The sequence below is a fragment of the Marinomonas aquimarina genome, assembly GCF_900089755.1.
In the GTDB taxonomy this organism is placed as follows: Bacteria; Pseudomonadota; Gammaproteobacteria; order Pseudomonadales; family Marinomonadaceae; genus Marinomonas; species Marinomonas aquimarina.
This window is the reverse complement of sequence record NZ_FLOC01000012.1, coordinates 57,672-115,342: the sequence shown is the minus strand read 5'-3', so window position 1 is coordinate 115,342 and position 57,671 is coordinate 57,672. Positions and strand designations below refer to the sequence as shown.

The 57,671-nt window shown below is 49.6% G+C and carries 59 protein-coding genes and 1 other RNA gene (2 of these 60 cut by a window edge); 20 read left to right on the top strand and 40 right to left on the bottom strand.

Annotated elements, in window-relative coordinates; all coding sequences use genetic code 11:
* Positions 1–448, bottom strand: the beginning of a protein-coding gene (lysS, locus tag MAQ5080_RS11230; protein ID WP_067209883.1) for a lysine--tRNA ligase. 1,055 nt of this gene lie to the left of the window's left edge; the window shows 448 of its 1,503 coding nt (coding positions 1–448); the start codon lies at positions 446–448; the stop codon falls past the left edge of the window.
* A gap of 38 nt (positions 449–486) precedes the next feature.
* A protein-coding gene (gene prfB / locus MAQ5080_RS11225) for a peptide chain release factor 2 (protein ID WP_156496569.1) occupies positions 487–1,582 on the bottom strand; the annotation gives its coding sequence in 2 pieces (ribosomal slippage) (positions 487–1,509 and positions 1,511–1,582; 1,095 coding nt in all).
* Between the two features lie 142 nt (positions 1,583–1,724).
* Between prfB and MAQ5080_RS11220 the strand changes: the two genes are divergently transcribed.
* The 3 genes from MAQ5080_RS11220 (at position 1,725) to MAQ5080_RS11210 (ending at position 2,891) form a co-directional block, all read left to right on the top strand.
* Positions 1,725–2,018 (top strand): cell division protein ZapA, encoded by a 294-nt coding sequence (locus MAQ5080_RS11220; protein ID WP_067209887.1) that lies wholly within the window; start codon positions 1,725–1,727, stop codon positions 2,016–2,018.
* Between the two features lie 123 nt (positions 2,019–2,141).
* Positions 2,142–2,319: non-coding RNA, 6S RNA (ssrS, locus tag MAQ5080_RS11215), on the top strand.
* Between the two features lie 5 nt (positions 2,320–2,324).
* Positions 2,325–2,891, top strand: coding sequence for a 5-formyltetrahydrofolate cyclo-ligase (locus tag MAQ5080_RS11210; protein ID WP_067209890.1), 567 nt, complete (start codon positions 2,325–2,327; stop codon positions 2,889–2,891).
* Positions 2,892–2,899: 8 nt separating this feature from the next.
* Here the strand turns inward: MAQ5080_RS11210 and MAQ5080_RS11205 are convergent, their stop codons facing one another.
* The 22 genes from MAQ5080_RS11205 to astE form a co-directional block, all read right to left on the bottom strand.
* Entirely contained in the window at positions 2,900–3,412 is a 513-nt protein-coding gene (locus tag MAQ5080_RS11205; protein WP_067209893.1) for a type II secretion system protein M, read from the bottom strand.
* Positions 3,412–4,557 carry a type II secretion system protein GspL gene (gene gspL / locus MAQ5080_RS11200; protein WP_067209896.1) on the bottom strand — a complete coding sequence of 382 codons (1,146 nt, stop codon included), beginning with the start codon at positions 4,555–4,557 and terminating at the stop codon, positions 3,412–3,414. The genes MAQ5080_RS11205 and gspL overlap by 1 nt, the downstream gene beginning before the upstream one ends.
* An 11-nt stretch (positions 4,558–4,568) precedes the next feature.
* Complete coding sequence (gene gspK / locus MAQ5080_RS11195) at positions 4,569–5,552, bottom strand: type II secretion system minor pseudopilin GspK (RefSeq protein ID WP_067209898.1); 984 nt, start codon at positions 5,550–5,552, stop codon at positions 4,569–4,571.
* Positions 5,549–6,193, bottom strand: coding sequence for a type II secretion system minor pseudopilin GspJ (gspJ, locus tag MAQ5080_RS11190; RefSeq protein WP_067209901.1), 645 nt, complete (start codon positions 6,191–6,193; stop codon positions 5,549–5,551). The genes gspK and gspJ overlap by 4 nt, the downstream gene beginning before the upstream one ends.
* On the bottom strand, positions 6,183–6,614 hold the full coding sequence (gspI, locus tag MAQ5080_RS11185) for a type II secretion system minor pseudopilin GspI (RefSeq protein WP_067209904.1): 432 nt from the start codon (positions 6,612–6,614) through the stop codon (positions 6,183–6,185). The genes gspJ and gspI overlap by 11 nt, the downstream gene beginning before the upstream one ends.
* Entirely contained in the window at positions 6,592–7,086 is a 495-nt protein-coding gene (locus tag MAQ5080_RS11180; protein WP_067209907.1) for a prepilin-type N-terminal cleavage/methylation domain-containing protein, read from the bottom strand. Before MAQ5080_RS11180 ends, gspI begins: the two co-directional genes overlap by 23 nt.
* Complete coding sequence (gene gspG / locus MAQ5080_RS11175; RefSeq protein WP_067209910.1) at positions 7,076–7,537, bottom strand: type II secretion system major pseudopilin GspG; 462 nt, start codon at positions 7,535–7,537, stop codon at positions 7,076–7,078. Before gspG ends, MAQ5080_RS11180 begins: the two co-directional genes overlap by 11 nt.
* 18 nt (positions 7,538–7,555) lie before the next feature.
* Positions 7,556–8,755: a type II secretion system inner membrane protein GspF gene (gene gspF, locus MAQ5080_RS11170; RefSeq protein ID WP_067209914.1), complete on the bottom strand. Its 1,200-nt coding sequence runs from the start codon at positions 8,753–8,755 to the stop codon at positions 7,556–7,558.
* A complete protein-coding gene (gspE, locus tag MAQ5080_RS11165; RefSeq protein ID WP_067209917.1) occupies positions 8,755–10,278 on the bottom strand; it encodes a type II secretion system ATPase GspE in 1,524 nt (507 codons plus the stop codon). Before gspE ends, gspF begins: the two co-directional genes overlap by 1 nt.
* A gap of 25 nt (positions 10,279–10,303) precedes the next feature.
* Complete coding sequence (locus MAQ5080_RS11160) at positions 10,304–10,864, bottom strand: PqiC family protein (protein ID WP_067209920.1); 561 nt, start codon at positions 10,862–10,864, stop codon at positions 10,304–10,306.
* Positions 10,861–12,522: an intermembrane transport protein PqiB gene (pqiB, locus tag MAQ5080_RS11155; protein ID WP_067209922.1), complete on the bottom strand. Its 1,662-nt coding sequence runs from the start codon at positions 12,520–12,522 to the stop codon at positions 10,861–10,863. The genes MAQ5080_RS11160 and pqiB overlap by 4 nt, the downstream gene beginning before the upstream one ends.
* Before the next feature lies 1 nt (position 12,523).
* Positions 12,524–13,672: a paraquat-inducible protein A gene (locus MAQ5080_RS11150; protein WP_067210200.1), complete on the bottom strand. Its 1,149-nt coding sequence runs from the start codon at positions 13,670–13,672 to the stop codon at positions 12,524–12,526.
* A 104-nt stretch (positions 13,673–13,776) separates the two neighbouring features.
* Positions 13,777–15,081 (bottom strand): conjugal transfer protein TraF, encoded by a 1,305-nt coding sequence (gene traF, locus MAQ5080_RS11145; protein WP_067209925.1) that lies wholly within the window; start codon positions 15,079–15,081, stop codon positions 13,777–13,779.
* 193 nt (positions 15,082–15,274) lie between these two features.
* The gene (gene gspD / locus MAQ5080_RS11140) at positions 15,275–17,170 is read right to left on the bottom strand and encodes a type II secretion system secretin GspD (protein ID WP_067209929.1); all 1,896 of its coding nucleotides are present in this window, start codon (positions 17,168–17,170) and stop codon (positions 15,275–15,277) included.
* Positions 17,171–17,180: 10 nt separating this feature from the next.
* Entirely contained in the window at positions 17,181–17,996 is an 816-nt protein-coding gene (locus MAQ5080_RS11135; protein ID WP_067209932.1) for a type II secretion system protein N, read from the bottom strand.
* A 101-nt stretch (positions 17,997–18,097) separates the two neighbouring features.
* Complete coding sequence (locus tag MAQ5080_RS11130) at positions 18,098–18,859, bottom strand: hypothetical protein (RefSeq protein WP_067209935.1); 762 nt, start codon at positions 18,857–18,859, stop codon at positions 18,098–18,100.
* Positions 18,860–18,868: 9 nt separating this feature from the next.
* Complete coding sequence (kdsB, locus tag MAQ5080_RS11125; RefSeq protein ID WP_067209938.1) at positions 18,869–19,642, bottom strand: 3-deoxy-manno-octulosonate cytidylyltransferase; 774 nt, start codon at positions 19,640–19,642, stop codon at positions 18,869–18,871.
* 2 nt (positions 19,643–19,644) lie between these two features.
* Positions 19,645–20,232 carry a KdsC family phosphatase gene (locus MAQ5080_RS11120; protein ID WP_067209941.1) on the bottom strand — a complete coding sequence of 196 codons (588 nt, stop codon included), beginning with the start codon at positions 20,230–20,232 and terminating at the stop codon, positions 19,645–19,647.
* A complete protein-coding gene (kdsA, locus tag MAQ5080_RS11115; RefSeq protein WP_067209942.1) occupies positions 20,232–21,089 on the bottom strand; it encodes a 3-deoxy-8-phosphooctulonate synthase in 858 nt (285 codons plus the stop codon). The genes MAQ5080_RS11120 and kdsA overlap by 1 nt, the downstream gene beginning before the upstream one ends.
* Before the next feature lie 22 nt (positions 21,090–21,111).
* Complete coding sequence (locus MAQ5080_RS11110; protein ID WP_067209945.1) at positions 21,112–22,089, bottom strand: KpsF/GutQ family sugar-phosphate isomerase; 978 nt, start codon at positions 22,087–22,089, stop codon at positions 21,112–21,114.
* Between the two features lie 88 nt (positions 22,090–22,177).
* Positions 22,178–23,290, bottom strand: a complete 1,113-nt coding sequence (locus MAQ5080_RS11105) for a zinc ABC transporter substrate-binding protein (RefSeq protein ID WP_231915737.1) — start codon at positions 23,288–23,290, stop codon at positions 22,178–22,180.
* Positions 23,291–23,441: 151 nt separating this feature from the next.
* Positions 23,442–24,449 (bottom strand): succinylglutamate desuccinylase, encoded by a 1,008-nt coding sequence (gene astE / locus MAQ5080_RS11100; protein WP_067209950.1) that lies wholly within the window; start codon positions 24,447–24,449, stop codon positions 23,442–23,444.
* A 209-nt stretch (positions 24,450–24,658) separates the two neighbouring features.
* Between astE and MAQ5080_RS11095 the strand changes: the two genes are divergently transcribed.
* From MAQ5080_RS11095 to hemE, 3 genes are all read left to right on the top strand, one after another.
* Complete coding sequence (locus MAQ5080_RS11095; RefSeq protein WP_067209953.1) at positions 24,659–25,192, top strand: NUDIX hydrolase; 534 nt, start codon at positions 24,659–24,661, stop codon at positions 25,190–25,192.
* Entirely contained in the window at positions 25,182–25,991 is an 810-nt protein-coding gene (locus MAQ5080_RS11090) for a DUF2927 domain-containing protein (RefSeq protein ID WP_067209957.1), read from the top strand. The genes MAQ5080_RS11095 and MAQ5080_RS11090 overlap by 11 nt, the downstream gene beginning before the upstream one ends.
* A 125-nt stretch (positions 25,992–26,116) precedes the next feature.
* Positions 26,117–27,220, top strand: a complete 1,104-nt coding sequence (hemE, locus tag MAQ5080_RS11085; protein WP_067209964.1) for a uroporphyrinogen decarboxylase — start codon at positions 26,117–26,119, stop codon at positions 27,218–27,220.
* Between the two features lie 19 nt (positions 27,221–27,239).
* Here hemE and MAQ5080_RS11080 read toward each other — a convergent pair whose 3' ends face one another.
* Complete coding sequence (locus tag MAQ5080_RS11080) at positions 27,240–27,614, bottom strand: hypothetical protein (RefSeq protein WP_067209966.1); 375 nt, start codon at positions 27,612–27,614, stop codon at positions 27,240–27,242.
* 134 nt (positions 27,615–27,748) lie between these two features.
* Here MAQ5080_RS11080 and glnK point away from each other — a divergent pair, with 134 nt between their 5' ends.
* On the top strand, positions 27,749–28,087 hold the full coding sequence (gene glnK / locus MAQ5080_RS11075) for a P-II family nitrogen regulator (RefSeq protein WP_055463653.1): 339 nt from the start codon (positions 27,749–27,751) through the stop codon (positions 28,085–28,087).
* Between the two features lie 73 nt (positions 28,088–28,160).
* On the opposite strand, the gene MAQ5080_RS11070 is transcribed toward glnK, so the two are convergent.
* The 5 genes from MAQ5080_RS11070 to MAQ5080_RS11050 all read right to left on the bottom strand — a co-directional run bounded on the left by MAQ5080_RS11070 (position 28,161) and on the right by MAQ5080_RS11050 (position 32,405).
* Positions 28,161–28,877, bottom strand: a complete 717-nt coding sequence (locus tag MAQ5080_RS11070; RefSeq protein ID WP_082861086.1) for an ABC transporter permease — start codon at positions 28,875–28,877, stop codon at positions 28,161–28,163.
* Between the two features lie 4 nt (positions 28,878–28,881).
* Positions 28,882–29,571 (bottom strand): ABC transporter permease, encoded by a 690-nt coding sequence (locus MAQ5080_RS11065; protein WP_067209975.1) that lies wholly within the window; start codon positions 29,569–29,571, stop codon positions 28,882–28,884.
* A 62-nt stretch (positions 29,572–29,633) separates the two neighbouring features.
* Complete coding sequence (locus tag MAQ5080_RS11060; protein WP_067209980.1) at positions 29,634–30,389, bottom strand: transporter substrate-binding domain-containing protein; 756 nt, start codon at positions 30,387–30,389, stop codon at positions 29,634–29,636.
* Between the two features lie 93 nt (positions 30,390–30,482).
* On the bottom strand, positions 30,483–31,250 hold the full coding sequence (locus tag MAQ5080_RS11055; protein WP_067209983.1) for an ABC transporter ATP-binding protein: 768 nt from the start codon (positions 31,248–31,250) through the stop codon (positions 30,483–30,485).
* Positions 31,251–31,379: 129 nt separating this feature from the next.
* Positions 31,380–32,405, bottom strand: coding sequence for a GlxA family transcriptional regulator (locus MAQ5080_RS11050; protein WP_067210207.1), 1,026 nt, complete (start codon positions 32,403–32,405; stop codon positions 31,380–31,382).
* A gap of 287 nt (positions 32,406–32,692) precedes the next feature.
* Here MAQ5080_RS11050 and MAQ5080_RS11045 point away from each other — a divergent pair, with 287 nt between their 5' ends.
* The 5 genes from MAQ5080_RS11045 (at position 32,693) to argC (ending at position 42,019) form a co-directional block, all read left to right on the top strand.
* Positions 32,693–37,510, top strand: coding sequence for an NAD-glutamate dehydrogenase (locus MAQ5080_RS11045; protein WP_067209987.1), 4,818 nt, complete (start codon positions 32,693–32,695; stop codon positions 37,508–37,510).
* Positions 37,511–37,562: 52 nt separating this feature from the next.
* The gene (locus MAQ5080_RS11040) at positions 37,563–38,783 is read left to right on the top strand and encodes an aspartate aminotransferase family protein (protein ID WP_067209990.1); all 1,221 of its coding nucleotides are present in this window, start codon (positions 37,563–37,565) and stop codon (positions 38,781–38,783) included.
* Between the two features lie 182 nt (positions 38,784–38,965).
* Positions 38,966–39,463, top strand: a complete 498-nt coding sequence (locus MAQ5080_RS11035) for an NlpC/P60 family protein (RefSeq protein ID WP_067209994.1) — start codon at positions 38,966–38,968, stop codon at positions 39,461–39,463.
* Positions 39,464–39,658: 195 nt separating this feature from the next.
* Positions 39,659–40,942, top strand: coding sequence for a peptide antibiotic transporter SbmA (gene sbmA, locus MAQ5080_RS11030; RefSeq protein ID WP_067209997.1), 1,284 nt, complete (start codon positions 39,659–39,661; stop codon positions 40,940–40,942).
* Positions 40,943–41,083: 141 nt separating this feature from the next.
* Positions 41,084–42,019 carry an N-acetyl-gamma-glutamyl-phosphate reductase gene (gene argC, locus MAQ5080_RS11025; protein WP_067210000.1) on the top strand — a complete coding sequence of 312 codons (936 nt, stop codon included), beginning with the start codon at positions 41,084–41,086 and terminating at the stop codon, positions 42,017–42,019.
* A gap of 79 nt (positions 42,020–42,098) precedes the next feature.
* On the opposite strand, the gene MAQ5080_RS11020 is transcribed toward argC, so the two are convergent.
* Positions 42,099–43,451, bottom strand: a complete 1,353-nt coding sequence (locus MAQ5080_RS11020) for a ribonuclease J (RefSeq protein ID WP_197464606.1) — start codon at positions 43,449–43,451, stop codon at positions 42,099–42,101.
* Between the two features lie 174 nt (positions 43,452–43,625).
* Here MAQ5080_RS11020 and MAQ5080_RS11015 point away from each other — a divergent pair, with 174 nt between their 5' ends.
* The 3 genes from MAQ5080_RS11015 to MAQ5080_RS11005 all read left to right on the top strand — a co-directional run bounded on the left by MAQ5080_RS11015 (position 43,626) and on the right by MAQ5080_RS11005 (position 46,180).
* Positions 43,626–44,813, top strand: coding sequence for an MFS transporter (locus MAQ5080_RS11015; RefSeq protein WP_067210003.1), 1,188 nt, complete (start codon positions 43,626–43,628; stop codon positions 44,811–44,813).
* Positions 44,814–44,890: 77 nt separating this feature from the next.
* Positions 44,891–45,178: an HlyU family transcriptional regulator gene (locus tag MAQ5080_RS11010; RefSeq protein WP_067210006.1), complete on the top strand. Its 288-nt coding sequence runs from the start codon at positions 44,891–44,893 to the stop codon at positions 45,176–45,178.
* 6 nt (positions 45,179–45,184) lie between these two features.
* On the top strand, positions 45,185–46,180 hold the full coding sequence (locus tag MAQ5080_RS11005; RefSeq protein ID WP_067210009.1) for an alpha/beta hydrolase: 996 nt from the start codon (positions 45,185–45,187) through the stop codon (positions 46,178–46,180).
* Here the strand turns inward: MAQ5080_RS11005 and MAQ5080_RS11000 are convergent.
* Complete coding sequence (locus tag MAQ5080_RS11000) at positions 46,177–47,010, bottom strand: SDR family NAD(P)-dependent oxidoreductase (protein ID WP_067210013.1); 834 nt, start codon at positions 47,008–47,010, stop codon at positions 46,177–46,179. The two genes, MAQ5080_RS11005 and MAQ5080_RS11000, sit on opposite strands and share 4 nt — an antisense overlap.
* Positions 47,011–47,171: 161 nt before the next feature.
* Between MAQ5080_RS11000 and MAQ5080_RS10995 the strand changes: the two genes are divergently transcribed.
* Positions 47,172–48,794, top strand: a complete 1,623-nt coding sequence (locus tag MAQ5080_RS10995) for a methyl-accepting chemotaxis protein (RefSeq protein ID WP_067210016.1) — start codon at positions 47,172–47,174, stop codon at positions 48,792–48,794.
* A 101-nt stretch (positions 48,795–48,895) separates the two neighbouring features.
* On the opposite strand, the gene fghA is transcribed toward MAQ5080_RS10995, so the two are convergent.
* Together fghA and MAQ5080_RS10985 are read right to left on the bottom strand one after the other, a co-directional pair.
* Positions 48,896–49,729 carry an S-formylglutathione hydrolase gene (fghA, locus tag MAQ5080_RS10990; RefSeq protein ID WP_067210019.1) on the bottom strand — a complete coding sequence of 278 codons (834 nt, stop codon included), beginning with the start codon at positions 49,727–49,729 and terminating at the stop codon, positions 48,896–48,898.
* Positions 49,730–49,794: 65 nt separating this feature from the next.
* Entirely contained in the window at positions 49,795–50,913 is a 1,119-nt protein-coding gene (locus MAQ5080_RS10985; RefSeq protein WP_197464610.1) for an S-(hydroxymethyl)glutathione dehydrogenase/class III alcohol dehydrogenase, read from the bottom strand.
* Between the two features lie 132 nt (positions 50,914–51,045).
* Here MAQ5080_RS10985 and MAQ5080_RS10980 point away from each other — a divergent pair, with 132 nt between their 5' ends.
* Positions 51,046–51,951 (top strand): LysR family transcriptional regulator, encoded by a 906-nt coding sequence (locus MAQ5080_RS10980; RefSeq protein ID WP_067210024.1) that lies wholly within the window; start codon positions 51,046–51,048, stop codon positions 51,949–51,951.
* Positions 51,952–52,238: 287 nt separating this feature from the next.
* Here the strand turns inward: MAQ5080_RS10980 and MAQ5080_RS10975 are convergent, their stop codons facing one another.
* A complete protein-coding gene (locus MAQ5080_RS10975; protein ID WP_067210027.1) occupies positions 52,239–52,913 on the bottom strand; it encodes an acyltransferase in 675 nt (224 codons plus the stop codon).
* A 293-nt stretch (positions 52,914–53,206) separates the two neighbouring features.
* On the opposite strand from MAQ5080_RS10975, the gene MAQ5080_RS10970 reads away from it, so the two are divergent.
* Positions 53,207–54,622 (top strand): dihydrolipoyl dehydrogenase, encoded by a 1,416-nt coding sequence (locus MAQ5080_RS10970; protein WP_082861087.1) that lies wholly within the window; start codon positions 53,207–53,209, stop codon positions 54,620–54,622.
* A 29-nt stretch (positions 54,623–54,651) separates the two neighbouring features.
* On the opposite strand, the gene MAQ5080_RS10965 is transcribed toward MAQ5080_RS10970, so the two are convergent.
* From MAQ5080_RS10965 to MAQ5080_RS10955, 3 genes are all read right to left on the bottom strand, one after another.
* Complete coding sequence (locus MAQ5080_RS10965; protein ID WP_067210030.1) at positions 54,652–55,110, bottom strand: pyridoxamine 5'-phosphate oxidase family protein; 459 nt, start codon at positions 55,108–55,110, stop codon at positions 54,652–54,654.
* A gap of 17 nt (positions 55,111–55,127) precedes the next feature.
* The gene (locus tag MAQ5080_RS10960; RefSeq protein ID WP_067210033.1) at positions 55,128–55,490 is read right to left on the bottom strand and encodes a ribbon-helix-helix domain-containing protein; all 363 of its coding nucleotides are present in this window, start codon (positions 55,488–55,490) and stop codon (positions 55,128–55,130) included.
* Between the two features lie 149 nt (positions 55,491–55,639).
* A complete protein-coding gene (locus tag MAQ5080_RS10955; RefSeq protein WP_067210036.1) occupies positions 55,640–56,209 on the bottom strand; it encodes a DJ-1/PfpI family protein in 570 nt (189 codons plus the stop codon).
* Positions 56,210–56,380: 171 nt separating this feature from the next.
* Here MAQ5080_RS10955 and MAQ5080_RS10950 point away from each other — a divergent pair, with 171 nt between their 5' ends.
* Complete coding sequence (locus tag MAQ5080_RS10950; RefSeq protein ID WP_067210039.1) at positions 56,381–56,635, top strand: type II toxin-antitoxin system Phd/YefM family antitoxin; 255 nt, start codon at positions 56,381–56,383, stop codon at positions 56,633–56,635.
* The gene (locus MAQ5080_RS10945; protein ID WP_067210041.1) at positions 56,628–56,891 is read left to right on the top strand and encodes a Txe/YoeB family addiction module toxin; all 264 of its coding nucleotides are present in this window, start codon (positions 56,628–56,630) and stop codon (positions 56,889–56,891) included. Before MAQ5080_RS10950 ends, MAQ5080_RS10945 begins: the two co-directional genes overlap by 8 nt.
* A 3-nt stretch (positions 56,892–56,894) precedes the next feature.
* Here the strand turns inward: MAQ5080_RS10945 and MAQ5080_RS10940 are convergent, their stop codons facing one another.
* Both MAQ5080_RS10940 and MAQ5080_RS17420 read right to left on the bottom strand, forming a co-directional pair.
* A complete protein-coding gene (locus tag MAQ5080_RS10940) occupies positions 56,895–57,521 on the bottom strand; it encodes an FMN-binding negative transcriptional regulator (protein ID WP_067210043.1) in 627 nt (208 codons plus the stop codon).
* 56 nt (positions 57,522–57,577) lie between these two features.
* Positions 57,578–57,671: the final stretch of a hypothetical protein gene (locus tag MAQ5080_RS17420; RefSeq protein WP_067210046.1), read on the bottom strand. It continues 248 nt past the right edge of the window; only the last 94 of its 342 coding nucleotides appear in the window; its start codon lies off the right edge, out of view — the gene reads right to left on this strand; the stop codon is at positions 57,578–57,580.

The window sequence follows — 57,671 nt, the reverse complement described above, 5'->3', positions numbered from 1 at the left end:
CTGGTAGAGGACGCAGAGATTTGGTCAACAGCTCCACTGACTGCATGTCCACGTAAAGGTCACCTTTACCAGACTTATGTACTGGGCCTGTCACACCAATGATGTCACCTAGGTCCCAAGTTTTAATGTCTTTAAGCACTTCTGGGTCCAACGCTTTACGGTTAACGTAGGCTTGGATCTGACCTGTCATGTCTTGTAGCAACATGAAAGCACCGCGGTTACGCACGATACGACCAGCAATGCTTACTACATGGTTCTTTTCTTCTAGCTCAGCTTTTTCTAGCTCGCCAAATTGCTCTTGTAGATCCGCTGCGTAGGCATCGCGACGGAACGTATTCGGAAACGCATTACCCTGCTCACGAATGGCAGCCAACTTAGCGCGGCGCTCTGCAACTAAACGGTTATCTTCAGAAGTTACGCTGGTCTCGTTTTGAGTTTCGTTAGACATGATTTTGTAAATTACTCTTGTCAAAAGGTTTTAGTGCATTAAAGGCCTTGTTTAAGGCTCGCCACAATAAATTGGTCTAGGTTGCCATCAAGTACCGCGCCGGTGTTGGAACTCTCCACTCCGGTACGCAGATCCTTAATACGAGAAGCATCCAATACGTAAGAACGGATTTGACTTCCCCAACCGATATCAGACTTCGTATCTTCTAGCGCCTGAGCGGCTTCCGTACGCTTCTGCATTTCCATTTCGTACAACTTGGCACGTAATTGTTTCATCGCAAAGTCACGGTTGGCGTGCTGTGATCGCTGGCTTTGACATTGCACCACAATGCCCGATGGCACGTGGGTAATACGGACCGCGGAATCGGTGGTGTTAACGTGCTGACCACCGGCACCAGATGAACGGTAAGTATCGGTACGTAAATCCGCAGGGTTGATATCAATGTCGACGTTGTCATCGATTTCAGGGGAGACAAATACTGACGCAAACGACGTATGACGTCGGTTACCCGAATCAAACGGAGATTTACGAACAAGACGGTGTACGCCCGTTTCAGTACGCAGCCAACCGTATGCGTATTCACCTTCAAAGCGAACCGTTGCTGACTTGATCCCAGCCACTTCCCCGGCAGACACCTCAACCAGTTCCACTTTAAAGCCTTTGTCCTCGCCCCAGCGTAGGTACATACGCAACAGAATGTTGGCCCAGTCCTGTGCTTCGGTACCACCGGAGCCAGACTGAATGTCCAAGAAAGCGCAGTTAGGGTCCATTTCACCCGAGAACATACGACGGAACTCCAGCTCACCCAGTTGTTTCTCGAGCTCTTCCAGCTCCAACTGTACCGCTTCTACTGAGTCTTCATCGTTTTCTTCTACCGCCATATCGAGCAGAACCTGGGCGTCTTCGACACCAGATTCCATGTTATCAATGGTGGCTACCACCGCTTCCAAAGCCGAACGCTCACGCCCCAATTTCTGAGCATAGTTAGGGTCGTTCCAGACATTCGGATCTTCTAATTCGCGGTTAACTTCTTCTAGTCGTTCGTTCTTTGACTCGTAGTCAAAGATACCCCCGAAGCACTTGAGTTCGTTCGGAAAGGTCTTTTATCTTCGAAATGATCGGATTAATTTCCATTTTTGCGTCAATTTGCTATAAATTTAAGTGGATTTATCGAATCCGCAATTGTAACGAATTTACCTGCGGCATAAAATGTTATTCGTTACGAAAATAATGGAAATTCACCTTATATAACGCTTATCTAGCTGTCGGAGATACTATGGAAAAGCCAACTGTTGCTGTCGACATTCTGGGCAAGTCTTTCAATATCAACTGCCCGAAAGGTCATGAGGCAGAATTAAAAGAAGCCGCAGAATATCTTAATAGCCAAATGCGTGAGCTTCGCGCAAGCGGCAAAGCGGTCGGACTTGAAAAAATTGCCATTATTACCGCTTTAAACATCACCCACGATTTGTTATCAAGCCGCAGCTACGCACGTTCGAACGAACAGCAGCTACGCGAGCTGACTTCTCAACTAGACTCGGCCCTAGGCCAACAAAGTAAAGCGGGCTAATAGTTTTTTAGATAGGTTTCTTGGCGTTTAGCAAGAGTTTTATTCACGAAAATTCTTCAAGTAGCGCATCTCTCCCCAAGATTTCAAGGGTGATTTTTCACGTCTTCTGCCCTATACTGGCGGTGTTTCCTGGGTTGTTCGAAGCGACTTAACGCCCTTGAGCCTATGAGCAAACCCCCGGAAAGATACTGCAGATTCGGTGAGCATGTCCGTGCGCCGGAAAGCCTAAAGAGTCTCAGTTATTTCCACCTTGAACCACTGGGTTCAAGGCCAATAGTCGAAACGGCAACTTGGGAAACACTTTTTATGTCTTTAGATCGCCAAACCTTGCGCCAAAACTTGCGCGCAAAACGTAAACAACTTACCGAAGCTGAGCAACATACTGCCTCCTTGCAAGTATTAGAGCAGTTCCAAACGGCACTGGCCTCATCGCTCGAACCACAGGCAAATCTAGCCCTATACCTCACCAACGATGGCGAAATCTCTCCAAGCGACATTTGTCAGTGGTGCTGGGACCATGACATCAATGTCTTTTTACCGGTATTGGTCGGCCAATCCCTCGCCTTTGCACGCTATACGCAAGACTGTGAATGGCAGAAGAACAGCTTCAATATCCTTGAGCCCGTTGACCCTGCACCGCTGGCAGGCTCTGAAATGGATATGGTGTTGATGCCGCTGGTTGGATTCGATGCTCAAGGTGGACGACTCGGCATGGGCGGCGGCTTTTACGATCGCACCTTTGAAAACAAAGCCGAGCGCACGCGTCTGATCGGTTTGGCGCACGATTGCCAAGAAGTCGAGCAACTCCCCATTGAGTCTTGGGACGTACCACTTAGTGGCATGCTAACGCCAAGCCGCCACATCAAGTGCTAAGACAGCGCTCAGTCTAACGTAATGCGAAGGTCTACCTGACCTTCGCTAACCCTTTCCAGCTGCAGCTGATGAATTGCCACACGCTCTTGTGCAAGGCCATTTAACCAGCTAGCCACCCTGACAAACGGCACATCTGCCGCCCAAATCTGCAACCGACTATCGCCATCTAACATCACACGGTCAGCACTGAACTGTGCCTTAGCAGCGGTTTGCGCCAAAATACGACGTAAGGCGTCGTTATCACGATCTTCAAACCGCTCTCCCTGTCCCACGCCCATCAGTTGCTGGGCCTGCATTTGTAGCGTCTGATACTGTTGCTGCGCTTGCGTCAAACGTAATTCAGCCTCACTTTGGGCGACAAGCAAAGGAGACAGTAGCAGCCAATAACAGCTGAGTGCCAGCAGCAATATCCCAGCACAGCGTAATAAGAGTTGTTCACGCCCAGTACGCGCTCGATACCAATGCCAGCTTTTTTGTAAGCCATGACTTTGCTCATATTGATGCATCAACCAGCCTTTCATCACCACTCCTCCTGAGCTTGGAACACACCGAGGTAAGCTTGATCTTGTCTGACAGTCTGCTGCAACTCTATTTGTGCACCTTGCGCCTGCAGTGTTTGCTGAATACGCTCCAAGTCAGACCGAGACTGAGCACGCCACTCAAAGCGATAGCCTGGCGACTGCCAAGACAAACTTTGTAACCCCATCCCTTCGACGGGCACAGGTGCTAGCGCGCCAAGCATGGCCAGCACTTGGTAGGCTGATGAGTCCTGATCGGGGCTATTAACCTCTCTCTGCTGCAGGCGGGCTTGCATTTGCCGGGGGAGATTAACCACTCGGCCCTCTTCTGGCACGAGCTGGAGAAACGCTTGGTTAGCTGCGTCTTCGACGTTGCCGGCTTGTTGATTAAGCGCTTGCGTCGTCACATAGCTATTGAGACTGTAGGCTGAGACAGCCAATATGGACAGTATCGCCGCCCACTTCCAAGACCTTTGGGCCGCCGTACGTTTTGTCAGTCTCAGATAGCGCCCTTGCAATAGATTGTTGCGCTGCCATGACTGTGACTGCGCAAAATGGGCATTCAGTTTATGGATATCCAGCACCGTGGCGGCTTGCGTTGGGCTAAGAGTTGCTGGCAACCAACACCATTGCTCTTGCTGATATTGGAAAGCGGCTCCTAGGAGTTCAAAAACAGCATCAGTGGAGCTCCCTTGCAACACACTCGGTAGTGCCAGTAAATACACATCCGTCTCGGTAAAAGGTGCTAACCAGCATTGCCAAGCCTGTAAATGTTCATGAGCCACGGCACAGCACCAGACTTTAGCGTCCGTAACGGGGCCACTGATGCAATGCATATCATCAACATTTTGGCCCACAAATGGTTCCAGTAAATAGGGCAATACTTTGTGCAAATGGCGACGTTGAACTTTGCTGATACTTAACTGGCGCATATGCACCCGATGGGCAGGGGCCAATAAAACCACTTCGCTAGCAGAAGCGCCAAGCGCAGGGTGTGCTTCGTTAAGGCTATGCCAAGCCTCTGTCATCTGTGTGACAGACGTGGCACAGCCTTGACTGGCCAACTGCTGATCATCAAACAACCACCAATCTGCCACCAGGTTATCGCTGGAGCAGGCTTCTCGTAATTGAAGTATCAATCTCTGCACAAGGTTTCCTATTAAATCGTCTTGCTGTGGCGCGGCAATAATGCTGTAGATAGTACGTCAAAGGGGCCAAAGGCGCGAGCAAAAGGCACCACTCGGCCATCGCTTAAACGTTGTAAACGGCTGTGTAAAGCGCGCTTGGTTGCGGCACCAGATAAGGTCACATAGACATCCACATAGCGACTTTCAAGATGCCACTCATCAGCCACTAAGTTTTGCTCAGCCAGTTCTGGCCACGCTAAAAAATCAGCCACCGTGTCAAAACCTGAACTGGATAAACGCGCCAACAAAGCCTCTCTTGCGGACGCCTTTAAGCCTGGAAAGTACGCCTTTAATAAGGGTTCATTCAATTGATTAATATTGATGGGAGCCGCTTCTGGCAACCAACAGATATAAGGTGCCAAGCGTGCAAACACGGCCTTTGGCACGGCTAATAAACCTAGCTCACTGGCGTTCACCAGTGGGCTATCAGCCGTCCGAAAGGCGGGTTCAAGCGCCAAATAATACTCGTCTTCATGACTGCTCGCGCTGCTTAACGCTTGGTCTCGATCAAGCCAATCTTTGACCACAGCAATCCAAGCCGAATCAAGCGACAGAGCGTTGGATAAATGGTCTAAACGCTGCTCGGTGATGGCCGCACGTGTGGGATCGGCCAACAAGTTAAGATTAATGCAGGATTGACGCTCAATGACATCAATCTGCAAGACTCGCGCTGGGCCATCTAGCTCAAAGTGCTGCCTCAACAGATGCCAAGGCCGATCGAGGTCAGGGAGCTCAGCATGATACATGCCTGTCCCATGCTGAGCCGCTAACCAAGCACTGGCCCAAGCCTCGCCTCCTAGCAACTGCTGACGCAGGCCAACGTTATCATTGCTAAAGGTGGTAACAGACAGCGAACGCTGCACATGCTGTATGGTGTATACCGACAAGCTGGCCACGACAGCCAACACCATCAACGCCATGATCAGCACCACTCCCCGTTGCTGGTGTGTCTTCATAACGCCCCTTCTTTTCCTGTACTGGGCAACTCAAAGATACGCTCAATGGTGCCAAACGGCGCTATTGTCAGACGTACCCGCAGAGCCTGCGCTGCTGCGCTAGATTCCCCACCAGGTAATGATGATGCCGCTAGTGGCCACTGGCCATGCCAAGCTCCATTCGCCAAGATGGCAAACTCTAGCCCTTGCACGGAATCCAATAGCACTTGGCGTATCGGTGCGGAATCTTGCGCACGATCCAGTACTCGCCAGCTGAGTCGCTGCAGCTCACCATTGCTTACCTGATAATGGACACGCTGCAGTGTCGCACGCCGCTCTTGTAACGGATTGCTCCAGCCTAAATGGGTCAAACTCAGCTCGCCGCTGTTCAGTAGAAGGCTTGGCTCAGATTCCCCTAGGACGTCGCGTATAGGGCGATCAATGTATTGCTCGCTATCCTGCTGCAGCCAATACACCGCCTTGGTTAAGCGTTCCAGGGCGTGTGAATGCTCCGCCGTACGGGATTCAAGGCGCATAGAGGTCCCCAGCATGTCATAGGCCGCCGCGCCCATGATGGCCATGATCAGCACCACCACTAAGAGTTCGACCAGGGTGAAACCTTGCTGCTGACGCGAGGACACAAGCAGCCGATTACAAGCCATTGCTAACACCTTGCACGGCACGCGGGTTTAAGCTTTGTGGTAGGTAACTGGTGAGCTGATAAATCGGAGCCCCCTCCTCATCCCTGCGGCTCGGTTCAAGCAGGAAAACTTGTATCTCTACGCGGCGCAGCCGTGCGCTTTCTTTCGTCACCCTTACTTTGCTCAGAAAACCCTGTCCAGCTTGCTCCACCTGCTGCTCATCAAAGTTCAGAGGCAGCCCTTGACGCTGAGCTAAGCGCAGCAGGGTAGCACGGTCCTCGGCCACCCAACTGGCCAGCAGTTTGTGCTGTAAATAACGACTGTGATCGGTGCCCGTTGCACTGGTTTGTAATAAGGTGATCCCGATGGCGGCCAGCACCACCAAGGCCACCAGCACTTCGATCAAGGTAAAGCCCTGCTTAGGGTTTGATCTGAAGGCCATTAATACCATCTCCGCTTAAGGTGTAAGATCGGCGGTTACTTTTGATGTGCCAGCGCAAAGGCACATACTCGCCATTGGCAAGCGCCACCCAAGCCATGCTGCCAGCTAGGTTCAGACTCTCTTGCGCATTGCGCACCTGCTCACTAACAGTGCTGAGTTGATACTCAAGTCCCGCTTGCTGTTCATAGAGCACACCTGCCTCTTGCCATTGCTGGCCCTGTAGCTGCCACAGTCGCAGCTGCCCTTGGCGCAGTTCAATAAAGCTATTACGTCCAGCCAACCAGCTTTGATCAATCAAGGTTTGCAACGCCTGTTGCAGTGCTAAGGCTTCGGTTTTAGCTTTATCTTGTTGTGCCCAACCGCTCATATTGGGTGCTACTAGGCTTACCATGACCCCTAATATGCTCAGCACCAGCAACAGCTCAAGCAAGCTAAAGCCATGGTGTTGTGCTCTTTGTGGTTTATAGCGCACGGCTGGAAATGTCCGCTGCGTCCCCTTCCCCGCCTTCGCGACCGTCGGCGCCAAGCGATAATAAGTCGTACTCCCCCTGCGCACCTGGACTAATGTACAAATATTCAGACTGCCATGGATCTTGTGGCAAAGCGGGCAAATAGCCCCCTTGTTTCCAGTTGCGCGCCTCAGGGTAACCAGATGGGCGCGTTACCAAGGCTTGTAAGCCTTGTGCAGTGGACGGATAGTGGCCATTGTCCAGTTTATACAGGTCCAACGCCGATACGATGTTGCGCAATTGCGTCTTAGCAACCGCCACTTTGGCATCATCGGAGCGACCTAATAAGTTGGGGGCCACCAGCGCCACCAACAGACTTAAAATCGCCGCCACCACCATCAATTCAAGCAAAGTAAAGCCAGAAGCTTGTGACTTTCCAGCAAAGCGTTGGTGTGGTCTAGATAGGTGTCCCATGGCTAACGTCCTTAACAGTTATCGCAGTAATTGGTTCATATTCATAATCGGTAATAAGATCGCCATGACAATCAACAGCACCACAGCCCCCATCACCAGTAGCATCAGTGGTTCAAACAGAGTGAGAAAATTGTTCATGCGATGCTGGCTCTGTTCACTTTGCTGACGTGCCGCTTTGTCTAGCATTTGCGCTAACTCACCACTGCGCTCACCACTGCTGATCAGCTGCAACATAAGCGGCGGCATATAGCGATTTTCCGCCAGCGCCTGTGACAGCGAACGCCCTTCTCGGACCTGCTGCTGCGCCGTTTGCAAGCGCTGTTTGAGCGCCAGATTGGTAATCACTTTACTGGCAATGTCCATGGCAAACACCAGAGGCACACCGCTTTGCGTCAACATCGCTAAGGTAGCCACGTAGCGGGTGATTGCAAGCCCCCCCAATAAACGCCCCAACCCGGGAAGTGCCAACAGAAACAGGTCTTGGCGCTGCCTAAAAGCCTGCATTGGTTGTGCAAGACGTAATGCTATGCCACTGAGCAGCAGAGCAAATACCAGCCAGACGCCCCAACTGGATAACACACGGCTGACACCAATAAGCGCCTCTGTTAAGGCAGGTAGCTCAGCTTTTTGTCGCACAAACACAGCAACAATATCAGGCATCACCGAGCCTAATAAAAAGCTCACAATGGCAATGGCCACTAGCGTCAGCAAGGCTGGGTACAAGAGTGCCGACTGCAAGGTTTGTTGATTCGCTTGCTCTCGCTCAGAATGATCCGCCAAGGCCGACAAAACCGAGGCTAGCTGCCCGGATTCTTCCCCTGCTTGGACACTGGCCTGAAATAAGGTGGGAAACGCTTTCGGGTAAGCACTCAGAGCCTGAGCAAAAGAGAAGCCCTCTAACACACGCCCACGAATGGCCAGCAACATACGGCGCACGCGCCCTTTACCCGATTGGGAAGCCACCCCAGACAAGGTTTCCTCAATGGGTAATCCGGCCTCAATCAAGGTGGCCAATTGGCGCATCAGTAGGGCTCGCTCACGGGTATTAAGATGCGTTTGAAAAAAAGCCTTACGGCTGGCTTTGGCGCTGTTTAGCTCTAATGGCACTAGCCCCTGTTCACGCAACTTGTGACGCGCATGCCGCTCGTTATCCGCTTCCAACAGCCCTTTACGCTTAGCGCCCGCGTCGCTCAAAGCACGATATTCAAATACAGCCATCAAGCGGATCCGTTCGCTGTGTGATCCATGGACACCTCAGCGGCGAGCTGGGAAGTCACACGCAGTACCTCCTCAATCGACGTCAGGCCAAGGGCAGCTTTTTGCAAACCGTCCTGACGTAAACTTGGACAGCGTTGACGCACCTGTGCCGCCAGCACTTGTTCAGAAGCCCTATCGTGGATCAAACGCTGTAAGGCGGCATCCATATCAATGATTTCATATATTCCCAAGCGCCCTCGGTAGCCCTGATGACAATGCTCACAGCCTTGAGGGTTAGCTTGATAAAGTCTGATACTCGTGGTCTCGAGCACGGCGAATAATTGCTGTGTCGCCAGGTCCATCGGCTGCTCTTGTTTGCAATGCTCACACAAACGACGCACCAAACGCTGCGCCACCACACCAACCACTGAGGACGACAAAAGAAACGGCTCAATGCCCATATCTTGCAAGCGAGTGACCGCCGCGATGGCACTGTTGGTATGCAGGGTCGACAACACCATATGCCCAGTTAAAGACGCTTGCACAGCAATCTCTGCGGTTTCCAAATCACGTATTTCACCGATCATCACCACATCAGGGTCTTGCCGTAAAATGGCTCTTAAGCCCTTGGCGAAGGTCATCTCGGCTTTGCTGTTGACCTGCGTTTGTGCCACCCCGTCAATGTGGTATTCCACTGGGTCTTCGACGGTCATAATATTGCTGCGGCCATGATTAAGATGATTAAGCGCGGCATACAAGCTGGTGGTTTTACCGGAGCCGGTAGGCCCCGTCACCAACACAATACCGTTGGGCTTTTCAATCAGCTGACGTAAACGCTGTTGGTCACTGGGACGCATTCCGAGGTGTTCTAAATCCATCTCTGCGACCGCTTTACTGAGCAAGCGCAACACCACCCGCTCACCATAAGTCGAAGGTAGCGTAGATACCCGTACATCGGTATCTTGCCCTGATACACGTAATAAAATTCGTCCATCCTGTGGCAAGCGTTTTTCAGCGATATCCAGCTTTGCCATGACTTTGATACGGGAAATCAACATGGGCGCTAAAGCACGTTTTGGCGCAATCACTTCACGTAACACGCCATCCACGCGAAAGCGCACCTTCAGCTGGCGCTCATAGGTTTCAATGTGGATGTCCGAGGCGCCAACATTGAGCGCTTCGCTCAAGATGGCGTTGATCAAACGAATCACCGGGGCATCGCCTTCACGCTCCAGCAGGTCTTCGTTTTCTGGGATCGCCTGTGCAAGGCTTTCTAAGTCGAGTCCTTGAAGATAAGCCTCGTCGTCTAAGGCCTTCACACTTTCTAACGTTTGCTGACCAGCCAGTTGATAATAACTTACCACTTGCGCCTCAAACGCTTGCTCGGATAAGGCTTCCAGAGTCGGCATTTCTGGGCTTAAGCGAAACGCCTCATTTAACGCAGGCAGGGTAGCGTCGGCACGGTGCGCTAACACCCACCCCGTGGCAGCTGGGTATAGCAGCACTCCGAATTCTTTGACAAACGAGTAAGCTAAAGCAGACAAATAAAGACCTTATGAGATTCTGGCACTAACGGGCACTGCTTTGCTGAGCAGTCACTTTTGCAGCGATTTCCTGACTTAACGCCCCCAGAATGGATGACATCACCGACACTGCGTATTCATACCCTGAGTGATTCAAGGGCTCACGCAGGGTAAAACGCTCACGTACCAAGTTGGCACCGGTTTGGCTTTCGACCACATAATTTCCAGACAAGATCACCGCATCACGATCGACGATATGAAAGTAATCAATGTTGACGTCCAACAGCAGTGCTGGGACATCGCTTAAGGATTGCGTTTGCGATAGACGATTGCTGAGTACTTTTTCAATGCCCACTTGCAGCGGTTCAGCCCATAAGTGATTGGCAGAGAAAAACAGCTCATGATCAGACACCTGAAGGACAATGTTCGCGCTTTGCAGATAGTCCGATAACGCCACTGAACGCACCTCGACCGCAGGGTGCTGCACCTTATGCGGGATCAACTGCATCGGCGTTCCGCTGAGCACATAATATTTTGGTGGCTGCAGTGTCGGCGAGGAACAGCCGACAACCAGCATCATAGTTACTAAGAGCAGTATCACTCTCATCGTCTTGCTCCTTGAGGCTCAATGTCTGGCGCCACCTGACTTTTAAAGATCAAACTATTAGGCGCTGTATTCATTTTCTGTAGTAATGGCGTCAACTCACGCATGGCATTTTGGATTTCGACCATGGTTTGATTGATCGTCGATACGCCGTTATCTTCCGTGGCAAATTTCTCTAACACATCGTTCAAGCTAGACAGTGTGGCATTCATCGCTGCCATATCAAACTCGTCTAACTTGCCACTGATCGAGCTGCTGGCTTGATTAAAGGCATTGGCACTGGTGGATAGGTCTTGTAGCAACACCCGCAAGTCCTCTGCCACGCCTTGTAACGGCAATTCATTGATTTTATCTAAGGTCGTACTTAACTGATCAGTGAATTGCACAATTTCATCCGGTATCGTCGGAATCAAAGGATAACCCGCCAGAAAAACCGTCTTGTAGTCTTCTGCTTTATCATCGTGCTTAAGATCAACAAACACCGCCCCCGTTAGCAAGCTGCCGGTTTTAAGGGAAGCACGAAGACCATTCTCTACCCATAAAGTGAACTGCTTACTGATAAAGTCTCGGCCCGTCTCATCGTCGCTTAAGTTCGCTCGCCCAGGTTGGATCGAAATCAACACCGGGATTTTGTATGACTCTGCATCCGCGCGCATTTTGTGGTCATCCAACTTGATGTTGATGTCCTCCACTTGGCCGATTTGCAAGCCACGGTATTCAACTGGAGCGCCCTCTTTGAGGCCACGCACCGAGCTTTCGATCAAGATTAAGTAGTAAACCTTCTCCACATAACGATGCGCCATGGCGCTTTTATAAGAGGGGTAAATTTGGAATACCTTGTCGTGCTCAAATGACTGACTCGGCGGCATATCTTCTGGCTCATCAAAGGTGATACCACCGGCGATCAGCGCTTCTAAATTTGGCGTCGTGACCCCCACACCATCGGCGCCCAGCTCTAGCTCAATACCGCTGGTGTTCCAAAAACGGGTATTGGAAGTGACCAATTTATCAAATGGCGCTTCGATGAAGGCACTGTATCGAGCGAGACGTTTTTCTAAATCGTATTCAACGGTTTCAATACGCCCTACCGACAGGCCACGGTAAATCACTTGATCGCCTACCTTAGCGGTAAACGACTTCTCGCTGTTTAAAAACACGCGCAGACCTGGCGTGCCGATCGGGGTCACAGGCGGATCTTCTAGGGCCACAAACTGACGTGAGGTTTGTTCATCAATGCCTGGCGCCATATCGATGTAGGAGCCCGACAACAGGGTTTGTAAGCCAGATATGCCTTCAAAAGAGACCCTTGGTGAGACCACCCAGAAGCGCGTATCCGAGCGTAGGAATTTTTCCGCTTTATTATCTAGCAGAGCGGTCACTCGTACCCCTGATGAGTCATCGTTCAGGGCAATAGAGTCGACATGGCCAATGACCACATCGCGGATTTTGATTTGTGTTTTGCCCGCTTCAAGCCCCGATGCCGTCTGAAACTCAATTTCGATTTCAATGCCCTTATCGTTCACTTCCTGCAGAATGAACCACAGGCTCAACACAAGAGTCAGTATTGGAATGATCCAAATCTTAGAAATGCGGTTGTTCGACCGAATGGTCGCAGGCAAAGCCTGCGATGCTTTATGACCTTGATCCGAAGGTAAACTCATTTTACTGCTCTTTCTCCCAAATCATTCTGCTGTCAAAAGACATGGCCGCCAACATGGTTAGCACCACCACCGCACAAAAGGCAATGACAGCAGAACCGGGGTAGACACTCATTGTGCTTCCAAGTTGCACTAACCCAGCTAAGATGGCGACCACAAACACATCAATCATCGACCAGCGCCCCATCATCTCGGTGATACGATATAAACCATAACGCTGTTTGATGCTGGCGCGACTGTTGGTCTGCACAGAATAATTTAAATAACCAATGGCTAACATTTTAAACATAGGCACTAAAATGCTCGCGATAAAGATAATCGCGGCAATCATATACGACTCATGATGCCACAAAGTGATCACCCCTCCTACAATCGTCGACGGCGAATCGACCCCCAAAAAGCGCGTCGTCATGATCGGTAGAAAATTTGCGGGGAGGTACAAAAGCACTGCGGTAAACAATAACGCCCAGGTCCACTGCACTCGATTATGACTTTTGCGGCTATCGGGTTTGACCGTCGGTTCTTGCATTAACGCCAGCTCCACCTGAAAGCGATCAAGATGCAGTAAGGTCAAGATATACAACACCATAAAGCCGATATAAAAATAAAAGCTCGGCCCGAACACCACATCCGCCATGGCAGTGATTTTTACCATGCTGACAATCACTCCGACCATAAACACTTCCGGCATGCACCAAATAATAAAATTGAAGCAGATCGCTATTTGCGCTTTAGTGGCACGCAAACCAACGCCGAATTTGATCGCTAACATCCAAGCACACAGTAGCAGCAAAACACTGGCTGGTAACAGGATACAGACAAATAGAATCACCCCTGCCAAGCCTAAGTAATCCTGTTGAATTAAGGTTTCTACTTCGCTAATTAAGGTGATCGAGGTGGTCAGGCCATTACTAGAGAAAGATAAAAAATCAAACGACACGGACAATGCCAGCAAGACCAATCCAGACAGACCTAGCGCTAGTACTTTGTCGATCCAATTGTGCTTTAACGACGTCAACTTATGACCGCAACGCGGGCAATAGGCAGTTTGATTAGGCGCCAGATGAGGCACCTGCGCATCAAGCCCGCAGCCATTACAGGAAATCACTCTCGTGTCATTGGAGCCAGGCGCTCCTAGCCTTTGCTGGTTCATCAAACTCACTACAACCCATCGCGGGTCTTCACCCATAAAAAAACGCACTATAGTTATAGCGCGTTTTTAAAGGGCCGAACAATGAAAAAACTTAAACAGTGCTGTTAGAAAGCACTTTCAATGCTGGCACTGACGTACAAACTACGTGGCTGTTCATCGCCATCAATTTCAACCGTTTCTAGGCCGTAAGCCAAGTCAAGGTTCAAACGTTTAAACAGCGTCGCACCGACCATCGCGTAGCTTAGCTCAGAGCCCGCCATGTTCTTCTTGTAGCCTAGACGAACAGCTGGAATGAATGAACTGCTGCTGTAATAGGCAGTGGATACCGTTGCCCACTGGTATTTGTCACCCACTAGGTCCGCTACTTCATTCAACTCATAGCTGGCAGCCAGGGACAATTGGCGATCAAATACAAACGTCGAAGCATCAACCGTGAACTGGCGCTCTAAAGTGTATTCTTCATTGAGCTCAAGTTCACCTTTTTGCGCAAACTCCAATGCCGCATTACAGCTTGGCAGGTTCACCGGTGTGACCGTCGTACAGGTGCTTGGCAGGGTAGCGTACTCAAAGCTTGGCTCGTTCAAGTTGGTCCCTTGCAGGCCTACTTGGTAATGCTCTGATGCCCAAATAGCGCCTAAATCTAAACCAAAATCTGTGCTGGTTTCTTGCTGATCAGAGAAGGCATCTGAGAAAGCGTCTTCCGTATCGTCATCTGAGGATTCTAAGTGCAACAAGGCTTTCCCTAGTGTCACACTGTGCGCGTTCAGCTTAGTACCCAACACCAAGGTACCGGCGTCACTGCTGTACACATCGGTTGAGTAACCCAAACCAAAGGTCACTATGCCGCCTGCTTTAGCGTACATCGACGAGTTGGTATCAAGACGGTAGTCACCATTAGTCTCTTGTACAATATCAATGTCATCATCCAAGAAACGTCCCTTCGCCACTGCGGCAATAGACAGATCCAGCATGAAAGCACCGCCATTATCGGTTTTATAGATAATCGGGAACACCGGCACTGGGGCACCCACCATGACTTTTAAATGCGCGTCTTCGCCCATTTGAGCCAATAGATCGTTGGCTTGAGATTGAATGTTTAGCGCTTGACCGATGGTCATCACTTCTTGATCCAACAAATCGTCTAAATCATCGATTTTGTCTTCTAGCGAGTCCACTTCGCCCACTTCGTAGCCCACACCAAGTGGGCCAAGAATACCAGTGCGGAAGTTGTCCCCTTCTTCACTGTTGACCATAAAGTAAGATGCGGCAGGGTTGCCAAGCGCCGTCATAAGAGACGCTGGATTGGCACTCGAGCCCAAGGTAAAGCTGGAGCCGAATGGTTGAGAGACGGGCGCAGCGACCGCGGCACCACACGCTAAGCTTCCTGCAATAATAAGCGCTTTTTGCATTACTAACCTCAATATTGAAACGAAAAATACGGGAAGCAACGCGTGCAATCTTGCCGCCACTTCCCTGTGACAACCAAAAAATAAGCACCGAAGATTACACTAAACTGACACTGCAAACATTCTTTCTATACAAATCCTTACAGATAACACTAAAAGTGCATGAAAGTTATAAGCAGAGTTCGCCACATCAGACTTATTCTGCTTTTTCGGGCATCGCGTAAGGCGAATCAAATCGCTCTTCTAACACCTGTGTTCGCTGCAACGAAAAGCCTTGCATCAGCTCAATGGTTCTAAAGCCGCTAAACTTATCATTGCTCACGGCGGTCACGTCTTGTTGTGAACGCAAGATAGTCGGACGTATAAACACCAACAAGTTACGCTTTTGATTTTCTTGAGAAGTACTGCGGAACAAGGCCCCAATCACAGGAAGATCCCCTAACAGGGGGACTTTTTGTTGCACTTCCACGACGTTATCTTCAATCAGTCCTCCCAAGACGATGGTACGACGATTGCCTGCGATCACTGTGGTAGAGATTTCACGTTTGGTGGTGATGGTGCCCAAGGAGCTGGGCTCAGCGGACGCCGCCTCAACCACCTGTAGCACTTCCATGCGCACTTCATCGCCGGCATTGATATGGGGTGTTACCTCAAGGGTTAAGCCAATGTCTTCACGGGTCGTGGTGACAAAAGCATTACTACTACTGTCTGCATAGCCACCGGTTTGAAAGGGGCGCGTTTCCCCCACTAAGATTTTCGAGGTCTGATTATCCAACGTCATAATCTTAGGCGTCGACAACAGATTGGCATTGGAATTACTTTCGATGGCTTGCAGTATGCCAGCAAGGTTCAGGTCACCATTACTGTTAAAACGAATGCCTGCGGCGGTTAAGCCATTGCTCAAGGTCGGACGTCCTGTAGCAATGCCAGTGGCGATCTCGGTAATACTGTTGCCCGCAGCGGTGAAATTGGTGCCCATGGCCGGCACTGTCGCGTCTGACGTGTCACCAAACAGCCACTGAAAACCAAAGGCTTCAGCATCGTCCATGTTCACTTCAGCAATAATGGCTTCCACCAGCACTTGCGCGCGTGGCACATCCAGCTCTTGTAGCACCGCCTGAATGTCCGCCAGAACACTGGGATCCGCTCGCACCACTAAGGCATTTAAATCTTCGTCGGCCTTGACCAAGGGCGTGTTCGCTGTGGTGCTGTCCGATGCCGTTGCTGGACTCAGCAAGCTACCGATCAGTTCCGCTGTCTTGGGGGCGTCCGCGTAACGCAGCGGCAACACAGACAGACGGCTAGCGGTTTTGCTGGGGCTATCGAGCTGTTTAATTAAGGCGACCACTTTTTCAACATCTTCTAGCTTACCTTTGAGCACCATACGATTGGTACGATCGTCCGCAATCACTTTGGTGCTCATGCTAACGGGCGCAGCGTTGCCACTCGCAGTGCTCGTCGGTGCGCCGCTTAGCTCAGTCATGAGCGCTAAAATATCGTTGGCCCAAGCATGCGCTAATGGCACCACCCGCACGACGCCTTCACTGGAACTATCAAGACGCACAATTAAAGACTCCAGCTCACGAATATTATCCGCATGGTCACTGATAATCAGCGCATTCACACTGTCCACGGCCGCTAGGTGACCGTATTGAGGAATCAGCGGGCGTAGAATCGGTACCAACTCAGAGGCGGTGGCTTGCTTAACAGGAATCATACGCGTGACCAATAGACCACCTGCGGCGATACCTTGACTGTCAAAGTCCACACCACTTTGCTTGGCCACATTTTGCGGCACAATTTTGATGCCGTCTGCCGTTTCAAGGGCGGCATAGCCATGCACCGTCAATACCGACAGCAGTAAGCGATACACTGCGTCTTCATTGAGTTCTTGATTGGAAATAACGCTGACTTGGCCTTTGACGCGTGGATCGACAATAAAACTCTTGCCGGTCATTTTTGCTACTTGCTGGATAAAGACGCCGATGTCAGCTTGCTGCAAATTCACCTGCCAAGTTTGCGCCATGCTGGGTGCCGCATTTAACGCCAGCACACACAAACCGCCCATCATGATTTTTCGCAACGACAACATGGTGAATCCTTTACTGTAAAGAGAAGTTAATCATAAGGCGTTTTTCGCCGCGTTCTATTTCCGCACGCAGCGAACCCGATTGCTGCAATTGCTCCTGCAGCGATGGTTCGGATTGAATGCGTTCTAGGGATAAGCCATTGACAGAGATAATACGATCCCCAGGTTGCAAACCTAATTGCGTGAGCGGACTGTCCTGATTGAGTTGATAGTGACCGTCTACGTGACTCACTCCCGCATCCTGCAACACCTGCTGCGGGTTGCTTGGCACAGTGGCACGGTCGGTTTGCCAAGTTTGTGTTTCAGGGGCCGTTGTTGGCACAGCCATTGAGGCACTAACAGGCGCTTCAGCGGACGGCGCGCTCGGCAAAAACAATGGCGCCGCGGTGCGTTCATTGGCAGAGCCAAAGAATAAGCTTTCCAGCTGATCAGCACGCTGCAATACCACATGGTCATTATAGACAGCGTTTAAGCGCACACCGGCAATGGGGCTATCGCCCACTTGGTAAGTCTTTTCGTTATTGGCGGCACTACGAATCACGGCCATACCCTGCCTAGGGTTTTGGCTCGGCATCACACCCAGTAACGTTAGGCGTAAAGCCGTCTCTTTAATAGGCTCGGACAGGCTACTGCTGCCAAATAAGTCGTTGGAAAGCGTGTCTATGACCGCTGTTTGAGGCGTTTGATCAGGCATCACAAATGGTTGTGGTACCACCTCGCTGGAAAACCATAGCTTGGCTGAAACACTGCCTAGCGCTACTGCTAACACGGTCACAGCGGTGACTTCTGTGGCCAGCAAGGCGAATTTTTCGAAGGCTTTCCAATGCACGAAGGTGACCTAATCGGGGCTTAACAATCAATGAAGCAACTATCTTCAACAAACCGACAATATAATGCAAGAAGATCGCACATTAATGACCTAACCTGACCTTAATAACGCCACATGCCCGTCAGTGGTTGTACCATGACAAACGCAGGGTATTCCTTTTTCCCAGGCCAACGCTGGCCAAGTGCCTCAATCAACTCCGGCATAACGGTCAACTCCAGCTCTTGGCTGGGCAGTAACTTGAGTTCAAACAAGGGACGATCTTGCTGCGAGCGCAGCGTTAGGCGTGGTTGGGGCTCTTGCGCCTCGATGAACAAATCACCATGCAGCTGCCAATTTTCAATGTTAGCGGCAATGGTTTGCTGCTCTACTTGATATTCAATACGGCCTGCCCCCCAGTGGGCGTGGGCACGAAAGGCCTGAAATTGCGCTTGGCTAAAATCATAAACGCTGAACCAACGCGTGATTTCAATGGCTTGCCCAGAAAGATGGACACCCTGTGGTGCTAAACTAGGGTTGAGCAGATCGGCTTCCATACGCAAGCCTTCAACCCACAGCGACAAGCTATTCATGGTCGGCTGTAGCTGGCCATAGCCAACCACCTTAGGATGATTCAGATGCCAAGTGATGGGTTCAAACAAGGAGGACAGTGACCAAGAAAACTGCAGCGGCTGGGACCATGCCATGACGGACACTTGTGCCTGCCCACGCCACCAGTGACCAGACAATCGCACCAGCTGTGTACCTTGCGGCATCACAAGGCGCAGCTGAGACGACCAATAATGCAGCGGCACATAAGCCCCCATGACACATGAGACAACGAAGACAAACCAAATAGCCAGTGCAATGTAAGTCCTGCGGCCCATGCCTGCACCCTATTGTGTCATCAGCTTTTTCGTCAAAGCAGCCAAATCTTCCGGTGTGTCAACACCGTGTGGCGGTAGCTCTTTGGTCAGCGCGACCTGCACCTTGATGCCTTGATGAAGGAAGCGTAGCTGTTCTAGCTTTTCCCATTTCTCTAACGGTGACATCGGCATTTGCGCATAGCGGCCAAGCAAAGACACGCGATAAACGTATAAACCAACATGGCGCAGGGCTGGGTAATCTTCCGCGATTTGTTGCGGTGATTGCGCAAAACCGTCGCGATCCCATGGCATGGTAGCACGGCTAAAATACAGAGCACGGCCTTTGGCATCACATACCACCTTCACCACACTTGGGTTAAAAATGTCTTCTTCACGATGAATCGGACATGCCACCGTGGCCATTTCCGATTCTTTATCATCTGCTAACGCTTGCACCGCGTTGTGAATCAAACCAATTGGCAGCAAAGGCTCATCGCCCTGTACATTGACGACGATTTCATCACCTGACCAACCTTTAAGGGATGCCACTTCCGCGAGGCGCTCGGTGCCGTTCTCATGATCGGTACGGGTCATCACCACGTCAGCGCCAAAGCCTTCTGCCGCAGAAAAGATGTCTTCGTGATCGGTCGCAATAGTGACCGACTCAGCGCCCGCTTTCAGCGCCAGTTCATAGACCCACTGCACCACTGGCTTACCGGCCAAATCGGCCAGCATTTTCTGTGGAAAGCGTTGCGACGCATGGCGCGCCGGAATGACAATATGAAACGCAGGTAAGTTACTCATGCTCAATCTTTCTTCTCAAATTCAGGACGTTTAGCCAGCTCATAAGCGCTTTTTAATGACATACGGGTCGCCAGCACTAGGTCCGCCACTTCACGGGCCACACCTTGGCCTGCAGAGCGTTGCAGAGTGATATCACAATGACGCAACAGTAATGTATGAGCGTCCGCTGGGCACAGGGAGATACCGACTTTTGGCATCACCTGTAAGTCAATCACATCATCGCCCACATAGGCCACTTGCTCAGGCTCAAGGGTCAAGGTTTGCATTAACTCGTCAAATGCCGCCGCTTTATTATGACAGCCGTAGTAAACATGCTGCACGCCAAGATCGTCCATACGCTTACGCAGTGGCGCAGAGTCTTTGGCTGTGATGACCGCCACATCCACACCCCACTTCGGCAACAGTTTCAAGGCGACACCGTCTTTGACGTTAAAACGTTTTACCGCTTCACCTTCAGCGCCGTAGTACAGACCACCATCGGTGAGCACACCGTCCACATCAAAAATCACCAGTTTTAAAAACGGCAACTTTTTCATCAGCAGGTTACCGTTCACCAGCTCTTGATAATGCTCTAAGAAAGCAATGTCCATTAAGCGCTCGTATCCAAGGTATCAAAGGTTTTAACCAGCTCGTCCAGCTGCTTAATTTGTTTTAGGAATGGCTCAAGTTTATTCAGCGGCAAAGCACACGGGCCGTCACACTTCGCGTTATTTGGATCAGGGTGCGTTTCTAGGAACATACTGGAAAGGCCTAGGGACATACCTGCACGCGCCAATTCCGTTACCTGTGCACGACGGCCGTCGGCAGAGTCTGAACGACCGCCTGGACGTTGTAGCGCGTGCGTCACGTCAAACATCACCGGGTAATCGAATTTCTTCATTTCACCGAAGCCTAGCATGTCCACCACTAGGTTGTTGTAACCAAACATGGTGCCACGCTCACACAGCATTAGGTTGCTGTTACCCGCTTCTTCACACTTAGTCAGAATATGCTTCATTTCATGTGGTGCTAGGAATTGCGCTTTTTTGATGTTAATCACCGCACCTGTTTTCGCCATTTCCACCACTAGGTCGGTTTGACGCGATAAGAAAGCAGGTAGTTGAATCACATCGGCCACTTCTGCTACTGGCGCACACTGATCGTTTTCATGCACATCGGTGATCACAGGGATGTTAAAGGTGTCTTTCACTTCCTGAAGAATTTTTAGGCCTTCGTCTAAACCTGGACCACGGAAAGAGTTGATCGAAGAACGGTTGGCTTTATCAAACGAGCCTTTGAATACGTATGGGATACCCAGTTTCTCAGTGATTTTCACGTGCTCTTCAGCCACTTTCATCGCTAGGTCACGTGATTCTAAAACGTTCACACCACTGAATAAGACAAACGGCAGGTGGTTGGCCACCTCAATAGAATTGCCAATACGGATGATTTTGCTGGTTTCTGACATAATCGTGTCTGTCCTATCAATCTTAACGGTCGTAAATTTCAAGCAAGCCAACCACGTGTTTCTCGTCGTCAACGGCTACTAATAAGGTGATTTTATCGTGCAGCATGCGCTCTTCTGCTTCAACAATCATGGTGTCTTGGGAAATGGTTTTTGGGTTAGGCGTCATCAGCTCCGCCATGGTTTTACGGAGCATTCCCGCTGCGTCTTTAAGCATGGCACGACGTAAGTCACCGTCGGTAAAGATCCCCGCCAAGCGCTCGCCCTCTTTGATCAGCACCACCCCGCGGCGACCTTGGGTCATCACCGCAATGGCGTCCTGCAATGAGGTTTCAGGGGTACAAAACGGCAGATTGTCTTTGTGCATCAGATCTCGCACACGGGTCAGCAACTTACGACCTAGGCTACCGCCTGGGTGGAAGCGTGCAAAGTCTTGCGGTTGGAAATCACGACACTGCATGAGGGCCACCGCCAGTGCATCCCCCATGGCAATGGTCATGGTGGTTGACGTAGTCGGCGCTAAGTTGTTCGGGCACACCTCGCGATCAATGGCAATGTCCAGCACGCAATCGCAATGCTGCGCAAGCGTCGAACTGGCGTTACCAACAATGGCGATGGAGCGGTTACCAAAGCTTTGTAGCGACGGTAGCAAGCGGATCACTTCTTCCGTTTCACCGGAGTAGCTAATCAAAATCAGCAGATCGTCTTTGTGCACCATGCCCAGATCGCCATGAAAGGCTTCCCCTGGGTGCATAAAGAAGGATGGAGTACCGGTGGAGGCTAACGTTGCAGCGATCTTTTTACCAACGATACCGGACTTCCCCATACCACAGATGATGACACGGCCGTGGCAGTTGAGCATCAGGGTGACAGCTTGGGAAAATTGTGTATCGACTCGTTCCGCCAAGCCCATCAAAGCTTGTGCTTGAGTCGTGAGAGTGGTTTTAGCGCTGGTGATCAGTGTTTGTGAATCACAAGACAAAGTAGACAGGGTATCGCTCATGGGCCAACTCGAATTCGTAAATAGTGGCGCCATTATACAGAGGCAAAAGCAGAACGCCTACCAATCCAAGTAGGCGTTCCAGTTTGTTTTACTTAAGACAAGTCGCGTATTGACCTGCGAGGGCTTCAAGGAAAGCTGGGTAGCTGTCATTTGATAACTCTAGAGATACGCCTAATGGGTCCAGCACAGCGGTTTTCACGCTGGTCCCTCCGACCAGTGTCTTAACGATCGCTGGGCTAAATTGCGGCTCACTGAAGACACACGCCACCTTGTTTTCTTCAATTTCAGTACGAATATTCGCAACCGTTTTCGCACCAGGTTTACGCTCAGGACTTAGCGTAATCGCGCCCTTGTTGTTGAGCTTATAGTGGTTCTCGAAGTAACCATACGCTTCATGGAAGACAAAGTAAGGCACATCTTTTACCGGCTCTAGAGCGGCTTGAACATTGTGATCCGCCGCATCTAACATACGAATAAATGTATGGTAGTTGTCCGAGAACGTTTGTTTGTGCTCTGGATCGAGCTTACTCAACTGCTCCATGACTTCATAAGCCAGCACTTTTGCATTGACTGGATCTAGCCATACATGCGGGTCTGTGCCCGAGTGATCATGCCCTTCATGGCCGTGCTCGTCATGCCCTTGGTGCTCATCGTGTTCTTCATGTCCTTGGTGCTCATCGTGATCATGGTCTTTGTGCTCACCATGTTCTTCATGATGCTCATCGTGGTCATGGCCTTTGTGCTCACCATGTTCTTCATGATGCTCATCGTGGTCATGGCCTTTGTGCTCACCATGTTCTTCATGATGCTCATCGTGGTCATGGCCTTGGTGCTCACCATGTTCTTCATGATGCTCGTCGTGATCATGGCCTTGGTGCTCACCATGTTCTTCATCATGTTCATCATGTTCATCGTGATGATGCTCTTCTTTAGTATCACCAAACTCACGCAGGTAAGTACCGCTTAGCGCCATCCACTCAATGTCTTTTTTGCCAGATAGGTTGGCTAAGGGCTTTTCAAGGAAGGTTTCTAAGCTTTCGCCGACCCACACCACGAGATCCGCTTGATCAAGCTTACGCAGGTCCGAAGGACGCATGGCAAAATCATGTGGCGACGCTTGGTTATTCACCAACTGTTCTACCTCGACTTGGTCACCACCGATGGCTGAAACCACCATGGAGACCGGCTTAATCGAGGTCACAACATGTGTCTGTGCGAAAGCAGAAACTGACAATAATAGAGAGGCTGGGAGCGCGTACTTCAACATGAGAAAGAGTCCAATTAACCAAAGATGTTATAATGTAACAATAACAACCTATGAGGAATTTCTCAATCCCTTGTATCGCAAACTATCAAATTGTCTTCAAGGTCGCCCAATCCTTTGCCCGCACCACTAAGCCCGAGCGCTGCCCGATCGGCAGTTTAGTATTGGGAAAGACAATCGCGTCATTATTCTGCTGGATTTGATAACAACTCTTACTCGAGCGGGCGAGCTCAAAGCCTTTGCTAAAGGCGGTAAAATTCTTTTCATCCGCGGCGATGTTTAAACGGTAGTCGTCTGCATCTTTGGTTAATACATCCACCACCTCATAGAGACGTACCTGCTGCGCTTGCCCTTGCGCCAGATTGGCTTCCACTAGCAATTCTTTTAAGGCCTGCTCGAGTTGTGTCAACTTGCTGAGATCATTATCGCCAAACGGTCGCACTTGCCCCAACTCCACAGTGGCCGCTTGGGCGCCATGATGCGCATAAGAATAATAAGAAAAGGTCGTAGTGGCCTGATGCGATAACAGAACCGCCTCTAAGCCGATGGCATCGTAGAAGGCAAATTGTTGCTTTTGATACGCCGCACCGTTGGTGAAAGGATGTACCGCAAACTTTTCATATTGCGAACCACGAATCGCTGTATGCAAGTCGTAATGGTATTTTTCCCCCTGTTGATGCTGCTCGAAGAAGTCACTCACAGTTTGTTCCAGTAACTGCGCCCTAGCGACTTCCATGCCCTGATAACGCTGCCAGGCGCCACAAAATAGACGATTCAGATTCACATCACAAAAACGCTCACTCTGTACCATGGCTTGCGGGTGGCCGAAAATGATCAACAAGCGTACCGACAAAGCTAGCTCACCTGTGAGTAGTTGTGCGACCAGCGCATTTAACAACTCAATCGGCGCCGTTTCATTACCATGGATGCCAGCCGACAACACCACGCTGTGCTGGGCTTGCTCGCTTGGTTCTAAACGCAAAATCCCTCGCCCTTCAATAAACGCCGTACCATAGGGAAAAATATATTCGCTAGCGCTCGCCTTCTCAGGCTGAGCTAAGGTGAATTGAAGGAAATCGTGGTTTGGGATTGACATACTACTCTCCAAGCAAGTCCAAGCGTTGTGCCATGTTAACGCAAACCAGGCAGGGCATAAGCATAAAAGCCGCCACTGGCCATCAACCGCTTAAGTATGCGTCGCATTTTCGTAACTTGCCTAATCACACCTTTCCGCGCCATTTAATCTTTTCAATCACAGAGTAAATGGTTAACCTGTCTCTTTTGTTCGAAATAAGATCATTTCCTATGTCTGAGACCGATGAAATCATTACCCTTGTAGACCGAGATAACCAAGTCATTGGCGACATCCCACGCCGCCTGATGAACTTCCAGCAAGACATTCATCGCGTCACTTTCATCCTCGTCTTTACTGGGCCAGATACTCTGCTATTACAAAAACGCACCGACACCAAAGCGTTTTGCCCTGGCTACTATGGCATCACGACTGGTGGCGTGGTTGCCACCGGTGAAAGTTATGACCTATGTGCCAGCCGTGAACTGGAAGAGGAATTGGGGGTACAACTGCCACTGACCACACAAGGCATGTTTTTTACTGAAGGGGAAGGCTTTCGCATTTGGGGCAAGGTCTATACTTGTGAATACAATGAAATGCAGCATGGGCCGCTAAACCTACAAGCAAAAGAAGTCGCAGAAGTGTGTGAAATGCGCATCCAAGACATTTTGGACAACCCTGAACAATTGCCTTTTACCCCAGACTCCTACGATGCCCTACTGCATTATGTAAATGATCAACTTAGGGCCTACGACAATGTGCCATAATCGCTCTATTCGACAGTTTGTTGCCCTCGTGCTTGGGTTATTTAGCCTGGTGGGCAGCAGTGCTTACGCGCAAGGCTATGCTCATTGGCAACAGCAGAACTTTATTCACGACAGCTTTCTCACCATCGCCTTGCAACGTGAATACAATCAGACTCAAACCCCACGCCTAGTACGCTGGGAGTCCCCGATCTATATTTACGTAGAAAGCGAAGCTGGCGATGCAAGCCTACAACATCAGTTACTGCGTATTCATACGCGGCATTTATCCCGAATTACAGGGGTGCCGATTAACTTCACAAACCATTTAAAGCAAGCGAACATCGTTGCCTCATTTACGCAGTTGCATCGAGTCGAAGAAAAAGTAGCGCGCTATATCGGTAATCCAGAATCTATTCGAGTGGCACTCGACGAGGCCATTTGCTTGGGTAATTTTGGTGTTAATGCCCAAGGGGAGATTCAACGAGGGGTGATCATCATTCCCGTCAATTACGCACGCCAAAATGCCCGCTTCTTGGATTGCATTATCGAAGAGATCACCCAGCTACTAGGTTTACCCAATGACTCGGATGATGTGTACCCCTCTATCTTTAACGATGTTAGCCACGACATCTATCTATCACCATTGGATTACATCCTTCTCAAGATACTCTATTCACCTCGCCTAAAAGCCGGCATGACTGCCCAGCAGGTGGATCAACTGTTACCCACTGTGATCAATGACCTCTATTATTTAGGCATCATTGATGATGCGGTCAGACAAGTTCAAGTGGGCAGTCTGAAAAGACACATAGGGGATTAGCGCCTTTTCTTGTTGTTTTAATGCCATTTTATTAACCAGAGTCATAAATTCTGGTTATTGCATCTTTTTTTTTGCTCAAGTTAGGTAAAATGCTGCAAACCTTGAACACTCATCGGAGAAATTGAATGTTTCCAGAACTCAAGAACGACCGTTTTCTGCGCGCGCTACTGAAACAGCCTGTTGACACAACACCGGTATGGATGATGCGCCAAGCTGGCCGCTACCTTCCAGAGTACCGCCAAAGCCGTGCCACTGCAGGGGACTTTTTGAGTCTATGTAAAAACGATGCGTTTGCCTGTGAAGTGACACTGCAGCCACTTGAGCGCTACGACCTAGATGCGGCGATCCTATTCTCAGACATCCTAACCGTACCGGATGCCATGGGACTTGGTTTGTACTTTGAAACCGGTGAAGGTCCTAAATTCAAGCATGTGATACGCAGCGCAGCAGATGTGGAAGCACTGCCGATCGCCAAAGCATCCGACCTTGATTATGTGATGAAGGCAGTGACCACCATTCGTCACGCCCTAAATGGTCGCGTGCCATTGATCGGTTTCTCTGGCAGCCCATGGACACTGGCCACTTACATGGTCGAAGGGGGTTCAAGCAAAGACTTCCGTCACATCAAAGGCATGATGTACTCACAACCAGACGTACTGCACGCCCTGCTGAACAAGCTGGCAATTTCTGTGACCGATTACCTGAACGGTCAAATCAAAGCCGGCGCTCAAGCGGTGCAGATCTTTGATACTTGGGGTGGTGTGCTAAGTGGTCCTATGTACCAACAGTTCTCCTTGATGTACATGCGTCAAATTATGGATGGCCTGATTCGTGAACACGAAGGTCGTAAGATCCCTGTGATCATGTTTACCAAGAATGGCGGTCAATGGTTGGAAAATATGGCAGCAACGGGCCCTGATGCCCTAGGCCTTGATTGGACAACGGATATGGCCGAAGCCCGTGCCCGTGTCGGCGATAAAGTCGCGCTGCAAGGTAACATTGACCCATGCGTGTTGTATGCGGGCAAAGATGTGATTGAACGTGAAGTGGCTGCGGTATTAGAAGGCTTTGGTCATGGCACCGGCCATGTGTTTAACCTAGGCCATGGTATCCACCAGTTCGTGGACCCTGAGCGTCCAAAATATCTTATCGACGCCGTGCACGAGCTAAGCCGCCCGTACCACGAAACCCAATACGATGATTTAGACGCCCTTAACGGCGTAGAATAATCCCTTGGACCTGTCTTTATCAAATCGGTGAATGAAGGCAGGTCCAAATTTTCAAACACATCTCCTCAGGCTCGTGCTTGTCTTTCACCCATAAGCCGTTGCGTTTACGCTTCACCGCTTCAAATTTTGTGTTGAGATAACAACACACATGATCCTTGCCCATTTTGTCTAGCCAAGACAAACGCGCCAACGCTGTCGACTGGGCACAACCAATCACCACCAAACGCAGCACATGCTCATTATCCGCTTCATCGGTGACTTTAAAACTCTCCAAACACTGTGGCATGGAATGGTGGCAAACACTGACATGCTGATGCTTTTGTAGGCTCGTTTTCAGTCGTTTGAGGAACGTGTCCATTCCCTTTTCAAAGCTAATCAAAGCATGCTGATCCATGTAGTCCTCCTCGGCTTTAGAGAGCGATGTATGTTACTCGGCATTAACTGTAGAACATTTTGCTGCAATTAGTAGCGGGGTCTGCATTTGAATGGTAATTTATAGGCAAACAATGCCTTGAATGGAGAGAATCTATGAAATTAGTAACAGCCATAGTTAAACCTTTTAAATTAGACGAAGTGCGTGAGGCGCTGTCTGAAATCGGTATTAACGGCATCACTGTTACAGAAGTAAAAGGCTTTGGTCGTCAGCGCGGTCATACCGAACTGTACCGCGGCGCAGAATACGTAGTGGACTTTCTACCGAAAGTAAAACTTGAGCTTGCGATCGATGATGACCAAGTAGACGTAGCCATCGAAGCAATCCAGAAAAGCGCCAACACGGGCAAAATCGGTGACGGTAAGATTTTTGTGACTGCATTAGAGCAAGTCATCCGTATCCGTACCGGCGAAACAGGTGCAGACGCGATCTAAGCGTATTAAGCACTGTTCACCTGATATAAAAGAGGCGCATCCTAGGATGCGCCTCTTTTGTTTTGTATGCTGCTTAACCTTTATCCGGCACCTTAATAGACAAGGTCCCCAAGTAGCGATTTTGACGCTTCTCAATCAACCTAAACACATAGATGACAAAGATACTGATGACTAGGTAAATCCCCCCCGCCGCGAGGAAAATCTCAATCGGCGTATAGGTTCGAGCAATAATGGTACGTGCCATCCCCGTCAAGTCGAGCAAGGTGATGGTACTTGCCAAAGCGCTGGCCTTCAGCATCAGGATGATCTCATTGCCGTAGGCCGGTAGGACAATACCAAAGGCACGCGGCAATAAGATACGACGGTACATTTGCGCTTTGCTCATACCGATCACCTTACAAGCCTCCACTTCGCCTTCCGGGATGGCTTGAATCGCACCACGGAAGATCTCTGCGGTATACGCCGAAGTGTTCAACGTAAAGGCGATAATGGCACACCAAAACGGTTCCTTCAGCACCGGCCAAAGGAAACTCTCTCGCACGGCTTCGAATTGCGACGCCCCGTAATACACCAAGAAGATTTGCACCAACAAAGGCGTACCACGAAAGAAGAAGATAAACGCAAACGGCACTCCGCTGACGAGCCAATTCTTGGAGATACGTGCTAAGGCAATCGGCAGCGCGACAATGGCCCCTAAGACAATCGACAGCAGCACCAGCTTAATGGTCATCCACGTGCCCGTAAGCAAACGTGGCAAGTATTCAATGACGACAGAAAAATCTAATTCCACCAGCTTACCCTCTTGTCAGACCGCGGCTAGCGCGTTTTTCTAGGAAATGCACCACCGCCATCGACACAATCGTTAAGGCTAGGTACATAAAGGCTGCGACCAGGTAGAACAGGAACGGTTCTTTGGTATTGCTTACCGCCACATTGGCTTTACGCATGATGTCTTCCAGACCCACGACCGATACCAACGCCGTGTCCTTAAGCAATACCAAAAACAGGTTACCTATGCCCGGTAGGGCAACGCGCCATACTTGTGGCAAAATAATGCGGAAAAACTTACGTCGCGGCTGCATCCCGAGCGCAATCGCCGCCTCATGCTGACCTTTCGGGATCGCTTGTAACGCACCGCGAAACACTTCCGTCGCATAGGCACCAAAGGTCAGGCCAAGCGCTGTCACACCCGCCGCGAAGGGACCAATTTCAATGTATTCTTGGTAACCAAACTGACTCGCAATCGCCATTAATACCGTGGTCGCACCAAAGTAAATGATCAATACCGTGAGCAGCTCCGGCACCCCTCGAATAATGGTCGTATAAAGGTTCGCGATCCATTGCAGAGGCTTGATATTGGATAACTTGGCTGACGCCCCTAATAGGCCAAGAATTAACCCGACCAACAGCGAACAAAGCGCTAATTGAATGGTGATGCTAGCTCCTTGTAAGAGCTGATCACCAAAACCGTGAAGATCTAACATAAAGATATCTCAGTCTTAGAAAAGCGGCGCATCCGACTGGCAGAGCGCCGCTTAAATTCATCTTAGTAGATGGAGAATGGGAAGTACTTAGCGTTAATTTTCTGGTAAGTACCATCGGCCATGATCTCATCCAACGCCTTGTTGAATTTCTCTTTTAGATCATCACCTTTACGCACAGCGATACCGATCTCATCTTCTTTCTTAAAGGAGTTGCCTTTGAATTCAAACTTGCCGCCGTTGCCAGAGGTCTTCAACCAATCATACGTCGGTAGCTCATCCGATAGCACGATGTCTAGACGCCCCGCCACTAGGTCAAGGTAAACACTGTCTTGAGTGTCGTAGAATTTAATCTGAGCACGGTCCATGTAATTGTCTTCTAGGTACTGAGCGGCAAGGGTCGCACGCTGGGCACCAATCACTTTACCGTCCAGTTTCTCTAGATCAAATGTCGCCTCTTTTGGCGCTAGGAAACGCAAACCGCCAGAGTAGTACTTATCAGTGAAATCCACCTGACGCAGACGCTCTTCTGTAATCGACATCGAAGCAATGATGGCATCGAATTTACGCACTTTCAGGCCAGGGATCAGACCGTCCCAATCCTGTGTCACCACTTTACAATCCGCTTCCATTTTCTCACACAAGGCCCAGGCGATATCCACGTCAAAGCCTTGTGGCACACCGTTATCGTCGATGTAGTTAAACGGTGCCCAAGCACCTTCTGTGGCAATACGTACTGTGTCTGCCGCATTCACAGAAAAAGAAGACGCTGCCGCAGTGAGCATCACGGCTGAGCTGATTGCTATTTTTTTAAGGTTCATTCTATGGTCCTTTTGTTAGGTTATTGGTTTTATATAGTACGCCTTATCTAGTTTCACCAAGTTGGCAAAGCGTTTGTTTGCGCGCTGACACGCTTAAAACACACTAGAAAGGAAAGCCTTACAACGTTCAGAATCTGGCGAACCAAACACTTTTTCGGGGCTGCCTTTTTCTTCGACGAGACCTTGGTGCAAGAACACCACTTCACTGGACACTTCGCGGGCAAAGTTCATCTCATGAGTCACGATCAACATGGTGCGGCCCTCTTCGGCCAAACCGCGCATCACGCCAAGCACCTCACCGACCAGCTCAGGGTCTAGGGCTGAGGTAGGTTCATCGAATAGCAGAATTTGTGGGTCCATTGCCAAGGTGCGCGCAATCGCAACACGTTGTTGTTGTCCGCCTGACAATTGATTGGGATACATGTGCTTCTTATCGGCAATGCCCACTTTGTTAAGCAGGTATTCCGCGTACTCAAGCACTTCTTTCTTGGGACGCTTTAAGACATGCAACGGCCCTTCCATAACGTTTTGCAGAATGGTCATGTGGGGCCACAAGTTAAAACTCTGGAACACAAAGCCTATCTTTTGGCGCATACGGGTTAACTGCTTCATGTCGGCCGCATAGAGATCACTGTCACCTTGTTTGAGCAGCAACTCCTCACCATTAAAGCGAATCGAACCACGGGTCGGATTCTCAAGTAAGTTGATACAGCGTAAGAACGTACTCTTTCCGGAGCCACTTGAACCTAGGATTGAAATCACATCTCCATCGTGTGCTTCTAAGGAAATTCCCTTTAATACTTCATGATCCCCAAAGGTCTTATGGATATCCTTTAGCTCTAAAGCAGGGTCTTTAGACATTCTAATTACCTTTTATTGATGACTCGGTTTGCGTAAGGCATCAGCCCGATAAAGCTCACTCTTTACGCAGCGATGTTTAGGTTCAGGTAGAACGCTTCAATTATCACGCCAACTACATAACCGTCTATTCTAAAACTTTTTTCGCCAAAGTTGTCTTGTTTTCTTATCCGTATGGACAGGATTATCCAAATTAATGGCCAAATTTTTGCGTTCATCCCGTGGCGACACACCAAAATAGCCTTTGTAAGTGGTACTAAAATGGGGCGCCGAGGTGAAACCGCAGGCGACCCCCACCTCAAAAATGGATTTATCCGTTTGCGTAATCAGCTGTTTTGCGTGTTTTAAGCGTAGTTCTAAATAATAACGTGATGGCACGGTTTCCAAGTTTTGTTTAAACAAACGTTCCAAATGGCGACGTGACACACCGACGTGATAGGCAATGTCATCCGAGGACAGGGGTTCGCGAATATTGGCCTCCATCAGCTGCACCGCCTCGATGAGTTTGGGCTGACCTGTGCCAATGCGCGCCTGCAGCGGCATGCGCTGAGCATCTTGGTTGGTGCGTATGCGTTCACAGACAAACTGCTCGGAAATGTGACTGGCTAGAGTCATGCCGTGCTGCTTACCAATCAAAAACAACATCATGTCCATAGCAGCGGTCCCGCCACTGCAAGTAAAGCGATCGCGATCTACTTCAAATAAGTGATTGGAAACAATTACATTGGGGAAGGCATCGCGCAAACTGGCAAGATCGCCCCAGTGAATCGTCGCGCGATAGCTATTCAGCAACCCAGCGCGCGCCAAAATGTGGCTGCCGGTGCAAATCCCTGCCAACGCTTGCCCTCGTTTTGAGCAAGAAATTAACCAAGCGTCTAAACTCAAATCATCGTCTTGGCCAACACTTGACGCACCACAGATAAAAATGGCATCTAAGTCTTTAGGGGCCTCATCGATTGAGTAATCGCTTGTGGTCGCTACGCCAGAATTTGAAAGTACCACTTTCGTTTTTTGTCCAATGGTACAAAACTGGTATAAGTCTTTACCACTGACCCAGTTGGCCATATGAATGGTTTCAATAGCAGAGGAGAACGCCAGCATGGAAAAGCTTGGCATGAGTAAAAAGCCGTACTTCTGCACTTTTTTACTCGGATGCATGATTTCACGTGATGCAAATTCGGTGTTGTACAAATTATTATCCTACGATAGGGACATTCAAAAGAGATTTATATCGTTTAGAATGAATAACAGAGACTTTTGATATCGACATCAAGCTTTTTCTAGCTCGGATATCGCTTGCCAAAAAGCTTACGTCGCATTTTGAAAAGTTGCCAACTTTCTTACTCGCTTATTTTTCTTAATAATCAAATGATCGGCAAGAAGCTGGCGCCATACAACAATAATTAGATCTTCAATAGACACCACCACTCATAAGGATGAGTAACATGACGAACACAAAAAAAAGTGAATTAATCACTCGTATTGAAGCCGAAATTCAAGAAAACGTTAGCCCAGCCATCGCTGAAGGCGTCATCAAATTAGCTCATATTTACTTCCAAGATCTGCTGATCGAAGACATGGAGCATGAGAATATTGATAACCTGCACGGCACGGTTTTATGCTTATGGGACTTTTTACAGCAGCGTGACGCACAAACCCCTAAAGTGCGTGTCTACAATCCAAACTTTGAAGAACACAGCTGGCAATCTACCCATACAGTGATTGAAGTGCTGACCGATGATATGCCTTTCATCGTGTCCTCATTTAACATGGCACTGGTACGCCTAGGCCACACGATCCACTTTACCGCACACCCAACGTTGGCCACGCACCGTAGTGACACAGGTGAACTGGAAGCAATTCATGACCGTCATCAAAGTGGCACCCAAGAAGCACTGATCCGCTTTGAGATCGACCGTATTTCTGACCTGGGTAAAATGGAGCAAATCAAAGACGCGCTCTTGGACACCCTAACGGATGTCAAAGTATCCGTGGAAGACTGGCCCACCATGAAAGCTAAACTGGCTGAGGTCATCCAAGCATCGGAGCAAGTAAGCCATCTTAAGGACAACGAAGAGTACCAAGAGAACTTAGCCTTTCTACGTTGGGTTGAAAGCGACCACTTTACCTTTGTCGGTTTCCGCGCTTATGACCTCGTTAAAGAAGGTGATAAGACGCATCTAAAATTTGTCGAAGACTCAGCGTTAGGGACGTTCCGCAAAACCAAAAAAGAGAAATACGACATTGTCTTAAACGACCACCTAGCCAAGTTGGCTTACGATCGTGACAACCTATTGGTATTGACCAAATCCACGGCGATTTCTACGGTACACCGCCCGGTTCACCTAGACTACCTAGGCATTAAACGTTTCGATAAGAAAGGCAATGTCATCGGTGAATGGCGCTTCTTTGGTCTGTACTCCTCTGCCGCATACGTTGCGCGCCTACAAGACGTGCCATTATTGCGTAAGAAACTGGACGTCCTCGTTGAGCGCATGAATGTGGACCCATACAGCCATAAGGGCAAAACCCTGAAGCATATTCTGAACAGCTATCCACGTGACGAAATGCTACAAGCCCCAGTTGAAGAGTTGTTCCACACCATCGAAGGCATTCTGGCGATTCAAGAGCGTCGTCAGCTACGTGTGTTCTTGCGCAAAGACATTTACGGTCGCTTCCTAAGCGCCTTGGTGTTCGTGCCGCGTGACCGTTACAACACTGAGCTGCGTATTAAGATGCAAGACATCCTCATGCAAGCCTGCAACGGCACCAGCTCAGAATTCAACGTACAGTTCTCACAACAGGTACTGGCACGGGTTAACTTCACCATTCAAATTGCCGACCCAGAAAATAGCCCGAAACTGGATATTGATGACATCCAACGCAAAATGCAGGATGCCGCACTGTCTTGGGACGACAAGCTATTAGCAGCGATGCACACTAGCCAAGGCGAAGAGACTGGCAACGCGCTGTACAACGAATACGCGCCCTACTTCCCAGCGGCCTACCGTGAAGACTTTGCTCCAAACACTGCGGTCTTGGACATTGAGCGTCTTAGCAGCCTGCAAAATGATGGCGACATCACCACGCACCTGTACCGCCAAGTCGGCCAAGCGAAGAACAACTACTTCTTTAAAGTTTACGGTGCTGGCACCACCCTGGTGCTGTCTGATGTATTGCCTATTTTGGAATGCATGGGACTGCGTGTTCTCGAAGCACGCCCCTACGAACTAGACCAAAACGGTGACGGCCAAGCCAACACCTGGGTAGTGGAGTTTGCCATCAGCGTTAACCCTAACGCGAATCTGGATAAGAAAGCGCAACGGGATGATTTCCAAGACGCGTTTAACGCCGTCTTCAAACGCCGCATCGAAAACGATCGCTTTAACGCCCTAGTGCTAGACGCCTCTCTGACCTGGCGCCAAGTGACCATGCTGCGTGCTATCACCAAATACATGATGCAGCTGCAAGTACCTTTCTCCTTGCAGTACATGCAACAAACCTTAGAGAAAAACGCGCCGATTGCGCGTCTATTAGTGCAATTATTTGAGCAACGCTTTGATCCGGCTCTAGAAAGCAAACGAGACGAAAAAGTAGCCAAGCTACTTGAGAAAATCGAAGAAGCTTTGGATGATGTGGCGAACTTGGACGAAGATCGTATCTTGAAACACTACTTATCCGTGATTCAAGCGATGCTGCGTACCAACTTCTACCAGCCAAGTGCCGAAGGCGACATCAAAGATTACGTCTCCTTCAAGCTGGATCCAAGCCTGATCCCTGCGGTGCCGCTACCACGTCCGCGCTTCGAAATTTTCGTTTACGCGCCATGGGTAGAAGGTGTGCACATGCGTGGTGGTAAAGTGGCCCGCGGTGGTCTACGTTGGTCAGACCGTATGGAAGACTTCCGTACTGAGGTACTGGGGCTGGTAAAAGCACAGATGGTGAAAAACGCCGTGATTGTACCGTCAGGTGCCAAAGGTGGTTTCGTTGCCAAACATCTGAAGAAATACTGGACCCGTGAAGAAACTCAGGCCGAAGTGGTGCGCTGTTACACCACCTTCATTTCCGGCTTACTCGACATCACTGATAACCTAGTGAAGCAAGAAGTGGTGCCACCAACGGCAGTGAAACGCTACGACGAAGACGATCCATACCTAGTAGTGGCTGCCGATAAAGGGACTGCGACCTTCTCTGACTTGGCCAACAGCATTTCTGAGAAATACGGCTTCTGGCTAGGAGACGCTTTTGCCTCCGGTGGCTCGAACGGCTATGACCATAAGAAAATGGGCATCACCGCACGCGGCGCGTGGGAATCGGTAAAACGTCAGTTCCAAGAGTTGGGCATTGATTGCCAAACCACAGACTTCACGGCGGTGGGCGTCGGTGATATGGCGGGTGATGTATTCGGTAACGGTATGCTGCTATCGAAACACACACGTCTGGTGGCGGCATTTAACCATATGCACATTTTCATCGACCCTACTCCAGACGCTGCCAGCTCGTTTGAAGAGCGTCAACGCCTGTTCAATCTACCACGCTCGTCTTGGGAAGATTACAACAAGGAACTGATTTCAAAAGGCGGCGGTATCTTTAACCGCAGTGCGAAGTCGATTCCCATTAACTCAGACATTCGCAAAGCTTTGGACATCGATGGCAATGTCAAATCTCTAGCGCCAACAGAATTGATTTCTCACATTCTCAAAGCGCCAGTGGATCTACTCTGGAACGGTGGTATCGGTACCTATGTCAAAGCCGAGGCAGAATCCCATGCTGACGTCGGCGACAGTGGCAACAACTCACTGCGTATCAATGGTAAAGAACTGCGCTGTAAGATCATCGGTGAAGGCGGTAACCTTGGCTTCACGCAACGTGGCCGTATTGAATTCGCCCAAAATGGCGGCTTGATCAGCACCGATGCCATCGATAACTCAGCCGGTGTCGACAGCTCAGACCACGAAGTCAACATCAAGATCCTGCTAAACCGTATCGTTGAAAACGGCGATATGACTGAGAAGCAGCGTAATAAGCTATTGGCAGAAATGACCGACGAGGTTGGCTCATTGGTATTGCGCCATAACCGCGGCCAAAGTCACCTGCTATCACTGGTGAACGCTCGTGCACCGGAACGTGTCGCCGATCATTGGCGCTTGATGATGTCCTTGGTACGCGAAGGTCGCTTGAACCGTGAAATCGAGTTCTTGCCAACCGATGTGCAAATGAAGAAACGCATGAGCAAAGGCCAAGGCTTAACCCGTCCAGAGATCTCCGTGTTACTGGCCTACTCTAAAATCAAGTTTGCCGAGCAGTTGGTCGAAGACGGCATCGGCGAAGACTTAGATTTACGCGTACAAATCAAAGACTACTTCCCGAAACCTTTGGTAGAGCGTTTCTCTGATCACATGATTGACCACCCACTGGCGCAAGAAATCATTGCTGCACACGTGACCAATAATGTTGGTAACCGAATGGGTTCTACCTTCAGCACTTATGTGCAGGAAGAAACCAGCGCATCAGCCTTGAACGTCCTGCGCGCCTACATGGCCGCTGAGCAAATGTTTGATATCCCAGCGCTATGGGATGCCATCAACCAGCTCGACTTTAAGGTCGAAAACAGCTTGCAAAACCAGCTGTTTATCCAAGTACAAAGCCTGTTGGAAAAAGCCACCCTGTGGTTGATCCGTAATACCCGTGAAGCTCTGGCGATCCAGAAGCTAAGCGATACTTACAAACCAGGCATTGATATTATTCGCAGTAACTTGGATGCGGTGCTGACTAAGCCAACCAATGACTACCTAGCGGAAACCAGCCAGCAGTTGCAGGAACAAAATGTGGCTGCGGAGATTGCGGATAAGATCAGTGCTCTACCGCTGCTATTCTACGGTTTGGACATCATTCGCGTGGCCGACAACAGCAATAAAGAAGTGCTGGATACCGCCCTGACTTATTTCGAGTTGGAGATGGATCTTGGCTTGTACTGGTTACGTCAGAGCATTCGCAAATTGCCGGCGGAAGATATGTGGGAACGTCGTGCCAAAGCCGGCCTAGGTGATGAAGTCGACAACGCGCTACGCACCATTACCCAAGAGGTGATTCAAGCGAGTAGCGAGATCAATGATCTCGATAAACGTCTGGCGTATTGGAACGAGCTAAACCAAGACAATATCAACCACTATCACAGCACATTTAACGAGATAAAAGCGGAAACAGAATTATCTCTATCCATGGTAAGTGTTGCTATTCGTGAGTTGAGAAATTTGATATAAATCCGTGAGCGGCTCACTTTGAGCCGCTCTAATTTTATGAGGTATTGATACAGTGACTGAACAAGTAACGAGAGCAACGTTTGACGAAGTAATGGCTCCTAACTACGCACCGGCAGCAATGATTCCGGTTCGTGGTGAAGGCTCTCGCGTGTGGGATCAGGAAGGTAAAGAGTACATTGACTTTGCAGGCGGCATCGCCGTGACGGCATTGGGTCACTCCCACCCGACTTTGGTTGAAACTATGCGTGAGCAAGCTGGCAAGCTTTGGCATTTATCTAACGTAATGACCAACGAGCCTGCGCTTCGATTAGCGAAAAAACTAACAGAGAAAACCTTTGCTGATCGTGTTTTCTTCGCCAACAGTGGCGGTGAAGCCAACGAAGCTGCTTTCAAACTTGCACGCCGTTACGCGTTTGATCACTTTGGTCCAGAAAAGAACGAAATTATTTCTTTCTACCAATCGTTCCACGGTCGTACGTTGTTCACCGTATCCGTAGGTGGCCAACCTAAATACACAGAAGGCTTTGCCCCTGTACCTGGTGGCATCACGCACTGTGAATACAATGACATCGACGCTCTAAAAGCACTGATCTCGGATAAGACCTGTGCCGTGGTGATGGAGCCGATTCAAGGTGAAGGCGGTATCATTCCAGCGGCCCCGGAATTCGCCAAACAAGTTCGTGCCTTGTGTGACGAACACAAAGCACTGTTAGTGTTTGACGAAGTACAGTCAGGCGTTGGCCGTACGGGTACCCTGTACGCTTACGAGCAAACGGGCGTGACACCGGACATCCTAACCACCGCCAAATCTCTGGGTAACGGCTTCCCAGTGGCGGCGATGCTAGCAACAGAAGAAGTCGCCAAGTCTCTTGCGGTGGGCACACACGGTAGTACTTACGGTGGTAACCCATTGGCCGCAGCGATTGCCGAAGCGGTGATCGACATTGTTGATACGCCAGAAGTGCTAGAAGGCGTGAACAAGCGTCACCAACTGTTCGTGGACGAGCTAACTGCGATCAACGACAAGTACCATGTCTTCAAAGACATCCGTGGTATGGGTCTATTGATGGGTGCAGAAGTGACTGACGAACTAGCCGGCCACGCCAAGGACTTCCTAGCACACGCCGCAGACGAAGGTCTGTTCGTGTTAGTTGCGGGTCCAAACGTGGTACGTTTTGCGCCCTCTTTGATCATTCCAGAAGCGGACATCAAAGAAGGTTTCGAACGCTTCGAGCGTGCCGTGGCAAAGACGGTAGCCGACCTGAAAAAATAAGCGTTTCGCTGCCAAAACATGACCATTCAAAGCCGCGATCGATTTCGATCGCGGCTTTTTTATGTCCGCAATCTTAAATCAGCACCCATAGAACACATTTTATAGACAAAAAATCGTCTAAATTTTGTCAGCAAAGCCTAAACAGCATAAGATAAATCCATTGCTTAGAAGGACCCTTGCCTATGCTCGATGCCAAAACACTCACCCGCCCTCTGCTCACTTGCTTGCTGGCCGGACTGCTAACGGCTTGCAGTAGCATTCCCGATCATCGCATCAGCATCCACACTGGCAACCTGAGCCACAGCAGCGAATCCGTCATTACCCAGCAGCTTTACCGCCAATACCAAGACTGGCGCGGTACTCCCTATGCGTGGGGAGGTATGAGCAAACGCGGGGTGGATTGCTCGGGATTTGTGCATCTGACCTTGCGCGACCAGTTCGGCGCCTATGTGCCCCGTACCACCGCACAACAGGTACTCACTGGTTATCATATCGATGACGATGATCTAGAGGCCGGCGATCTAGTGTTTTTCAAAACCGGTAGCAAAGCACGCCATGTGGGCATCTATATGGAAAATGGTAAGTTTTTGCATGCTTCTACCTCCCGTGGGGTGATGATTTCACGTTTGGACAATGTCTATTGGAAAGAGCACTACTGGCACGCACGCAGAATCCGTTAAGCCCAGCATTTTCATCATCTAATAACATAAGCTTGGCATAGTTCAGCTTGTCTATTTATTTGCATGATCCTTGAAGTGACTTCATTGTCGAAGCCTTCATGCTGGTTTAAGCTCTAGCCTAAAGCCTTGCAATTTTATTATTTAGATCAATGCCCTGCAGCGATCTACTCATTTACTGACAGAGAGAGATAAACCGTGTTTTTATCCTTTTTTCCGAAACCCAAGCTCTTCTTTTTGACCTTTGCCCTGTGGGCATTTGTTGCGGTAATTAGCTGGTACACCTTCGGACAAGATCTAGGGTCGAGCTTGAGCTTAGGCCAATTGTTTGGCGTGGAATACCCAGCCCCACTGGCGGAAGGTGCTGAACAAGCGGCACAAATGGCTTACCAAGATGCCTATAGCTTCGCGAGTGATGTCTGGCTCTACCAGTACATGCTGGCCTGTTATGCCCTATTTGTCGGCGCCTGGATGATCTACGGCGGCCAGAAATGGGGCAAATGGTCGGTGATGGGCTCAGCGCTGATCGTCTTTATTACCTGGTTCCAAGTACAAGTCAGCGTGATGATCAACGAATGGTACGGTAGCTTCTATGACTTGATTCAAAAAGCACTGACCGCTCCTAACACGATCACCCTCGGGGAGTTTTATGGGCAATTGGTGACCTTTGCGACCATCGCCTTAATTGCCATTACCGTGGCCGTATTTAACAACTTTTTCGTCAGTCACTATGTGTTCCGCTGGCGCACAGCGATGAATAACTATTACACCGCGATGTGGCCAAAAGTGCGCCATATCGAGGGGGCTTCCCAGCGTATTCAAGAAGACACCATGCGCTTTGCCAGCATCGTCGAAAGTCTAGGTGTGCGCTTCTTAGATTCCATTATGACCTTGTTGGCGTTCCTACCCGTATTGTGGGGGTTATCCAGCTATGTCACTGAGCTCCCCTTGATCGGTGAAGTACCACAGGCGCTGGTCTTCGTGGCGATTCTTTGGTCAATTTTCGGTACCGTGTTACTGGCCACTGCGGGGATTAAACTGCCGGGACTTGAGTTCAAAAATCAAAAAGTGGAAGCCGCGTATCGTAAAGAATTGGTCTATGGTGAAGACCATGCTGACCGTGCCGAGCCAATTAAGCTGGCGGAGCTGTTCAATAATGTACGTAAGAACTACTTCCGCCTGTACTTCCACTACCTATACTTCAACGTGGTACGTTACGGCTACTTGCAAGCAGGGGTGCTCGTGCCCTTGATTGCCTTGGGCCCATCGATTGTTGCCGGTGCCTTTACCTTGGGTGTGATGCAACGAATTTCCAATGCTTTTAACCAAGTGGAAAGCTCGTTCCAATTCTTGGTCAACTCTTGGACCACCATTGTTGAGTTACTGTCGATCTACAAACGTCTGAAAGCATTTGAGTTAGCTATTGATGAAGTGCCAGACGAGTTAGTTACTGAACCGATGGAGTCCTTTGAAAGAGGTTAACAAGCCTGCACAAGGGCGCAAATTTTTCGTCTACTGCAGCCGCCCTTTGTTTTTTCTAGTCCGCGCCAGTGCTATGATGGCGCGATACATGAATTGCCGACGGCTCGCCCTCTTCGCTTGAGCCGTTGCTTGGAGACACGAATGAAAAAAGTATTTATTGACGGTGAAACGGGTACGACTGGCCTACAGGTACGTGAGCGTCTAGTGAACCACCCTGAGATTGAAGTCATCAGTATCGATCCAGAGAAAAAGCGTGATGTAGAAGAGAAGCGCCGCCTGATGAAAGAAGCGGATGTGACGGTGCTTTGCTTACCTGACGACGCGGCTAAAGACACTGTTGCGCTGGCAACCGCTGAAGGCTGCCGTGTACTGGACGCCAGTTCTGTGCACCGTGTTGCAGACGGTTGGGTTTACGGTCTAGCAGAACTTGACGCCAGCCAACGCGAAAAGATCCAAGACGCTCAGTTCGTGTCCAACCCAGGCTGTTACCCAACCGGTATCATCCTGTTACTGAAACCTTTGGTAGAACAAGGTTTGCTGGCAAAAGACGGCCACTACACGGTGAATGCAATCTCTGGCTACACCGGTGGCGGTAAGCAACTGATCGAGCAATACGAAGGTAACTCAGAGGCTGCGACCTACGGCACCTACGGTTTGAACTTCAAGCACAAACACCTACCTGAGATCCAAAAATGGTCTCAGCTAGACAACACGCCAATCTTTATCCCAAGCGTCGGTAACTTCGCACAAGGCATGTTGATCAGCATTCCAGTGACACTTTCAGGCGATATGACCGGTGAGCAACTGCATGCAGCCTTGGCGGCGACTTACGAAGAGGAAGATTTCGTCACCGTTCACCCATTCAATGAAGTGAAAGACAGTCATGCCCCTTTCCTAACCCCACACGGTTTGGAAAACACTAACCAAGTGGAACTAGCAGTCTTCGCATCAGAAGATGGTCAGTCTGTGGTACTGTCGGCGAAGCTGGATAACCTAGGCAAAGGCGCATCCGGTGCTGCGGTACAGAACCTAAACTTGATGCTAGGTTTTGCCGAAGACGTAGCAGTCGTGCTGTAAGCAAACAATCCCTCAGCTGTAAACGAAAAAGCCCGTTGTCAGACAACGGGCTTTTTTATTGCTCGAATCACCTAATGCACTATCGCGCCAAGGCAATACGTTTCGCTTTCACCGCGCGTTTACGCACCCCCACCTCGGGAGCTATGGTAAACAAATCGCCATTCAAACCGGTTAATTGACGCGGTACATGAGCGTCTTTGGCAATGCGCGCATTAGCCGACATATGCGCGGCTTCACCATGGGTTGGAATCGCCACTTGTGGCCTTACCCAGTCATACATGGCCGCCAACTCTTCTTCATAAGGATGACCGCTCACATGAATCGGGAGTTCAGTTTCATGCTTTTGTAGAGTCCGAATGCCCTGCGCTTTAAAAGACTTCACCAAACGCTCAATCTCGGCTTCGTTACCGGGAATGATCATAGCGCTGAACAGCACCAAATCGCCTTTGTCCAAGGATAAATCAAAACAATCGTCGCGCGCTAAGCGATTGAGCATGGCACGGGGCTCGCCTTGACTACCGGTGGCTACCGCGAGTACTTCGTCAGCTGGCAAGTAACCTAAATGCGTGGCGTCTACGACGGGCAAATCATCCGGCCAGTAACCTGAGGCTCTGGCGGCACTGACCATATTCTGCAAAGAACGCCCCAATAACGCTAAATAGCGGCCAGTTTCTTTGGCAACCCGCGCCAAGGACACTAACCGCGCGATATTACTACTGAAACAACCAACGACTACTCGCCCCGACTCATCTTTGATGACTTCTAGCAAGGCTTTATAACAATCAAACTCAGACACTGAGTGGCCGGTTTTTAAAGCGTTGGTGGAATCACACACCATGGCGGTCACATCTCGCTTACGCAGTGTCGTCAGAACCGCAGGGGAAAAGCGCTCGCCAATCACTGGGCTGTGATCGATTTTCCAATCGCCAGTATGAAATACATTGCCCGCCGGCGTTTCAATCATGAGTCCACTGGGTTCAGGGATAGAGTGAGTTAGAGTGATCCACTGTAAATCAAACACTCCCACCTTAAAGCGGCTGGCCAGCGGCAGCTCGTGAATTTCCACATCCTCTAACAGGCCCACTTGAGCCAACTTACGACGCAAAATTTCAGCGGTAAAGGGCGTGGTGTACACAGGTACTTGGAAACGACGCCATAAGAAAGGCAGGGCCCCCACGTGGTCTTCGTGAGCATGGGTAATGACAATCCCCGCTAGGCGGTGACGTTGTTGCGTAATGAAGTCTGGATCAGCGCACACTAGCTCATGGGTGCGGACGCTGTTTTCGTCAAGCGGCTCGTTAAAAGACACCCCACAGTCGACCATCAGCCACTCTCCATCGTGGCCATACAAATTGAGATTCATCCCTATCTCACCCGTTCCGCCAAGGGGCAAAAACCAGAGGTCGCTTCGCGTTGGCATCAGCAAATCCACACATCTCTCCTTTTATACTTATTTGCTTATTCTACGCGATTCAAATTGAACTTAGTTCATGAGATCACTATATTTATGCAATAAATGTTCATGTTGCTCGACTACTATGTTTGCGAAGCGATGCTCTCCCTGCGACGTTACATACTATGACAGCTAAATAAAAAGGGATTTAGCATGCTCAATATTACCGTCTGGGGGCTCTCGCTCGGGCAAGCCTTACTTATCACAGGCAACATTCTGCTTGTTTCTGTGACAGCATTGATCGGCCAAAGTTTAGCGCCGAGTTTCGCTCTGGCGACGTTACCTGTCGCCCTTCAATTTTTAGGCCTTATGGGCGTCACCTTACCCGCCGCACTGCTGATGGGCTGGTTAGGACGCAAAAAAGGCTTTCTGGCGGGCAATCTTATCGGAGTCAGTGGCGCCATACTTGCCTTTTACGCCGTACAAGATGGTCTGTTTCCACTGTTCTGTTTAGCAACCTTCTTACTGGGTATGGCGATTGGTATTGGTCAGCAATACCGCTTTGCCGCCACCGAAAATGCGCCCGCCGACAAGGCTCCGCAAGCGATTAGTATGATCATGGGGGCCGGCGTGATTGCTGCCGTGCTAGGGCCCAATATGGCGATCTGGTTTGAAGACTGGGCCGCCACCAAATACTTAGGTGCATTTGCCGCCTTAATTGCCTTGTACGCCTTTAACACCCTGTTAATTGCTGTGCTGCCACTGCGCCCGCCTACCCAGCAGGAGTTAACCGGCCAACCTCAGTCCTATGGGGCATTATTGAAAAAGCCAGATTTAGTGGGAGCCATGGTCGCAGGCTCGGTCGGCTACGGCGTGATGGTCTTGGTCATGACGGCAACACCATTAGCGATGCAGGCCTGTGGCTTTGATTTTGGCAGTACCGCGAACATCATTCAGTGGCATGTGCTGGGCATGTTCTTGCCCTCTTTCATGACCGGCAAATTGATTGCCCGTCATGGCAGCTACCGTATTATCCAATTAGGCTGTATTTTGCTATTGGGCTGTGTGCTGTTAAACCAGTTTGGTATCAGCTACTGGCACTTCTTCTCAGCCCTCGTCCTGCTGGGAGTGGGTTGGAATTTTACCTTTATCGGCGCCACCGCATTATTGACCAAAAGTTACCAACCTGCTGATAAAGCCCGAGTACAAGGGTTAAATGACTTGATCGTCTTCTCCAGCGCCGCCGCAGCCAGCTTATTATCCGGCTACTGGCACTCAATCTTTGGTTGGGAAATCCTCAACCTGCTGATGATTCCAGCAATATTGGTGGCCATGTTTACCTTAATGTCGAGTCAAAAACGTGCGGTGATCATTGCCAATACACCGACCTCGATGGGTTAGTCATCCAGCTTTATTTGACTCTCGAGCAAAATCCATGACAATGAAGTCTTACACATTCTTGTAAGAGCATTATTGTCATGGGTATCTTTTCCAGTCTCTCTAAACTGTTTTCCAGCCCCGCCAACGCACCACAAGCGGAGCCAGCTGACGCCATCGAATACAAAGGTTACGTGATCACGCCAACCCCCATGTCAGACCAGGGCCAGTACCGTGTCAGCGCCTTGATCACCAAGGGAGAAGGCGAGGCACAACAAACACATACGTTTATTCGCTCTGACCTAGTGGCGAGCCGAGATGAGTGCATTGAATTGACTACCCGCAAGGCGAAATTAACCATCGATCAGCTTGGTGAGCAAATATTCTAGGCTTTTATGACATTATCTTGGCAGCACCTGCACAGCAAAACAGACCTATTGGGTGAGCCCTTTATGGCGCACACCTTTCGCCACGCGGGTGCCGCGAATGACGTCGATACAACGCTGATTGAATACGCCAAGCAGTCGGCTGGCAAACGCGCTATTTTGTACCTGCATGGTTACACCGACTATTTTTTCCAAAAGCCGCTGGCGCTGCATTTTGATCAATTAGGGCTGCGCTTTTTTGCCATTGATATGCAAGGCTATGGCCGCTCTATTCGCCCTAATAGCCTGCCAAACTGGTGTGAAACGTTAGATCACTATTTTGATGATATCGATATTGCCCTGGCTGAGCTGTACCGTCGTGGCGTCGAAGAAGTGGTGATACTGGCGCACTCAACGGGCGGCTTGATCGCTTCGAGCTTTCTCGCTGCACGACAACAGCCGGATCAAGTCAGTGACGCACTCCCTAGGATCAAGGGGCTGATTCTCAACAGTCCGTTCCTAGCACTGCCCTTCCCACCTAAGGTGCTAAAACGTCTTAGCTGGCCGATTCGCATTGTTGTGTCCCTGCTGCCGTTTCACTCTTTGCACGCCAAGAAAATCAGCCTCTACGCAAAAACACTGCATACAGTCTTTGGCGGCGAATGGGATTATCGCTTAGATTGGAAGCCCGCCCATGGCTTCCCCCTATCGTTTCACTGGCTCAAGCAAATTATTCTCAAGCAGCGTGCCTTGCAGCACACTCGTATCGACTTACCCACCCTGATGTGCCACTCAGCGATTACCACTAAGGAAGCCTTGGGTATCGAAGACATCCGCAAAGGGGATGGCGTGTTGAACGTGGACAGCATGAAATTGGCAGCCCAAAGAACCTTTTCTGACCTGACCTGTGCCAGTATTGAGGGTGGCTATCACGATTTATTTCTATCGCCACAGCCGGTGCGGGCTAATTACCTAGCAGCCATCGATCAATGGCTGCTGGATCAGTCCTTTAGCGCTGACCACTAATTACCTTTCGAGCGCATCACTCGATCCAGTAATACCGTTGGCAGTACGCGACGCATAATGGCCGCTGCATAGGTTGGCCAAGTCACATAGTAACGCGCCTTCGGACGTGGCGACTCCAATGCATGCAGTAACTTATCCACTACCGCACTGGCTGGCAGAGTGCCGCTGGAAGCAGGACCTACTTTTGATAAACGTGCCACGGCTTCGGCATAGCCTCGCTTATGACGGCTAGCGTCGATATCAATATTGTCTTGCAGCGCATGCAAGGCATTATCACGGAACTTGCTAACAATTGGCCCCGGTTCAATCAGGCTGACCTTAATCGGTGTATCACTCAGTTCCATACGCATGGTGTCGGTCAGGCCTTCTAAAGCAAACTTACTGGCGTTGTAGGCACCCCGAAACGGCGCTGCCACCATGCCCAGTACCGAGCTGTTCTGTACGATGCGGCCATAGCCCTGCTCTAGCATGAGTGTCACCACGCGGGTGGTCAGGTCATGAGTACCAAACAGATTCACTTCAAATTGCTGACGTAAGGCATCCACTGGCAAGTCTTCCACCGCCCCAGGCTGGCCATAGGCGCCATTATTAAACAGGGCAAACAGCTTACCGCCGGTAATCTTTAACGTCTCGTTAAGCCCCTGTTCAATGGAAGCCGGATCGGCCAAGTCTAATTGCACCACATGCTTGATCCCACTGCGGCGCAGTTGCTCCACATCGGCTTGTTTACGGCAGCTCGCCACCACCAAAAAGTTATGTTTTTGCAGCGTTTGCGCTGCTTGCAGGCCAATACCAGTACTACAGCCGGTAATTAAAATTGAGTATTGCATCGCACATCCTAGCGTAGGTTTCAGATTAATGTCGGTCGCCTGAAATAAATGCTCTTTCACGACCTATAACCTGTCTTAATGGTTAACTTATGATCTGTATCAGCGTATGCCTAAGCGTTGGCATTCATAATCTATGCTTATCGAACGTCAGGGAGGATGCCATGAACATCGCCAACATTAAAGTAAGCCAAAAGCTATGGGGCTTAATCGCTATATTAGTCAGTTTGCTCGTTATCTTTGAGGTCGACGCCTACATGGGTCAGTACCGCAGCGCCCTAGATGACCGCAAAATGCAAGTCAAAGAGCAGGTTGAGAATGCCTTCTCATTATTACAGTACTACCACGACCAAGCACCGATCATCGGCGAAGCACAAGCCAAAGAGCAGGCCCTCAACGCCTTGGCCGCACTGCGTTACGGTGAAGGTGGTTACTTTTGGGTCAATGATTATCAGCATACCCTGTTGATGCACCCACTAAAACCACAACTCAACGGCAAAGACGTGACCAATACCAAGGACGCCAGCGGTAACTACCACTGGCAAGCCATGGTCTCAACTGTGAAAGCAAAGGGCGAAGGCTATGTGGAATACACCTACAAAGGCCCACAAGTGGACACACCAGAAGACAAAGTCTCTTATGTGAAAGGCTTGAATGACTGGGGCTGGGTAGTCGGCTCAGGCGTGTTCTTCACTGATGTTCAGCAAAGCTTCTGGAATGACGTCAAAGTCTCCGCGTCGATTGAGACAGTATTGGTTCTGTTGGCTCTGACATTAAGCTGCTTTATCGTGCGCGGCATTGTACGTCCATTAAAAGCAGTGACTAATCATTTACAAGTGGTGGCCAGTGGCGATATGACCACTCACCTTGAGCTTAACCGTAAAGATGAGTTGGGTATCCTAGCGGACTCAGCCAATAAAGTTTCGAGCTCTTTAGGTACTACCTTAAGCAACGTGGCCCACGCCATTGAAGAGCTGCAAACCGTGTCGCTACAAATGCGCTCGAATACCGCCAACACTCAACAGGGTATGGATGCCCAATTTAGTGAAGTGGAAAAAGTCGCCACGGCCATGAATGAAATGTCCTACTCAATTCGCGATGTGGCCGGCAACGCTAAAGATACCGCCGATGCCACCCAAGTGGTTCAAGAAACCACTCGCAGCTCCAGCGCGGATTTGGATGACACCAACCAAAGTATTCAAACCCTAACGCAGCATGTCGAGGGCGCAAACAAAGTCATTATTGAGCTATTGAGCCAAACTCAAGAAATCGAGTCCGTACTCGGTGTGATCGGCGATATTTCCGAGCAAACCAACCTTCTGGCATTGAACGCGGCGATTGAAGCCGCCCGTGCTGGGGAACAAGGCCGCGGCTTTGCCGTGGTCGCTGATGAAGTCCGCACCCTAGCGGGGCGCACACAAAGCTCGACCGTAGAAATTCGCCAGATTATTGAGAAGCTACAACAGCAATCATCGGACGCTTCAAGCTCTATGGCCACCAGTACTGAGCAAGCGGAATTAAGCGCTGAGCGCATGCGTCACGCAGCCGCTAACTTAGCCAACATGCTGACACAGGTAGATGATGTTTCCGGTAGCAGCGTGCAAATCGCCTCTGCAGCAGAACAGCAAGGACAAGTAGCGGAAGAGATCAACAGCAACTTAATGGGCATTCGTGAAGTGTCAGAGCGCGTACTGCAAGAAGCGCAAGAAGTCGCCCACGGCTCAGAAATGATTGCCAATATGGCCAACTCACTGCGCACTCAGATTAATCAGTTCCGTTTTAACTAAGCCACCTAGCTAAAACGATTACCAATAAAAAAAGGCGAGCCCCTTAACAGGGACTCGCCTTTTCTAACTTAACAATCAAGTGCTTCACACTAAGCGCTAGATTATAGACCTAGAGCTTTTGCGTGATGCGCTAGATGGTCATCGATGAAGCTAGAGATAAAGAAGTAGCTGTGATCGTAGCCAGACTGACGACGTAGTGTCAGCTCGTGACCTGCTTTTTCACACGCTTGCTCAAGCGCTTCAGGCTTAAGTTGCTCTTCTAGGAAGTTATCCGCTTCACCTTGGTCAACCAATAGTGGTAGACGCTCAGATGCCGTTGCGATCAACTCGCACGTATCCCACGCTTTCCACGCTTCACGATCGTCACCTAGGTAACCGGTGAACGCTTTCTCACCCCAAGGACATTGCGTTGGGTTCGTGATCGGTGCAAACGCTGACACTGACTGGTAACGGCCAGGATTCTTCAGGGCACAGATCAAAGCACCGTGACCACCCATAGAGTGACCTGAGATTGAACGCTTGTCTGTTACTGGGAAGTGTTCTTCAACCAGTGTTGGCAACTCTTTTACCACGTAGTCGTACATGTGGTAAGTGTTTGAGTATGGCGCAACGGTTGCGTTCACGTAGAAGCCAGCGCCAGAACCAAAGTCGTAGCTTTCGTGCTCGCCAGGGTAATCTGTACCGCGTGGGCTCGTGTCTGGCATAACGATCGCAAGACCAAGCTCTGCCGCTTTCTTAAACGCACCCGCTTTTTGTGAGAAGTTCTCATCAGTACAAGTCAGGCCCGACAACCAGTACAACACTGGTACATTCGCGCTTTCCGCTTGAGCTGGCAAAAAGATGGCAAATACCATGTCACCTTTTACAGATAAGCTTTCGTGACGGTAGCGTTTCAACCAACCGCCGCTAACTTTCGTGCTCGATAAAAGTTCCATATATCCCTCTTAGATCAGTAAAAAAAGCCCATCCTATAGATGGGCTTTTTTAAGATGATTAACGCTTATTTTGCGTCGAACTCGATTACAGTACGGATACTTTCACCTTCGTGCATTAGGTGGAAAGCTTCGTTGATGTCTTCAAGTTTCATTTTGTGCGTCACGAATGGGTCGATTTCGATCTTACCGCTCATGTAGTCTTCTACGTAGCCTGGAAGTTCAGTACGGCCTTTAACACCACCGAACGCAGAACCACGCCATACGCGACCAGTTACTAGCTGGAATGGACGAGTAGAGATTTCTTGACCTGCACCGGCTACACCGATGATGATCGACTCACCCCAACCTTTGTGACAACACTCAAGTGCTGCACGCATAACGTTTACGTTACCGATACATTCGAAAGAGTAGTCAACACCGCCGTCAGTCATCTCAACGATCACTTCTTGGATTGGCTTGTCGAATTTAGATGGGTTAACGAAGTCAGTCGCACCGAATTGCTCAGCCATTTCGAATTTAGATTCGTTTAGGTCGATCGCGATGATGCGAGAAGCTCCCGCTAGACGTGCACCTTGGATACAAGATAGACCGATACCGCCAAGACCGAAGACAGCAACTGTCGCGCCTTCTTCAACTTTTGCAGTGTTTAGAACCGCACCGATACCTGTTGTTACGCCACAGCCAAGTAGACAGATTTTGTCCATTGCTGCTTCTTCGTTAACTTTTGCCAAAGAAATTTCTGGTACAACGCTGTACTCAGAGAACGTTGAACAACCCATGTAGTGGAAGATTGGCTCGCCGTTGATGCTGAAACGGCTAGTGCCGTCTGGCATAAGACCTTTACCTTGAGTCGCACGAACTGCCTGACATAGGTTAGTTTTGCCAGATTTACAGAACTTACACTCACCACATTCAGCTGTGTAAAGTGGGATTACGTGATCGCCTACTTTAAGAGAAGTAACGCCTTCACCAACTGCTTCAACGATACCCGCACCTTCGTGACCTAGGATTGCAGGGAAGATACCTTCTGGGTCTTCACCAGAAAGCGTGAATGCGTCAGTGTGACATACACCTGTTGCTACCATGCGAACAAGTACTTCACCCGCTTGTGGATCTTGTACTTCAACTTCTTCGATTTTAAGAGGTTGACCTGGACCCCAAGCTACGGCCGCTTTACATTTCAACATTGTGAACTCCGTTTTAACTTAACAGTTAGTGAAACAAGTGCGCGTAGTGTAATACCAAATAACTATTGCGATAATACTTATTTTAACAAATCATTATTGTCATACAGCAACAATCAGGATCCACCGCGCATGAAACAATGGGAAGCCATGGAAGCTTTTGTGGAAGTTGTCCACCAAGGAAGCTTTTCCAAAGCCGCCAGCCGCCTTGATGTGTCCGCCTCACACGTGAGTCGTTTGATCACACACCTCGAGCAGCGTTTAAATACCACCTTATTATTTCGCACCACACGTAGCATTCGCCTGAGCGAAGCGGGCGAGCGTTTTTACCAACATTGCCGAGACTTGCCCAACACGCTGGCCACCGCCGAAGAAGCCGTGAGCGCATTAAACCAAGCACCGATGGGGACGTTACGCATTACCTGCGCCACGACGTTTGGTGAGCGCTACCTTGCGCCATTATTGAATGACTTTTTACTGCAAAACCCGCAGATGGATCTGGATTTACACCTGACCAACCGTGAGGTCGACCTAATCGAAGAAGGCTACGACTTGGCCATTCGTATGGGGGCGTTACGTGATTCTAGTCTATTATCGCGGCGTTTGTGTGACCGAGCAGAATACCTGTGTGCCTCACGCGAATACGTCGACCAGCATGGCATCCCGCACACCTTGGCAGAGTTGAATAAGCACCAGTGTTTGATGGGCTCTAAGACCCATTGGGTGTTTAGCCAAAACGGCCAACGTCGAGAGGTAAAAGTCTCTAGCCATTGGCGCAGTAACTCGGGTCCGGCTCTACTTGATGCGGTGCGTCGTGGCCTTGGCATTGCCCAGTTGCCTGACTATTACGTGAAGGATGATTTGGCATCGGGTAAGGTAGTCTCCCTGTTACCCCAGTATCAATATCCCTACACCGGCGTGTGGCTGGTTTATCCGCGCGCGCAGATGCCATCCCCTAAGCTGAAGTCGATCTGTGATTATTTGATCGAGCGCTTTGCTAAGGAAGATATCTTTGGCAGTTGGAGTAAGCGGCCTTAAAACTTTTCTGGGGGACTATTCCATGCAATTCAATAGACTCGCGCAATTCTTCATTCCTCGACCGCGAAGTGCAGGACGCAACAAATACCGCGATGGCATGGATGCCATAGAGCGGTAGAGACGTCTATTAAACGCATGAAACAGTCCTTGCTGGTTTTTTCTCAGATTTTCAAGGGGTCAGATCCCTTATACGCATGATGGTGTTGAATTGACAGGCTGTATCTGTGTAGAAGGGATCTGACCCCTTTTCTGCATTCGCTTTTCCTAATGGAGCCTCACGCTTGTGGCTACATATCAAAGGTTTTATTTTTCATGGAGCCAATCACTTTAGCGGGATTGCCGCCGAGGATTTGATTACCTTCAAAAGAAGAGACAACGTTTGCTGAGGCGGAGACGATGGTATTGCTGCCGATGGTCACGCCTTTGAGGATCATGGCGTTGGCGCATACCCAGACAGAATCACCAATCGTTATCGGTGTATCTGGATTGAGACGACGGCCCTGCTCATCGGTGACGGCATGAAAGTCGGTATCCATAATGACGGTACGCCAAGACACAAGGCAACCATTGGCAATAGTGATCTTGTTTTGGCAAGTAATGCTGCCCTCTCCACTGAAGGTCACTTTATTGCCAAAGCTCAGTGCACCAGCCACAAACAACTTACAGCCAGTACCGATTCTGACATCATGGCCAAAGCGCACAGAGCCGCCTTTTTCCAGACTCCAGATAAAACGTGAGTGCTGGCTATCAGCCACTTGCACCTGACCAAAACCCAATCTGATTTTTCCGGTTTTAGCATTATCAGGTAGGTAGACCTTGCCTTTTAACCGATTGAATTTAGTACGATGGCTGACAATCACAGGCAGCTTAATCGCCTGCTTAAAAGGGAAGTAATAGAAGTTAAAAAATACGGTTTTCGGAAGGCATCTAATATAGTGATAAAGCTTTTTTAACGGTTTCACGTCCCATTCCTTTGTACACAGGCCCTATGAGCGATGGCCAATTTTCCTTACACAATCCATTCAGTAAGCATTCACTTAACTTACAGTCAGCGCATTATATACCTAATTCCTCTCAAGGGTCAGATCCCTTCAACAAAGATACAGCCTGTTAACTCAACACCATCATACAGCTAAGGGATCTGACCCTTTCAATATTCTCGGCCTTGATCTAAGTCCCAATCTAATCATTCCTGCTTGAAGAAATAACATTGGCTTATTATTTTAGAGTTATCTAATTAAAAATAAGGGAGACAATGATGCGCCAAGTAGATGTTGCAATTGTCGGAGCCGGTTCAGCGGGCTATACCGCGTTGGGCTTGGTGAAACAGCACACGGATAATTTTGTGCTAATCAATGAAGGTTGGTACGGCACCACCTGCGCCAAGATCGGCTGTATGCCCTCCAAGGTGCTGATTCAGATAGCCGATGACTTTGACCGCCTGCAGAAAATGGCGGTAGAAGGTATCGAAGGCTTGGACAATGCTCACGTTAATGGTGCAGCGGTGATGCAGCGCGTGCAAACCATGCGCGATGCTTTTGTTGAGAAGACCATTGCCCCATGGCAAAAGCTACCAGCCGAACAAAACCTCAACGGCCGAGCGGCCTTTGTTGACCCGAATACCATAGAAATCACCTATCGTGATGGACGCACCGAATTGCTACAAGCCAAGCAATACATCCTCGCCCCAGGCTCCCGTCCTGTGCTGCCCGAGCCGTGGCAAGACATGCCTGGAGTCGTCACCTCAGACACCTTCTTTGAACAAGCCAGCTTGCCAAAGAAAGTCGCGGTGATCGGCCTCGGCGTGATTGGTTTAGAGCTGGGCCAAGCCATGGCACGCTTGGGCGTGGAAGTGATGGGCATTGAAATGGCTGACACCATCGCCGGCATCAGTGACCCTGAAGTGTTAAACAAAGCGCTTGAGCTGATCGGCCATGACTTCCCTCTCTACCTTGGCCAAGCGGCACAATTAGAACAAACCGACAACGGCATTCAAGTGAGCTTTGGTGAACACAGCGTCGAAGTGGATCAAGTGCTGGCAGCCCTCGGTCGTCGCCCTAATCTTGATACGCTAAACCTTGCCAGCGCAGGCATTTCCTTAGACCAACGCGGCATGCCAGACATTGACCCAAGCACCATGCGCATCCAAGACAGCAATATCTTTGTCGCAGGCGATGCCACAGGGCAAAAAGCCATCCTTCATGAAGCAGCGGACGAAGGTCGCATCGCTGCATACAACGTGATGCAAGCTCTGCAACAAGGGGACGCCAAACATTATCAAGCACGTACAGAGCTTGGCATGGCTTTCACGCACCCAAATATCGGCTTCTTTGGTCAACGCTTTGATCAGCTGGATCCTGAAAACATTGTCATCGGCACCTATAACTTCAATATGCTCGGCCGGCCACGGGTAATGCAGGAGTTTGAAGGCTTGATTCGCCTCTATGCCGATAAAACCAGCAAACGCTTACTCGGTGGGGAAATGATCGCGCCGCGAGGTGAGCACTTACTGCATCAGCTGGCGTGGGCGCATCAGCTCAATGTCGAAGTGGCGGATATCTTACGCTTACCCTTCTACCACCCGAATATCGAAGAAGGTGTGCGTGTGGCGCTTCGCGAGCTAGCCAAGCAGCTATATGACGAGCCTGTGGAAGAAGTGGTGCAGGCCTAACCCAAAAACGAGGGTTGATAACCCTCGCTTTATTGGCTTTTACGCTGCACGTTATAGGTTTTCATTGCACCTTCGATTTGGCTTTCTGGGGTGGTGCTATCAGGGAATAAACTATAACTGGGTGCCATGACTTTGGCAGAGGACTCGACCTGGATGGCAAAGATATTCTTGATCGGAAAGCTCTCTCCCGCTAACACTTTTAGTGCGCTCAAATACTCCAGCCAATTGTTGTCTTCTGACGTGATGACTTGCGCCGTCCCCTTCACCTTAAAACCACGTTGCTCGAAGATCTCAATAAAGGACACACATACCTTAGGGTTGATCAAAATATTACGCTCGCTTTCAGGCGAGGCAATATTGGCGATCAACAGCAAGTCGTTATTGATAAAGGTATAAATCTCTTTGGGTGAGACATTTGGCGTCGCGTCCGCAGAGACGGTAGCCAGCCAGCACAATACGCTTTTTTCCGAATAATCGAGAAGGTCCATAGATGCTCCGCTCTCGCTCATGACTGATGCGCTGCAAAGTAGCGCTTTTCCTGCTCTAAGATACGTTCACTGTTAAGGGAGGCCAAGCTGATATCCGCTGATGCGGGCAACATACCAATGGTTTGTAAATGCAGATAACGCATGGCACAGACGCGCAAGAAGGACGTGAAGTTATCCAGATCGTGTCCCGCTGCCAATGCCTCATGGTTAAGCTTCACGATCATCTGCGCTAGGGATAACTGATCCCGTTGCGCGATTTCCTCTAACGTAAACCAGAAGATATTTTCCAAACGGATGCTGGTCACCATGCCATCAATACGCACGGAGCGAGTGGTGTTTTGCCATAGGCTGGGGTCTGAGTTCACAAACAGCTTGCACATAACATTATCCTGTCAAAATCCCTTAACAACGTAAAAAGATACGCAGACAGAACAGGTTAGCTGATTTTTTCGGAAAGTCAGAGGGAGTAGCCACTATTTTACAAAATAGTTCATACCCACTCCCCCCAATAATACGGAGAAAGATGTAACTAGCGGTTTAGCAAAGTATAGAACTGCGCCAACCACGCAGGGTGTGCAGGCCACGCTGGCGCCGTGACCAAATTACCATCCGTGATCGCTTGATCCACTGGGATATCAGCATATTCACCTTTCGCAAGCTCTACTTCTGGCTGGCACGCTGGGTAAGCGGAACACTTCTTGCCGTCTAACACACCCGCCGCCGCAAGCAACTGGGCGCCATGACAAATCGCTGCTACTGGCTTATCCGCCTTAAAGAAATGCTGCACCATGGCAATCACCTCTTTATTCAAACGCAAATACTCCGGCGCACGACCTCCAGGAATCACCAAAGCATCATAGTCTTCCGTCTTAATCTCACTAAATGTCGCATTCAACGCGAAACGGTGACCGGGCTTTTCGGTGTAGGTTTGATCGCCTTCAAAATCGTGGATCGCCGTCGCTACCGAATCACCGGCTTTCTTATCAGGGCACACCGCATCCACCTGATGACCGACACTTAACAATGCCTGAAACGGCACCATGGTTTCGTAGTCTTCCGTGAAATCACCCGTGATCATTAAGATTTTTTTACCAGACATGATGTTTCCTCCAATCGTGTTTGCAACAGGGATTAGTTGTAGCAGTTAGCGCGGCGTGGGAGGTATTAATGGGTTGTTACATAAAACAGCTCATGTTACATGTCCTATATATTGTACAACTATAAGACAACACCTATACTTGTACCGTAAACTGTACATATTGGAGATACCATGCGAATCGTATCCTTTACTGAAGCGCGCAATAACCTAAAATCAGTACTCGACACTGTTGTAAACGATGCCGATACCGCCGTGATTACAAGACGAGACGCTGAAGATGCAGTGGTCATGTCGCTTGAGCATTACAACAGCCTAATGGAAACCGTGCATCTACTTCGCTCACCGGCAAACGCGGCACACTTAGATCGCTCCATCGCACAATACAAAGCAGGCAAAACATCACAAAAGGATTTGATCGATGACTGAACGACTCTTGTCATGGACCGACGAGGCTTGGGAGAGTTATGTGTACTGGCAGACCCAAGATAAGAAAACACTCAAGCGAATCAACAAACTGATTACCGATATCAAGCGATCGCCATTTGAGGGAATGGGAAAACCAGAACCTTTAAAAGCTAATCTTTCAGGCTTCTGGTCTAGGAGGATTGATGATACCAACCGACTGGTTTATGCCGTGGATGATGAGGCAGTGACGATATTGTCATGTCGGTATCATTATTAGAGTTCAATCCACAAGCTTCGCAACCGCTGCGCTATTAACATCATCCAGCCCTTGCAAACTCGCTCTTACGCTTTCCCTATTCGCCTGAGGCTGATTTTGACTGGCTTTTAGCTTACCTGTGAGTGACTCGATTCTAATCTCTATCCCTACAATCGCTTTCACTAAACGGTCGGTAAAATCAGTCGGGGCATCCGCCACAGACCATGGCTCTTCCATACTTGCTTCATGCTGATCGGTTAACTGGTGTAAGTGCTGTTTAAGCCAATCAGGATCTTGAATAACCTGAGCTTTCCCTTGCACATGCACCGCCAAATAATTCCATGTTGGCACCACACGGCCCGTTTCAGCTTTCGTCGCATACCAAGATGGGGAAATATAGGCATTGGGCCCCTGAAATACCGCAAGCACCTGAGCACCATCCTGAATACGCTGCCAAGCAGGGTTGGCACGGGCTAGATGGCACTGTAGTTTTCCTAGAGAGCTATCTTCATTGACCGCTAAATAGAATGGAACATGATTCGCTTCAATGCCTTCAGCATCAGAGATAATCAAAGTGCCACAGCTATAATCACGTATGTATTGTTGGAGTACTTGGTGGTCTTCTTCTTTGAAGTGGGTTGGTACATACATCCGTGTGTTCCTTGGTGTGGGTGGCTTTAAAGCTGATCTTAATATCACTCTAATTTTTATGAATCCCTCTCTCTGGAGAGGCTACGTTTTGGGCCTTGCAGTAAGCCAAGACCAAATATAAACACAACTATTGCAGGAAAGCCCAACAAA

Coding starts and splice junctions, on each gene's coding strand:
- MAQ5080_RS11150 (WP_067210200.1), bottom strand. CDS start 13,672: ATGAACCAGCAAAGGCTAGGAGCGCCTGGCTCCAATGACACGAGAGTG.
- MAQ5080_RS10955 (WP_067210036.1), bottom strand. CDS start 56,209: ATGTCTGGTAAAAAAATCTTAATGATCACGGGTGATTTCACGGAAGAC.
- MAQ5080_RS11120 (WP_067209941.1), bottom strand. CDS start 20,232: ATGGACATTGCTTTCTTAGAGCATTATCAAGAGCTGGTGAACGGTAAC.
- MAQ5080_RS11035 (WP_067209994.1), top strand. CDS start 38,966: ATGCTCGATGCCAAAACACTCACCCGCCCTCTGCTCACTTGCTTGCTG.
- MAQ5080_RS11060 (WP_067209980.1), bottom strand. CDS start 30,389: ATGAACCTTAAAAAAATAGCAATCAGCTCAGCCGTGATGCTCACTGCG.
- gspI (WP_067209904.1), bottom strand. CDS start 6,614: ATGGCCTTCAGATCAAACCCTAAGCAGGGCTTTACCTTGATCGAAGTG.
- MAQ5080_RS11000 (WP_067210013.1), bottom strand. CDS start 47,010: ATGCAATACTCAATTTTAATTACCGGCTGTAGTACTGGTATTGGCCTG.
- MAQ5080_RS11005 (WP_067210009.1), top strand. CDS start 45,185: ATGACATTATCTTGGCAGCACCTGCACAGCAAAACAGACCTATTGGGT.
- gspJ (WP_067209901.1), bottom strand. CDS start 6,193: ATGGCTTGTAATCGGCTGCTTGTGTCCTCGCGTCAGCAGCAAGGTTTC.
- MAQ5080_RS11090 (WP_067209957.1), top strand. CDS start 25,182: ATGTGCCATAATCGCTCTATTCGACAGTTTGTTGCCCTCGTGCTTGGG.
- MAQ5080_RS10965 (WP_067210030.1), bottom strand. CDS start 55,110: ATGGACCTTCTCGATTATTCGGAAAAAAGCGTATTGTGCTGGCTGGCT.
- MAQ5080_RS11055 (WP_067209983.1), bottom strand. CDS start 31,250: ATGTCTAAAGACCCTGCTTTAGAGCTAAAGGATATCCATAAGACCTTT.
- MAQ5080_RS11220 (WP_067209887.1), top strand. CDS start 1,725: ATGGAAAAGCCAACTGTTGCTGTCGACATTCTGGGCAAGTCTTTCAAT.
- MAQ5080_RS10940 (WP_067210043.1), bottom strand. CDS start 57,521: ATGTATGTACCAACCCACTTCAAAGAAGAAGACCACCAAGTACTCCAA.
- MAQ5080_RS10995 (WP_067210016.1), top strand. CDS start 47,172: ATGAACATCGCCAACATTAAAGTAAGCCAAAAGCTATGGGGCTTAATC.
- MAQ5080_RS11205 (WP_067209893.1), bottom strand. CDS start 3,412: ATGAAAGGCTGGTTGATGCATCAATATGAGCAAAGTCATGGCTTACAA.
- gspG (WP_067209910.1), bottom strand. CDS start 7,537: ATGGGACACCTATCTAGACCACACCAACGCTTTGCTGGAAAGTCACAA.
- MAQ5080_RS10945 (WP_067210041.1), top strand. CDS start 56,628: ATGACTGAACGACTCTTGTCATGGACCGACGAGGCTTGGGAGAGTTAT.
- gspD (WP_067209929.1), bottom strand. CDS start 17,170: ATGTTGTCGTTGCGAAAAATCATGATGGGCGGTTTGTGTGTGCTGGCG.
- kdsB (WP_067209938.1), bottom strand. CDS start 19,642: ATGAGTAACTTACCTGCGTTTCATATTGTCATTCCGGCGCGCCATGCG.
- MAQ5080_RS11010 (WP_067210006.1), top strand. CDS start 44,891: ATGGGTATCTTTTCCAGTCTCTCTAAACTGTTTTCCAGCCCCGCCAAC.
- MAQ5080_RS11130 (WP_067209935.1), bottom strand. CDS start 18,859: ATGGGCCGCAGGACTTACATTGCACTGGCTATTTGGTTTGTCTTCGTT.
- glnK (WP_055463653.1), top strand. CDS start 27,749: ATGAAATTAGTAACAGCCATAGTTAAACCTTTTAAATTAGACGAAGTG.
- pqiB (WP_067209922.1), bottom strand. CDS start 12,522: ATGAGTTTACCTTCGGATCAAGGTCATAAAGCATCGCAGGCTTTGCCT.
- kdsA (WP_067209942.1), bottom strand. CDS start 21,089: ATGTCAGAAACCAGCAAAATCATCCGTATTGGCAATTCTATTGAGGTG.
- MAQ5080_RS11045 (WP_067209987.1), top strand. CDS start 32,693: ATGACGAACACAAAAAAAAGTGAATTAATCACTCGTATTGAAGCCGAA.
- astE (WP_067209950.1), bottom strand. CDS start 24,449: ATGTCAATCCCAAACCACGATTTCCTTCAATTCACCTTAGCTCAGCCT.
- MAQ5080_RS10970 (WP_082861087.1), top strand. CDS start 53,207: ATGATGCGCCAAGTAGATGTTGCAATTGTCGGAGCCGGTTCAGCGGGC.
- MAQ5080_RS11110 (WP_067209945.1), bottom strand. CDS start 22,089: ATGAGCGATACCCTGTCTACTTTGTCTTGTGATTCACAAACACTGATC.
- MAQ5080_RS10950 (WP_067210039.1), top strand. CDS start 56,381: ATGCGAATCGTATCCTTTACTGAAGCGCGCAATAACCTAAAATCAGTA.
- gspF (WP_067209914.1), bottom strand. CDS start 8,755: ATGGCTGTATTTGAATATCGTGCTTTGAGCGACGCGGGCGCTAAGCGT.
- hemE (WP_067209964.1), top strand. CDS start 26,117: ATGTTTCCAGAACTCAAGAACGACCGTTTTCTGCGCGCGCTACTGAAA.
- MAQ5080_RS10980 (WP_067210024.1), top strand. CDS start 51,046: ATGAAACAATGGGAAGCCATGGAAGCTTTTGTGGAAGTTGTCCACCAA.
- argC (WP_067210000.1), top strand. CDS start 41,084: ATGAAAAAAGTATTTATTGACGGTGAAACGGGTACGACTGGCCTACAG.
- MAQ5080_RS10960 (WP_067210033.1), bottom strand. CDS start 55,490: ATGTGCAAGCTGTTTGTGAACTCAGACCCCAGCCTATGGCAAAACACC.
- MAQ5080_RS11065 (WP_067209975.1), bottom strand. CDS start 29,571: ATGTTAGATCTTCACGGTTTTGGTGATCAGCTCTTACAAGGAGCTAGC.
- MAQ5080_RS11050 (WP_067210207.1), bottom strand. CDS start 32,405: ATGCATCCGAGTAAAAAAGTGCAGAAGTACGGCTTTTTACTCATGCCA.
- gspK (WP_067209898.1), bottom strand. CDS start 5,552: ATGAAGACACACCAGCAACGGGGAGTGGTGCTGATCATGGCGTTGATG.
- traF (WP_067209925.1), bottom strand. CDS start 15,081: ATGCAAAAAGCGCTTATTATTGCAGGAAGCTTAGCGTGTGGTGCCGCG.
- MAQ5080_RS11015 (WP_067210003.1), top strand. CDS start 43,626: ATGCTCAATATTACCGTCTGGGGGCTCTCGCTCGGGCAAGCCTTACTT.
- MAQ5080_RS11080 (WP_067209966.1), bottom strand. CDS start 27,614: ATGGATCAGCATGCTTTGATTAGCTTTGAAAAGGGAATGGACACGTTC.
- MAQ5080_RS11160 (WP_067209920.1), bottom strand. CDS start 10,864: ATGAGAGTGATACTGCTCTTAGTAACTATGATGCTGGTTGTCGGCTGT.
- fghA (WP_067210019.1), bottom strand. CDS start 49,729: ATGGAACTTTTATCGAGCACGAAAGTTAGCGGCGGTTGGTTGAAACGC.
- MAQ5080_RS11095 (WP_067209953.1), top strand. CDS start 24,659: ATGTCTGAGACCGATGAAATCATTACCCTTGTAGACCGAGATAACCAA.
- MAQ5080_RS11210 (WP_067209890.1), top strand. CDS start 2,325: ATGTCTTTAGATCGCCAAACCTTGCGCCAAAACTTGCGCGCAAAACGT.